The 57671-nt window shown below is 35.5% G+C and carries 54 protein-coding genes, 1 tRNA gene and 3 pseudogenes (3 of these 58 only partly in view); 27 read left to right on the plus strand and 31 right to left on the minus strand.

Annotated features, from left to right (window positions below):
• Window positions 1-3: the final stretch of a glycoside hydrolase family protein gene (locus P256_RS13340; protein ID WP_228130223.1), read on the plus strand. Its footprint begins 444 nt before the window's first position; the window shows 3 of its 447 coding nt (coding positions 445-447); the start codon falls outside the window, past its left edge; the stop codon is at window positions 1-3.
• Window positions 1-386: the 3' portion of a hypothetical protein gene (locus P256_RS01225; protein WP_023271853.1), read on the plus strand. It extends 1 nt beyond the left edge of the window; the window shows 386 of its 387 coding nt (coding positions 2-387); the start codon is cut by the window's left edge — 2 of its three bases fall inside, at window positions 1-2; the stop codon is at window positions 384-386. The genes P256_RS13340 and P256_RS01225 overlap by 4 nt, the downstream gene beginning before the upstream one ends.
• Window positions 387-535: 149 nt before the next feature.
• Here P256_RS01225 and P256_RS01230 read toward each other — a convergent pair whose 3' ends face one another.
• From P256_RS01230 to P256_RS01240, 3 genes are all read right to left on the minus strand, one after another.
• Window positions 536-1306, minus strand: a complete 771-nt coding sequence (locus P256_RS01230; protein ID WP_023271855.1) for a hypothetical protein — start codon at window positions 1304-1306, stop codon at window positions 536-538.
• A 118-nt stretch (window positions 1307-1424) separates the two neighbouring features.
• Window positions 1425-2303 carry a hypothetical protein gene (locus P256_RS01235; RefSeq protein ID WP_023271856.1) on the minus strand — a complete coding sequence of 293 codons (879 nt, stop codon included), beginning with the start codon at window positions 2301-2303 and terminating at the stop codon, window positions 1425-1427.
• Window positions 2293-3528 (minus strand): tyrosine-type recombinase/integrase, encoded by a 1236-nt coding sequence (locus tag P256_RS01240; RefSeq protein ID WP_023271857.1) that lies wholly within the window; start codon window positions 3526-3528, stop codon window positions 2293-2295. Before P256_RS01240 ends, P256_RS01235 begins: the two co-directional genes overlap by 11 nt.
• A 163-nt stretch (window positions 3529-3691) precedes the next feature.
• Between P256_RS01240 and P256_RS01245 the strand changes: the two genes are divergently transcribed.
• Window positions 3692-3768 (plus strand) — tRNA-Ile (locus P256_RS01245).
• Between the two features lie 419 nt (window positions 3769-4187).
• On the opposite strand, the pseudogene P256_RS01250 reads toward P256_RS01245, so the two are convergent.
• The 7 genes and pseudogenes from P256_RS01250 to P256_RS01280 all read right to left on the minus strand — a co-directional run bounded on the left by P256_RS01250 (window position 4188) and on the right by P256_RS01280 (window position 13782).
• Window positions 4188-7058: pseudogene (locus tag P256_RS01250) on the minus strand (type I restriction endonuclease subunit R).
• A gap of 13 nt (window positions 7059-7071) precedes the next feature.
• Window positions 7072-7902, minus strand: coding sequence for an HNH endonuclease (locus tag P256_RS01255; protein WP_023271861.1), 831 nt, complete (start codon window positions 7900-7902; stop codon window positions 7072-7074).
• Window positions 7903-8262: 360 nt separating this feature from the next.
• A pseudogene (locus tag P256_RS01260) lies at window positions 8263-9207 on the minus strand (GIY-YIG nuclease family protein); the annotation flags it as partial.
• Window positions 9208-9217: 10 nt separating this feature from the next.
• Window positions 9218-10405, minus strand: a complete 1188-nt coding sequence (locus P256_RS01265; protein ID WP_023271863.1) for a restriction endonuclease subunit S — start codon at window positions 10403-10405, stop codon at window positions 9218-9220.
• Window positions 10402-11963, minus strand: a pseudogene (locus P256_RS01270) (type I restriction-modification system subunit M). The gene P256_RS01265 and the pseudogene P256_RS01270 overlap by 4 nt, the downstream one beginning before the upstream one ends.
• Window positions 11964-12202: 239 nt before the next feature.
• Complete coding sequence (locus P256_RS01275; RefSeq protein ID WP_023271866.1) at window positions 12203-13192, minus strand: ABC transporter substrate-binding protein; 990 nt, start codon at window positions 13190-13192, stop codon at window positions 12203-12205.
• A 2-nt stretch (window positions 13193-13194) separates the two neighbouring features.
• Window positions 13195-13782 carry an ANTAR domain-containing response regulator gene (locus P256_RS01280; RefSeq protein ID WP_023271867.1) on the minus strand — a complete coding sequence of 196 codons (588 nt, stop codon included), beginning with the start codon at window positions 13780-13782 and terminating at the stop codon, window positions 13195-13197.
• A 312-nt stretch (window positions 13783-14094) separates the two neighbouring features.
• Here P256_RS01280 and P256_RS01285 point away from each other — a divergent pair, with 312 nt between their 5' ends.
• The 14 genes from P256_RS01285 to P256_RS01350 all read left to right on the plus strand — a co-directional run bounded on the left by P256_RS01285 (window position 14095) and on the right by P256_RS01350 (window position 29901).
• A complete protein-coding gene (locus tag P256_RS01285; protein ID WP_040331593.1) occupies window positions 14095-15435 on the plus strand; it encodes an MFS transporter in 1341 nt (446 codons plus the stop codon).
• Between the two features lie 34 nt (window positions 15436-15469).
• Window positions 15470-18010, plus strand: coding sequence for a nitrite reductase large subunit NirB (gene nirB / locus P256_RS01290; protein WP_023271869.1), 2541 nt, complete (start codon window positions 15470-15472; stop codon window positions 18008-18010).
• A 3-nt stretch (window positions 18011-18013) separates the two neighbouring features.
• Window positions 18014-19624 carry a nitrite reductase small subunit NirD gene (nirD, locus tag P256_RS01295; protein WP_023271870.1) on the plus strand — a complete coding sequence of 537 codons (1611 nt, stop codon included), beginning with the start codon at window positions 18014-18016 and terminating at the stop codon, window positions 19622-19624.
• Between the two features lie 30 nt (window positions 19625-19654).
• Entirely contained in the window at window positions 19655-22426 is a 2772-nt protein-coding gene (locus tag P256_RS01300) for a nitrate reductase (protein ID WP_023271871.1), read from the plus strand.
• A complete protein-coding gene (gene mobA / locus P256_RS01305; protein ID WP_023271872.1) occupies window positions 22423-23061 on the plus strand; it encodes a molybdenum cofactor guanylyltransferase in 639 nt (212 codons plus the stop codon). The genes P256_RS01300 and mobA overlap by 4 nt, the downstream gene beginning before the upstream one ends.
• Before the next feature lie 28 nt (window positions 23062-23089).
• Window positions 23090-24103: a GTP 3',8-cyclase MoaA gene (gene moaA, locus P256_RS01310; RefSeq protein ID WP_023271873.1), complete on the plus strand. Its 1014-nt coding sequence runs from the start codon at window positions 23090-23092 to the stop codon at window positions 24101-24103.
• Window position 24104: 1 nt separating this feature from the next.
• On the plus strand, window positions 24105-24356 hold the full coding sequence (locus P256_RS01315) for a MoaD/ThiS family protein (RefSeq protein ID WP_023271874.1): 252 nt from the start codon (window positions 24105-24107) through the stop codon (window positions 24354-24356).
• Window positions 24357-24360: 4 nt separating this feature from the next.
• Window positions 24361-24831 (plus strand): molybdenum cofactor biosynthesis protein MoaE, encoded by a 471-nt coding sequence (locus P256_RS01320; protein ID WP_023271875.1) that lies wholly within the window; start codon window positions 24361-24363, stop codon window positions 24829-24831.
• A 57-nt stretch (window positions 24832-24888) separates the two neighbouring features.
• Window positions 24889-25812: a bifunctional molybdenum cofactor biosynthesis protein MoaC/MoaB gene (gene moaCB / locus P256_RS01325; protein WP_023271876.1), complete on the plus strand. Its 924-nt coding sequence runs from the start codon at window positions 24889-24891 to the stop codon at window positions 25810-25812.
• Window positions 25812-27044 (plus strand): molybdopterin molybdotransferase MoeA, encoded by a 1233-nt coding sequence (locus P256_RS01330; RefSeq protein WP_023271877.1) that lies wholly within the window; start codon window positions 25812-25814, stop codon window positions 27042-27044. Before moaCB ends, P256_RS01330 begins: the two co-directional genes overlap by 1 nt.
• 18 nt (window positions 27045-27062) lie before the next feature.
• A complete protein-coding gene (gene modA, locus P256_RS01335; RefSeq protein ID WP_023271878.1) occupies window positions 27063-27818 on the plus strand; it encodes a molybdate ABC transporter substrate-binding protein in 756 nt (251 codons plus the stop codon).
• A gap of 12 nt (window positions 27819-27830) precedes the next feature.
• Window positions 27831-28514 carry a molybdate ABC transporter permease subunit gene (modB, locus tag P256_RS01340; RefSeq protein WP_023271879.1) on the plus strand — a complete coding sequence of 228 codons (684 nt, stop codon included), beginning with the start codon at window positions 27831-27833 and terminating at the stop codon, window positions 28512-28514.
• A 2-nt stretch (window positions 28515-28516) separates the two neighbouring features.
• The gene (locus P256_RS01345; protein ID WP_023271880.1) at window positions 28517-29155 is read left to right on the plus strand and encodes an ATP-binding cassette domain-containing protein; all 639 of its coding nucleotides are present in this window, start codon (window positions 28517-28519) and stop codon (window positions 29153-29155) included.
• A gap of 434 nt (window positions 29156-29589) precedes the next feature.
• On the plus strand, window positions 29590-29901 hold the full coding sequence (locus tag P256_RS01350) for a hypothetical protein (RefSeq protein WP_023271881.1): 312 nt from the start codon (window positions 29590-29592) through the stop codon (window positions 29899-29901).
• Window positions 29902-29929: 28 nt separating this feature from the next.
• Here P256_RS01350 and P256_RS01355 read toward each other — a convergent pair whose 3' ends face one another.
• On the minus strand, window positions 29930-30790 hold the full coding sequence (locus tag P256_RS01355) for a LysR family transcriptional regulator (RefSeq protein WP_023271882.1): 861 nt from the start codon (window positions 30788-30790) through the stop codon (window positions 29930-29932).
• 104 nt (window positions 30791-30894) lie between these two features.
• On the opposite strand from P256_RS01355, the gene P256_RS01360 reads away from it, so the two are divergent.
• The 4 genes from P256_RS01360 (at window position 30895) to P256_RS01375 (ending at window position 33028) form a co-directional block, all read left to right on the plus strand.
• Entirely contained in the window at window positions 30895-31605 is a 711-nt protein-coding gene (locus tag P256_RS01360; RefSeq protein ID WP_051353538.1) for an AzlC family ABC transporter permease, read from the plus strand.
• A 2-nt stretch (window positions 31606-31607) separates the two neighbouring features.
• Window positions 31608-31919 carry an AzlD family protein gene (locus tag P256_RS01365; RefSeq protein ID WP_023271884.1) on the plus strand — a complete coding sequence of 104 codons (312 nt, stop codon included), beginning with the start codon at window positions 31608-31610 and terminating at the stop codon, window positions 31917-31919.
• A gap of 107 nt (window positions 31920-32026) precedes the next feature.
• Window positions 32027-32314 carry a putative quinol monooxygenase gene (locus tag P256_RS01370; RefSeq protein ID WP_023271885.1) on the plus strand — a complete coding sequence of 96 codons (288 nt, stop codon included), beginning with the start codon at window positions 32027-32029 and terminating at the stop codon, window positions 32312-32314.
• A gap of 15 nt (window positions 32315-32329) precedes the next feature.
• Complete coding sequence (locus P256_RS01375; protein WP_023271886.1) at window positions 32330-33028, plus strand: acetolactate decarboxylase; 699 nt, start codon at window positions 32330-32332, stop codon at window positions 33026-33028.
• Between the two features lie 138 nt (window positions 33029-33166).
• On the opposite strand, the gene P256_RS01380 is transcribed toward P256_RS01375, so the two are convergent.
• The 8 genes from P256_RS01380 to P256_RS01415 form a co-directional block, all read right to left on the minus strand.
• Window positions 33167-33979: an AraC family transcriptional regulator gene (locus P256_RS01380; protein ID WP_023271887.1), complete on the minus strand. Its 813-nt coding sequence runs from the start codon at window positions 33977-33979 to the stop codon at window positions 33167-33169.
• Window positions 33980-33994: 15 nt separating this feature from the next.
• A complete protein-coding gene (locus P256_RS01385; RefSeq protein ID WP_023271888.1) occupies window positions 33995-34300 on the minus strand; it encodes a DUF6506 family protein in 306 nt (101 codons plus the stop codon).
• A gap of 63 nt (window positions 34301-34363) precedes the next feature.
• Window positions 34364-34648, minus strand: coding sequence for a DUF1330 domain-containing protein (locus P256_RS01390; protein ID WP_023271889.1), 285 nt, complete (start codon window positions 34646-34648; stop codon window positions 34364-34366).
• Between the two features lie 153 nt (window positions 34649-34801).
• A complete protein-coding gene (locus P256_RS01395) occupies window positions 34802-35620 on the minus strand; it encodes an ABC transporter permease subunit (RefSeq protein WP_023271890.1) in 819 nt (272 codons plus the stop codon).
• A 30-nt stretch (window positions 35621-35650) separates the two neighbouring features.
• Window positions 35651-36730 (minus strand): extracellular solute-binding protein, encoded by a 1080-nt coding sequence (locus tag P256_RS01400; protein ID WP_023271891.1) that lies wholly within the window; start codon window positions 36728-36730, stop codon window positions 35651-35653.
• Between the two features lie 10 nt (window positions 36731-36740).
• Entirely contained in the window at window positions 36741-37757 is a 1017-nt protein-coding gene (locus P256_RS01405) for an ABC transporter ATP-binding protein (protein WP_023271892.1), read from the minus strand.
• Window positions 37754-38533, minus strand: a complete 780-nt coding sequence (locus P256_RS01410; RefSeq protein ID WP_023271893.1) for an ABC transporter permease — start codon at window positions 38531-38533, stop codon at window positions 37754-37756. Before P256_RS01410 ends, P256_RS01405 begins: the two co-directional genes overlap by 4 nt.
• A gap of 72 nt (window positions 38534-38605) precedes the next feature.
• Entirely contained in the window at window positions 38606-39238 is a 633-nt protein-coding gene (locus P256_RS01415; RefSeq protein WP_023271894.1) for a TIGR00725 family protein, read from the minus strand.
• A gap of 89 nt (window positions 39239-39327) precedes the next feature.
• Here P256_RS01415 and P256_RS01420 point away from each other — a divergent pair, with 89 nt between their 5' ends.
• On the plus strand, window positions 39328-40095 hold the full coding sequence (locus P256_RS01420) for a DeoR/GlpR family DNA-binding transcription regulator (protein WP_023271895.1): 768 nt from the start codon (window positions 39328-39330) through the stop codon (window positions 40093-40095).
• 43 nt (window positions 40096-40138) lie between these two features.
• Here the strand turns inward: P256_RS01420 and P256_RS01425 are convergent, their stop codons facing one another.
• Genes P256_RS01425 through P256_RS01440 form a run of 4 tightly spaced genes read right to left on the minus strand, consistent with a single transcriptional unit; the run spans window position 40139 to window position 43615 of the window.
• Entirely contained in the window at window positions 40139-41113 is a 975-nt protein-coding gene (locus tag P256_RS01425) for a CsgG/HfaB family protein (protein WP_023271896.1), read from the minus strand.
• 59 nt (window positions 41114-41172) lie between these two features.
• Entirely contained in the window at window positions 41173-41772 is a 600-nt protein-coding gene (lpoB, locus tag P256_RS01430) for a penicillin-binding protein activator LpoB (RefSeq protein ID WP_023271897.1), read from the minus strand.
• A 12-nt stretch (window positions 41773-41784) separates the two neighbouring features.
• On the minus strand, window positions 41785-42183 hold the full coding sequence (locus P256_RS01435; protein ID WP_023271898.1) for a DUF1425 domain-containing protein: 399 nt from the start codon (window positions 42181-42183) through the stop codon (window positions 41785-41787).
• A gap of 22 nt (window positions 42184-42205) precedes the next feature.
• Window positions 42206-43615 carry a COG3014 family protein gene (locus tag P256_RS01440; protein WP_023271899.1) on the minus strand — a complete coding sequence of 470 codons (1410 nt, stop codon included), beginning with the start codon at window positions 43613-43615 and terminating at the stop codon, window positions 42206-42208.
• 526 nt (window positions 43616-44141) lie between these two features.
• Between P256_RS01440 and P256_RS01445 the strand changes: the two genes are divergently transcribed.
• The 5 genes from P256_RS01445 to P256_RS01465 all read left to right on the plus strand — a co-directional run bounded on the left by P256_RS01445 (window position 44142) and on the right by P256_RS01465 (window position 50386).
• Window positions 44142-45203, plus strand: a complete 1062-nt coding sequence (locus tag P256_RS01445) for an isopenicillin N synthase family dioxygenase (protein WP_023271900.1) — start codon at window positions 44142-44144, stop codon at window positions 45201-45203.
• On the plus strand, window positions 45190-46050 hold the full coding sequence (locus P256_RS01450; protein WP_040331595.1) for a MetQ/NlpA family ABC transporter substrate-binding protein: 861 nt from the start codon (window positions 45190-45192) through the stop codon (window positions 46048-46050). Before P256_RS01445 ends, P256_RS01450 begins: the two co-directional genes overlap by 14 nt.
• Window positions 46051-46091: 41 nt before the next feature.
• Window positions 46092-46748 carry an NAD(P)H-binding protein gene (locus tag P256_RS01455; RefSeq protein ID WP_023271902.1) on the plus strand — a complete coding sequence of 219 codons (657 nt, stop codon included), beginning with the start codon at window positions 46092-46094 and terminating at the stop codon, window positions 46746-46748.
• A 305-nt stretch (window positions 46749-47053) separates the two neighbouring features.
• Window positions 47054-49141 carry a TonB-dependent receptor gene (locus P256_RS01460; RefSeq protein WP_023271903.1) on the plus strand — a complete coding sequence of 696 codons (2088 nt, stop codon included), beginning with the start codon at window positions 47054-47056 and terminating at the stop codon, window positions 49139-49141.
• Window positions 49142-49345: 204 nt separating this feature from the next.
• Window positions 49346-50386 (plus strand): type II asparaginase, encoded by a 1041-nt coding sequence (locus P256_RS01465; RefSeq protein ID WP_023271904.1) that lies wholly within the window; start codon window positions 49346-49348, stop codon window positions 50384-50386.
• A 50-nt stretch (window positions 50387-50436) separates the two neighbouring features.
• Here the strand turns inward: P256_RS01465 and P256_RS01470 are convergent, their stop codons facing one another.
• The 8 genes from P256_RS01470 to P256_RS01505 form a co-directional block, all read right to left on the minus strand.
• Window positions 50437-51360, minus strand: coding sequence for a CysB family HTH-type transcriptional regulator (locus P256_RS01470; RefSeq protein ID WP_023271905.1), 924 nt, complete (start codon window positions 51358-51360; stop codon window positions 50437-50439).
• Window positions 51361-51382: 22 nt separating this feature from the next.
• Window positions 51383-52444, minus strand: coding sequence for a sulfate/molybdate ABC transporter ATP-binding protein (locus tag P256_RS01475; RefSeq protein WP_023271906.1), 1062 nt, complete (start codon window positions 52442-52444; stop codon window positions 51383-51385).
• A gap of 2 nt (window positions 52445-52446) precedes the next feature.
• Window positions 52447-53322, minus strand: coding sequence for a sulfate ABC transporter permease subunit CysW (gene cysW / locus P256_RS01480; RefSeq protein WP_023271907.1), 876 nt, complete (start codon window positions 53320-53322; stop codon window positions 52447-52449).
• On the minus strand, window positions 53319-54152 hold the full coding sequence (gene cysT, locus P256_RS01485; RefSeq protein WP_023271908.1) for a sulfate ABC transporter permease subunit CysT: 834 nt from the start codon (window positions 54150-54152) through the stop codon (window positions 53319-53321). Before cysT ends, cysW begins: the two co-directional genes overlap by 4 nt.
• 14 nt (window positions 54153-54166) lie before the next feature.
• A complete protein-coding gene (locus tag P256_RS01490) occupies window positions 54167-54799 on the minus strand; it encodes an alpha/beta hydrolase (protein WP_023271909.1) in 633 nt (210 codons plus the stop codon).
• A 27-nt stretch (window positions 54800-54826) separates the two neighbouring features.
• Window positions 54827-55831: a sulfate ABC transporter substrate-binding protein gene (locus P256_RS01495; protein WP_023271910.1), complete on the minus strand. Its 1005-nt coding sequence runs from the start codon at window positions 55829-55831 to the stop codon at window positions 54827-54829.
• Window positions 55832-56019: 188 nt separating this feature from the next.
• Window positions 56020-57000, minus strand: a complete 981-nt coding sequence (locus P256_RS01500) for a bile acid:sodium symporter family protein (protein ID WP_023271911.1) — start codon at window positions 56998-57000, stop codon at window positions 56020-56022.
• Between the two features lie 168 nt (window positions 57001-57168).
• On the minus strand, window positions 57169-57671 hold the 3' portion of the coding sequence (locus P256_RS01505) for a lytic transglycosylase domain-containing protein (protein ID WP_023271912.1). The gene runs 49 nt beyond the window's last position; 503 of the gene's 552 nt are visible here — the last part of the coding sequence; its start codon lies off the right edge, out of view — the gene reads right to left on this strand; the stop codon is at window positions 57169-57171.

Genomic DNA, 57671 nt, shown 5'->3' on the forward strand with positions numbered 1-57671 from the left:
TGACTTATTTATTACTGGCTCTGAAATACTGGCGAGAGTGCTTCATTGCATTACTCGCTTTTTTAATCCTGTGCTTACTTATGATCTTGAGTCACAAAGATGAAGTGATCGAGAAACAGAAGCAAGAGCATATTGCTTATGTACAGGAACAAAAACAGAAATATTTAGAAGCTGCTCAACAACAGCAAATTGAAATGAATAAGGTGAGTGCAGACTATGAAAAACTTAAAGCTGAGCAAGCAACAAAAGTTGAATATGTCACTAGGACAATCAATAAATACATTGATCGCCCTGTCTATCATAATGTGTGCATCGATGACGATGGTCGGGTGCAGCTCAATGATCTCATCAAATCAAGTCAAACCACCAGTACAGATACCAAGTAACTTATTGCAGCCTTGTCCTGATCTTCAAACGTTAGATGAAAATACAGGCCAGGCATGGATTCTTTGGTCGGTGGATACTGTGAAGAAATATAATGAATGTAAATTTAAGCAAAAAGCCATAGTTGATGTACTAGAGCAACCCGTATTAACTACTCAGTATATTCCATAATTTTACTTTGCTCTGACTTTAATATATTTTGAAAACTCTGCTTTATTTCAAAATATATATTATCTAAGTTATTATGTTGATAATATTCAAGTATTTTTTCCTGAAGACCTTCCGAAGAGAGATTAAAATCTATATTGAAGTCTTTATGGTGTAAAAATACAACTCTTATATATTCTTTAATTTTCTGAATAATCTCGTTATTGTCTTCTTCATGAAGATTGAGAATTAACTCAATGTCTGTAGTAAGAGTAGACATATTTTTGTATAGGAGATCTTTCTTTTTAACTAATTGAAGATACTTGTCAGTATCATCAGTATCATCAATAGACTTATAAATGGAAAGTGTTTCTAGTTGAATATCGGAGACAGTAGTTCTTAAGCTTACCATCTCAACGAGTAAATCTCGGATATGAACTTGTAAACTATTTATCCTCTCTTGGCGCAACTTGGAAACAAACTCAGCTTTTTGTCTAGATATTAATCTTTCCTGTTGATCTTGTTGCGCTTTAAATGTGCGCTCTTGCTGATTTTGTTGTTCAATGAAATTTTGGATTTGTTGACTTTCTTGAGCATTAATTAATTCTGATTGTCTGGCATTTTGATATTTATTATTGATTACTAAAGTTGTAATCAGGGTGGTTATTGTTACACCAGATGCAATAATAGGAAGCCAGTCTTTTATGGACCAACCAGTTTCTATATTCTTAGATATATCTAAGGCTGGCGGTAAAAATTGAATAATAAAGTCCACTCATATTCCTTTTATTTGTTTAGTTGATTTTTCACTTTTAAGATTAATTAATTTTAAGAAGCATTACTGCTTTTAATCCAACATATCTGCAATGTCATCGACGTCAGGATTATAGTAACTATTTACTAGAACCTAAAAATTTAATATTTTTTGCTTCTTGAAGCTGAACATTTCTATTCAGATCGGTAATTAGACAAGATCCCTTAAAGCAAATTTCAGTAGAAAATAATACATTGTTTTTTGAGTTTGATAACTCAATACGTGGATAAGTGTTATGAGTATTTTCCTTTTTGCTGTAGTAGCTTAGTACGGAATTTTGAAATTGAGTTTCAGCATTTTGTTTTCCTTTATCAAAGAGGCCTTGGGCAAAACTAAATAATAAAAAGAATCCAAATATTAAAAGAATTAAACTTAAATAATGAGCTAAAAAAACTAAATCAAAGTTTGAACTATTTGGACACTCATTCTTAATTCTTTTTAGTTCTATAGGGGATAACTTAGCATTTTTTAGCCCTAGATATGTTTCTACCTTGAGTCTTCTATTCTCATATAAGAAGCATTTGTAAACTCTGCGTATACAGCGAGGTGTTATATCTTTAAATAATTTTTTAGTTTTAGGTTTGTAAAAAAATTTAACTAGAACGATAAATGGAGATAACAAACAGAAAAGGATAAAAGATATTGGTTTAAATCTAAAGAAAATGATTATAAAATTTAGAAAAACTGCAGCTAATTTGTTGTATACATACTTAAAGCGGTTTTTTAGTGAATGCTGGAAAAAAGAGTATATTACAATAAGACCAATAAAATACATATATTCTTTGAAGCCGTAAGTAATGCCATATAGAATTACGGTAGGTAATGGTATATCGAAAGTATCTATATTGTAATGAAAGTAATTAGCCATACCTGATAGGTAAAAATAACCACACCAATATAAAAATAGTGTAAAAATGGAAGTAAAAAAAGCCCAATTAAATTCTATATTAATCTTCATACTGTCTCTTGCTAAGGATTAATCCTTCAATCTCATTCATAGCTTCACGCAACTTCTTATCACTCACTTGTACATATCCAGCAGTCACATCACGTTCATCTTCTTCACGATGATTGAGTAACTTCTTAATGGTATATTTTCCATAGTCTAAGCTTTCAGCGATAGATCCGAACGTTCTACGCAGATCATGGAAAGTGAACTCAATACCACAAGACTTATTTATTTTTGCACGTACCTTAGAGATATTTGTAATGTGACCAGAGACGGATTTAGCAGAAGGGAACACCCACTTACTATCTACAATATGTCTTTTTCTTTTCCGCATTAACTCCCAAAGAAAATCTCCCATAGGCAAAGTATGTGGATCTCCATTTTTAGGATCAACAGAAGTAATAAAACCATATTTTAAGTCTACATCTGCCCAAGCTATAGACTCACACTCATTTCTACGAAAGCCTGTCAAAATCAATGTAAGTAGAAAGTCTTTATTCGTTTCTAAGACTTGACCACGATCTTTGTATGCTAAAACTGCGTTAACCCAATCAGGTAGCTTATCTTCATTAATGTAAGTTTTACGTCTTTTAATCTTATTCCATGCACGTTTAGCATTTAGAGTATTTACTGGATTGATTAAGGGCAGAATGGGTTCTTCTTTATCATCAAGGTAATGTTCAACAGAAAAGTTATAAATAGCTCTAAAGACGCGCATAGCCATATTAGCCTGAGCCTTAGAGTTTGTAGATAACTCTTGGTGACGTTGTTGAATCATGGTTCTAGTAATAGAGGCAAGCTTTAAATCTTTCCAATCAGCAAGATATTTACTTAAGACTATTTCATAATCAGAAAGCGTGCGATCTTTTAAAGCTCTCTCATTTATATAAGCTTCAAAAGCAATTTGTAGGGTAGGCTGCTGTCTAATTAAATTATCTTGATTTTCTATATCAGCTCTTTGTTGTCTTTTTTGCTCGTTGGGATTAATACCTTTAGACATTTGCACTAAAACTTCTTGTGCAAGTACACGAGCTTGAGCAAGAGTAATTTGGCCATGTATACCCAGAGTAGACCGAGTAGACTTTCCATTTACCTTTTTTTCTACAATATAAGTTTTATAGGATGTATTTACTCGAAGAGCAAAACCGATAAGTTCACTATCTCTATAAATGGCTGGTTCTAATGCGAGACTATCAATAAAAGACTTGGTTAACTTTACTCTTGATGTGCTCATGTTGTAGAATTCCCATGTTTTGCAATATATTACAACATATAGCAATATATTTTATAGTCTACTATGCGTCTACTTGATAAAAAAAGCTTGCAAAGCGTATTAAGTTTGGATAGTATACCTTTCATAGCGAAATCTTGTAAATACAAGTAGTTGAAACGCTTAAGGGCCTATAGCTCAGTTGGTTAGAGCAGCGGACTCATAATCCGTTGGTCCCGTGTTCGAGTCACGGTGGGCCCACCATTTATTAAACCTCGTAACTATTTGAGTTGTGAGGTTTTTTAGTCTCTAAATCTCCAGTTTTTATGCTTTTTTCACGGACCGTAAAGTGGTCCATCTTACAAAAGATCCGTTGGTCTATTCTATGTAAGCAAATCCATCTAATTCTCAGTAGTTTCAAGCTTTCAAAAATCCCCTTGTAATTTCTGCTTTATACAACTTTTAGAGCTCATTTAAATCGTGAAGACTCACAACTAAAAACTCGGATCGACTGTGACGAAGTTGAAATCTTTAGAAAAATGGAAATGTAGGTTTTTTCCCTAGTTTTAGTGGAGAAAATGTCTTTTAAGGTGTAGTTTTACCAAAGAATTGTATTTATGATTGCCCTTGAAAGTGATTCTAACTTTAGACAAGGGCTATGTATTATTGAAATTGCTGTTTGTTTATAATCCTTTGTAAAACTTTTCAATAAACGATTTTGTTTTAATGACTAAATTGGTTAATACAGATAGCCGTTCTTTGAGATTTGGTGATTTAGTTGGTAATTTTAAGATGTCATTGCGTTCAGGCATTCTTTTTGTATACTCGTACTGTTCTAGTACTTTCTCAAACTCATCAGCTTTTAGGTTTTCTTCTTTACAAATGTGTTGATAGGCTTGCTCTTTTTCTATATCCCAGAAAGACTTAAAAGCATCTTCGACCTTTTGCCCTGTAATGAGTTTAGGGATGTTCTGATCGATAAACTTTTTAATCAATTCTTGTTTGTCATGTAGACTCACTTCACCTTCAATGAGGTCATTGACCTGAGCTTGGTATTGCTATCTTTTTTCTACACTCGGATTATCAATTGCAAGTTGTAGTAAGCTGATGATGTATCCCACGTTAATGCGGTCACTGTGTAGTAGTTCCAGTTGAAAATCAACTTCATCTAAAATGGATACTTTTTCTTTACTTGGTGTTTTACGGACTTGATGACACAAATCTTTGTACTTTGATGCAAAATCAGCAAAGCTTTGTTTGTCTAAGGTTGTATTGTCTTGATTGTATTCGACAAAGGTTTCTAATTGAGCATTGGTACGCATGACTTCACGAAAGGCTTTAATAAATTCCAGTTGATCGTCTTCTGTCAGTAAATCATCAACGTCTTGGCAGTTGGGTGTTAGGTCATATAGTTTTTGAACTGAAGTCTCATAGTTTTGCTGAATCTCTGCAAATTCAGGGACTAAAACCACTTGAGGTGTTTCTTTGTTAGAGAAGATTTTAAGGGCTTCGTCTGTGGCTTGTTTTAGGTTTCTGAAACAAATGATATTGCCAAAGGGTTTATTGCTGTTAAACACGCGGTTAGTACGTGAAAAAGCCTGTATGAGTCCATGATGCTTTAAGTTTTTGTCTACGTACAACGTATTAAGCCGTTTTGAGTCAAAGCCTGTGAGGAACATGTTCACTACCAGTAATATGTCAACTTCACAGTTTTTTACACGTTTAGCAATGTCTCTATAGTAATCGTAGAACTGATCACCTGAGTTGTAATTGGTTTTAAACTGTTGGTTATATTGGGCAATGTAATGATCGAGTTTATCTCGTTTAGATGGATTGACTGTACTTGGAATGTCAGTATTTTCTTCATCCAGTAAACCATTTGCATCATCGTTGACTGCTTCGTTGGCTGAGTATGAGAAAATGGTGGCAATGGTAAGTGGTTTAAACAAACGCCCATGTTCAGCATCTTGCTGTTGCTTTTGACTTTGTAAGCGTTCAAAGATGTCGTAGTATTTTATGAGGGTGTCTACTGAACTGACACAGAACATAGCTGTAAATTCACGTTTTTTGGTTTTTGTATCGTGGTTATCCAAAATGTACTGTGCAATTTGTTCTAAGCGTTTTGGGTCTTCCAATAACTCTTGTGTATCTATGCCTTCAACCTGATCTATGGATTGATGTGATGAATGAGTTTTCAAACTGTACTGTCCACGGTAGTCAATTTGAAAGGGGAGTACGTTTTTATCTCGAATGGCATCTACAATGACGTATTGGTGTAATAGTTCATCAAATAGATGACTTGTGGTGAATTTCAATCCTGCTATTGTTTTTGCATTGTCATCTAAAATAGGCGTACCTGTAAAACCAAACATTTGGGCTTTTTGGAAGAAATTTTTAATTTTTAGGTGAGTTTCACCAAATTAGCTACGGTGGCATTCATCAAAAATGAATACGACTTTTTTATCGCGTAGGTGTTCAATATCTTGGCTGTATTTTTCTTTTCCAATGGCATTGTTGAGCTTTTGAATGGTAGTCACAATCAGCTTGTCATGCGGTAGGTTTATTTGTTCGATGAGTTTCTTTGTATTGGTGGTACTGTCTACACTGTCTTTTTTAAACGCATTAAATTCTTTCGCTGTTTGTGTATCTAAGTCATTGCGGTCTACCACAAACAGTACTTTTTCAACATCAGGCATGTTCATAATAATTTGACTGGCTTTAAATGAGGTCAGTGTTTTACCTGATCCTGTCGTATGCCAAATGTAGCCGTTTTTGTTACTGTGTTTTACTTGCTGCGTAATTTGTTGTACAGCATAAACTTGATAAGGGCGTAGTGCCATTAACACTTGGGAATCTTTAAGCAAGACCATGTATTCATTAAGCATCTTTGTTAAAAAGTCAGGTGTTAAGAAACTGCTTGTAAATGCTGAAATGTCATTAATCTGTTTATTCTTGCTGTCTGTCCAAGGAAAGGCAAAGGCATCATTGGTTGTACCATGTGCAAAGTAACGTGTATTTACGCCATTGCTCATAATGAAAAGTTGTACAAAGTTAAATAGCCCATAGCCTGTATGGTACGTTTCTCGTTTGTAACGTTGTATCTGGTTAAAGGCTTCAGCCATTTCAGTACCACGTTTTTTGAGTTCAATTTGAACCAATGGTAAACCATTAATGAGAAGCGTAACATCAAAACGGTAGGTTCGTTTATTGTAATACTTAGGGTCAATGGTCACTTGATTGGTGACTTGAAATCTATTTTTATGGGGCTCTTTAAACAGTAGGTCGATATGGAGACTTGTGCCATCATCTAGTTTAATTGGGAGTTTATTTCTGAGTTTGGTTGCACGCTCGAAAACGTTGCCTTGACTAATTTGGTGAAAGACTTGTTTCCACTCTGTATCAGACAAAGTTGGAATACCATTAGCTCGTTCTAACTGTAGTTTTAGATTGCTCATCAGTTGGGCTTCATTATGAATGCTGACACGTTCGTAATGAAGTTGATTGAGTTGTTCTAATAGTTGATTTTCGAGTTGGTACTCGCTTTGTGTAGTCATGTTTCTCTCTAAATTATTTATTATTTGAAGATTGATAAAGCATTTTAAGCTTTTCAATCGTCATTTGAGTACCATTAATGGTTTTATGAAGCATTGCATGGCAGTTAGGGCAGACAGGAATTAAGTCATGAATTGGATCAACTTCATATTCATCAGATATTTTATGTAAAGGCGTAATATGGTGAACATGTATAAAGCCTTGAGCAAATGCACCATAGGTTTTTGCAAATTCCATCTCACAAATTTGGCAAGATAAACCATAATGTTGAATACACTTAGATCGTGCTTCAGGGTTTCGCTCGTAACGATTAACCTGAACTATCTGTTTTGCACCTTCAGGAAATTTCTTATCATTAAGATTTGCTTCATCAGGATAATCAAAATCAATCATTTCATCATTAAATTGAGATGTAATATAATTTAATAGTACAGAGATTTCATGGTCTTGTGACTTACCTCTGTCTGTTCTTAGACCTTGCAAAGTGTCGCTATTTTTAATGTAATTTTGTTCTATAAGTGACTGACGAGTTAATGTCTTATTATCTACTTTTTTCAATTTTTTGAACACTGAAAAATTGCCACCATACTTTTTAAGCTCTGTAAGATTGTTCCAAAACAAAAGTTGGGCGTTTGGATATCGGTTATTTTGTGTATGTTCAATGACTTTGAATTGATAAACAATCTTTGATATTGGTGCTGTAATATAGACATATACAATATCTCCAACTTGGAAGCCTTTATCTGTATTGGTAACGTCATTTTTCCAATATATTTCAGAGAGTTCATCGTATGCTTTTTCAAGATTGAATGTTTGATAGTTGCAGGTAATTAACCAATTTGCCATTATTTTCTCTATATTTGCAGATTAAAAGTCAGCAAGGTTTTTTACAATGCTTGTAATGTACTCAAGGTCATTATTACTTGTTGCCGTGTAAAAGGGATGTTTTTGTGCTGTATTGTACTCTAAAAGCCCCGATTCATCTTTTAAGATACCTTCTCGTTGTTGAAGGTTAATATGAATTTTTGATGGGAATACATAGATAACAGCTACATTGAAATCATTCTTTTTAAAAGCAATGTATTTCTTTTTAATGACTTTTTCTAAACCAACATCTAAATTTAGAAAAGCATCTTTAAACTGATGGTACAGGTTTTGTATTTGTGAAGTTTTGGTTTCAAGATGAAGAATTTCTTCATACTCTCCATTCACCTGATCTTCGTTCCACTCACCAAAAGTTAAGTCTGTACCGACTTGTTTCCATTCCTTACGCCCATTACTTGCACGCCCAGTGATCACCGCACCTGCTGCTGATGGACTTTTAAACAAATAGTCTTTGGTAAAAGTAAATGTTAATGGGTCGATGGTTCCATTATCTAACAAGTTTGGTCTGAGGTTAACCATGTAACTATGTTCTGGCTGACTCACATCTTGCCTAACTTGTGAGCCTTTGAGTACATAAAATTCACCATCGATGACTTTAGCTTTCGCTTCAATTCCTTTTACACTGAGGTAAAATTCAGCAGGTTGTTCTATTAAGCCTTCCATTGCAGAAGAATACATATTTTCAGATACCTGAGGTGTAGGTGGGATAATAGTTGATGTTTTAAGTTCACTTGGTCGTTTTTGTTCTTTTAAAAACTCATAACCTAAAACAGGCAAAATGACTTGTATTTGCTCTAAAAAATACTCCATATCTGCAATATCTGACTCAGGTAGTCTATTGTAGATGTGTGCTGTACCATTTTTGAGCTGAGATTGACCATTTGAAAGGGCAATGTCTATTAAACGACTTTCTAAGTATTTGATATGGGCTTTAGTAATGTTTTGATCTTTGCCTGTGACCACACACACTTTATTCCAAAAGTCTTTACCACCACTTTCTTCTGTTCGGTTGTGCTGTGCTAAACGCTGAGCAATATTGTCAGACTCACCAATATAGACCAGTGGATAGGTAGAATTACTTTCATCAGAGCCGACTAGAAAGTAAATACCTGTACTTTGCTGACATTCTTCTCGTTGTATCAGATCTTTTAATTTACTGCGTGGCGCAGAAAGAATATGACCTGTCCAATTTATAATTTCTGCGGTAAGAATGCCGTTTGGTGTACCATCGACCAAGAACAGTTTAACGCTTTTACCATGTGCCATTTTCTAAATCCTAGACAAACATTTGTTGTAGCAAGCCTTTTTTCCATTGTTTGGCTTGTTCGAGTTGTTGAGTGGTGAGGTCTATTTTTTGGTCGATGGCTGATAAAAAGTTAGCGATTTTGGTTTGTTCGGGGAGGGTTGGAATCGGAATGTCTATATTTTTTATGATTTGAGCTGATAAGTTACCTTGTCCACCTTGTAAATAAGTTGAAATAATATCATCCTTAGCTGAAATAAAAAAATTATATAAAAAAGTATTATTCTGTTCACTTCTAATACAAAGTACAGCTTGATTTATAGCCCCATGTATTTGACTAATAGCGACTTGACCACTTGTAGCACCATATAAGGCATATAACAAATCACCTTGATTAACCATCTTAGCACTAGAGTTATTTAAACCTTTTTCATTTATAAATTGATTAGTAAAACTTAAAGATATTTCACCTGATTTTATAAATGGAATATCCCCATTGTAATAGTCTTTATTTGAACTAGTAGGTGTTCCACCTGAAAAAGTCATAGCGAATGTACCTAACTTTTTCTCCTCCCACTCCTCAAACTCACTCCCATCATCTGCTTTAAAGCGAATTTGTTGGCTAAAGAGCTTTTGCATCATGCTTTTTTTGTATTGGCTAAGCAGTGCTTGCTTTTGGCTAAGTTGACTAATCTTTTCATCGATTGCGGTGAAGAATGTAGCGATTTTGGTTTGTTCTTTAAGCTTAGGTAAATCAATTTTAAGTTCATTAAAATTTGCCTGTCCCAATGTTTTATTACGACCAGCACCACCTGGAGAAGCTAGCTCTAAATAGTTTTTACCTTTGTCAGTAATGAATAAATATTTCAAAAATAGTACAGAGGATAAATTATTTTTAGGTAAATACATTGGAAAACGATGTGAAGCAACCATTCCTTCTTCTGCTTTTGATGTGACAGCAACGGCTCTTTCCCATGCAAATACAATATTAACAATTAAGGAATTTGGTTCAATCCAAAATACTTTTTTAGTTCCTAATTGATAGCCTTCGATAGGCTCTTTATAAAAAATTCCTTTACCATGTGAGCGAATTCCTATCTGGGTATACAATTCATTTTGAATAACACTAACTGGATTAGATTTTCTTTGTAAAAAGCTATCTAACCTCTTATTATTCCAATCCCCACCAAACTCCTTAAACCTTAACTTAGGCGCACTCATGACTTCACCTCCGCAAAAAGTGAGTCAATGCCTAACTCTGCACAAAATGCGTTAATGGTTTGGTCTGTTTGTTGGCTTTGTTGTTCTAAATCTTGCAGTTGCTTAGCAACCTCAGCTAAATCAATTTCTGCTTCAGCTTCAAAGGTATCTACATAGCGAGGAATGTTTAAATTAAAATCGTTGTCTTGTATATCTTGCAGTGTTACGACTTGTGCAAACTTTTCTACATTCTCACGAGTGTGGTAACACTCAATAATTTTAGCGATGTGTTCAGGGTTTAAGTAGTTTTGTGTTTTTTGCTTTTCAAATTCTTTACTTGCATCAATAAATAAAATCTTATCATCGTTACTACGGTTTTTCTTAAGTACTAAAACACAGGTTGGAATACTTGTACCGTAAAAGATGTTTGAAGGAAGTCCAATCACAGCATCAATCACATTCATTTTTTCAATGAGGTGCTGACGAATCGTACCTTCACTTGAGCCTCGGAACAATACACCATGTGGAAGAACCACTGCCATCGTGCCATCTTCATCAAGTTGATACAGCATGTGCTGTACAAAAGCCATATCTGCTTTGGTTTTTGGGGCAAGTTTACCGTAAGGTGAAAAACGATCATCCTGTAAAAACAAAGGATCGGCTGACCAATGGGCAGAGAAGGGCGGATTTGCGACCACAGCTTCAAACTTTTGGTCAGGGTATTGTCTTGCTTAATATCAAACTTAGAAAAATGCACATCATGAAGAATCATGTTCATACGTGCCAAGTTATATGTTGTACGATTCATCTCTTGACCGTAAATCATATCGACATCTTTCACTTCACGTTTTACACGCAACAGTAAAGAACCTGAACCACATGTTGGATCGTAGACTGAACGCAGTTGTGTTTTACCATGAGTCACAATCTTAGCGAGTAAGGTTGAAACAGCTTGCGGTGTATAAAATTCACCTGCTTTTTTACCTGCACCACTGGCAAACTCGCCAATTAAGTACTCGTAAGCATCACCTAAAACATCAGATTCGGTATTACTTAAATCGAAATCAATTTTATCTAAATGAGAGAGCACTTTAGTGACTAAAGTATTTCGATCTGTCGCATTACTTCCTAGTTTTGTTGAATTGAGATCTAAATCTTCAAACAAATTTGCAAAGTCATTTTCTGAATCTGTCCCTGCGGTACTTTGTTCAATGGCTTTAAATGTATTGGTTAAATCATCAAGAATGAAACCATCTGCCTGACGACCACGCTCAGCAAGCGTATGAAACAGTTGTTTTGGTGCAAGTGCAAACCCAACATCTTCAATGCCATTGTCTTGAATTGCTTCAATAAACTCTAAATGCTCAGCATTACTTTCATCAAGTTGGTAATACGGTTCGTTGATGCCTTCTTCTTGAAGTAAAGCATTGGCAAAGTTAACGGTTTTTTCAGAAAGGTACTTATAAAAAATGAATCCTAAAATGTAGTCTCGAAACTCATCTGCACCCATCGTGCCACGAAGATCATTGGCAATATTCCAAAGATGCTTTTTAAGTTCTTGTAGTTGGGCTTGAGACATGGGTAACGCTTCTCTAATCATTTTAAATTTGGTCTATTGTACAAAAAAAAGAGGGCTTTGTAGCGACTTTGGTATTTAAAACGACAGCTTTTGTCGTCCCCATAAAGAAAGGTGTTTCAAATAGATATTATTTCTATGAAAACAATAGGGTAAATAGAAAATAGAGAGATATTTAATATTCAATAGACCTTAAAGTTATCTATCAAATCAGTGGTCACTCAGTCTGAGAATTATTAAAATTATGAGCGTTCATAAATACACATTTTTGCAAATTTATTAATTTCTTTTTCTTCTAATATAAGGTTATCCCATTTGCACATTTGTTTGATAATCCATTCAAAATCAAATGCTTTAGGCTTAGTGGTGTCTGATAAGTTTTTGATTACTTCAATGAGTTTGTAATAAGATTCAACATGAATACTCTCTGAGCACTCAAATTGAATAATGCCATAATCTTGTAATAGTTCCCATGCTTCAGTAAGTTTTGTCAGAGAATTTAATTCACTTTGTGCTTTTATAATGGCTTGAGTGAGTGCATTTAATGTAGCTGGATTATCTTTAGCCCAAAGGTTTGTAATTGCTAAGACTTTATCTGCAACGTCAGGAATTATTTGCTTACTATCAACTATAACCTGTGAATAACCATGTATTTGTGATTGGGTATTCCAAGGCTCACCTGCACAGAAACCATCAATTTCCCGCTTTTTTAGTGTTTGAATTAAATAGGCAGGTGAGCATGTTGTATATTGTAGTTCTTTAGCGATTTTGGGATCTGCTAAAGATAACCATTCCTTGAGGCAATAATGATGAATTGAATGATTAAAGACATGTGCAAGGTTTAAATGTCCTTTTTCTTTTATTGCTTTTATCGCTTTTTCTGCATTATCTAAAGCGGAGTTAGAAGCGGACAGTTTATATTCAAAACAAAGATTTTGATTTAGACTTAGAAAAGCTCTATTTGTACTCAGTGTTAGAGAGGTTTGTAATGGAATTCCAATTTGGTCTAAACCGATAGCAGCAGCAGGTAACATTGCCGATAAACAATGCGCTGCATCTAATACACCGAATGCTAATCGGTCTCTCAGGCTTGCCCAAGATGTCTCTTTAATCAGAGTAACATCTAAACCTAACTCTTCAAAAAATCCACGATGTTTAGCCCAAAGTATTGCAATACAATCAATTAAAGGGATATAGCCTAACTTAATTGATTGCTTTTCTAGAGATGGCATAATTATTCCTTTGGCTGAAATTGTAGTAATTTTTGAGTGTCAATTAATCTACGGGCCATTTCTCCAATAGTAATCCTTGAACTCATTGCATTATTTCGCAGTAATTGAAAAGATTTTTCTTCTGAAATATTATGAATTTGCATGAGAAATGCTTTAGCTTTTTCAATGTCTTTTCTATCAGCAAGCTTACTCTTCGTATCTTCTAAATCATTAACGAGCTTCTTATATTTTTTATATTGTTCAATCGAAATCTCTAAAATACTTTCTAATTTTTCAGGGTTAATACCATCAACAATATATGCAGTGACCCCTGCATCTATGGCATTTCTGATTACATCTTTATTTGTATTTTTTGTGAATAATACGGTGGGTAGATCAAATTGGCTTACACAATTTTCTATAATATCTCTATGTGGGTTAGCCATGTCGAGCAAAATTACATCGGCATGTAATTCTTCAAGCTTGACAGTACTTAAATGTGTGATGTCTATACATGCGACAACATTTAAACCATGCTCTAATAAAGAGCATTGAATCAAGTTTGCACGGTCAAGATTGTCATCAATTAGGGCAATTTTTAGAGCTGACATAAAGGCAAACTGAAATAAAAATAACTGTCTATTAATAAGCAAGCCTTATACCAATAGATAGTTATTTTTTATAAAATTTTACAATTAAATGTAAAACCAATAAGAACAGTGATATAAAAAATCAAATTTTCACTGAAAAAAGTCACTTTATTTTCTAGTTCTAAAAAAACTGGCATTATTTATGCATTATATACTTTGAGTCAAAGAAGACTCCTAAAATTTATATGACGGTCAATGGCGCCCGTTCTGATACATTTTTTATTACGAAAGTAATAGAAAGTGATGAATACGTTAGCTCAAAAGAGTAATGCCATGTCTATAAATTTGAATGCTAAAAAAGCCAATAAAATCCAGTTATTCAGTTTTAAAACCGCAGCAATGCGAGCCTTTCACATGAGTTGGCTTGCCTTCTTTGTTTGTTTCTTTGCATGGTTTGCCTGTGCACCTTTAATGCCTGTAATCTCGGGTGAGTTCCATTTAACGAAGAATCAAATTGCCAATATTAATATTGCTGCAGTTGCTATTACTATTTTGGTGCGTCTTGTTGTAGGGCCATTGTGTGATAAGTATGGTCCTCGAAAAACATATACAGTATTACTTTTGGTTGGCAGTATTCCTGTATTTGGTGTGGCAGCATCAAATAGTTATGAAACATTTTTATTCTTTAGGTTACTCATTGGTGCAATTGGCGCCAGCTTTGTAATTACCCAATACCATACCAGTATTATGTTTGCTCCAAATATAGTAGGCACAGCAAATGCAGCATCCGCTGGTTGGGGAAATGCAGGGGGGGGAGCAACGCAAGCAATCATGCCATTATTACTGTCTGCTATGGTTATGTTTGGAGTTGAGCAAACTTTCGGCTGGAGATTTGCGCTGATCGTGCCAGGTATCATGATGCTCATTGTAGGCATGATGTATTGGAAATACACTCAAGATTGTCCACAAGGGGATTTTAAAGCACTTAGAAGTGAAGGCATTCATGTAGGGAGTGATAAAAAAGGTGGTATAGCAATATTGTTACATGCTGCAAAAAACTATCGGGTATGGGTTCTTTTCATCTCTTATGCTGCTTGCTTTGGCATTGAAATATTTATTCATAATATCGTAGCTATGTACTACGTTGACCATTTTAATTTTGGATTAAAAGAGGCTGGGTTGACAGCTGGCATATTTGGTTTATTGGCATTATTTGCTCGTGCATTAGGCGGTATTATTTCTGATCGTATTGCTATAAAAAAAGGATTGGATGGCAGAACCAAAATATTATTTTTAATGGTTTTTTTAGAGGGATTATTTTTAGTCGCATTTTCTCAAATGCAGACACCTATGCTTGCTATTTTAGGTATGACAGCTTTTGCATTATTTACACACATGGCATGTGGAGCAACGTATGCTTTGGTTCCATTTATTGATCGCGATGCACTAGGTGGTGTAGCCGGGATTATTGGTGCTGGTGGTAATGTTGGTGCAGTGGCAGCAGGATTTTTACTTAAAGGTGTATTAGATATTCAAACCTGTTTAATGACTTTGGGTGGCTTAGTTATTTTGGCTGCAGTTTGTGTGTTAAGTATACGTTTTTCAGTTGAACACAAAGAAAAAGAACAACGCTTATATGATCAGGCTGTGCTAGATCGAGACGCCGTAGTGTAACACAACACACAACTTACTTCTTAGGAGAACAAAAATGAAAATAGTGATGATTGGTTACGGTATGGTGGGACATAAGTTTATCGAAACACTACTTGAAAAAGCAGATGATAAGCTTGAATTGACGATTATTGCCGAAGAGCCTCATTTAGCTTATGACAGAGTACATCTAAGTGAATATTTTGCAGGTAAATCGCTTAAAGATCTATCTTTAGCCCGAGCTGACTTTGCTGATGCTTATGGAATAGATTTGCAGCTAAAAACGAAAGCAGTTGAAATTGATACATTGAATAAAACGATTACAACCGATGCCGGCGATATCATTCGCTACGATAAATTGGTGCTTGCCACTGGGTCTTACGCCTTTGTACCACCGATTACAGGTCATAATCGAAAAAACTGCTTTGTTTATCGTACTATTGATGATTTAGATGCCATTCGAAAAGCGAGCCATGATGCAAAAATTGGTGTTGTAATTGGTGGTGGATTATTGGGACTTGAAGCTGCAAAGGCTTTAATGGACTTAAAGCTAAAAACGCATGTTGTTGAATTTTCTCCACGTCTAATGGCTGTACAAGTCGATGATTTAGGAGGAAAAATATTACGCTCAAAAATTGAAGATTTAGGTGTTGAAGTACATACCCAAAAATTAACTTCCATTATTGAGGATGGTATTGATTCAACACATACATTGAAGTTTGCAGATGGGTCAGATTTAGAAACAGATATTGTATTATTTTCCGCAGGTATTCGCCCACGTGATGAGTTAGCTCGTCAAAGTGGTTTAGCAATCGGTGAAAGAGGTGGAATAGTCATTAATGACTATTGTCAAACATCTTCTCCTGATATTTATGCTATAGGCGAGTGTGCGCTTTGGAAAAGTAAGATTTATGGTTTAGTTGCACCCGGATATGATATGGCAAGGCTAACAGCCAAGCATATTTTAGATGAGCAAACACAAGGGTTCAGCGGTGCGGATATGAGCACTAAACTCAAACTCATGGGAGTGGATGTTGCATCAATTGGTGATGCACATGCCGTTACACCTCAGAGTTTGAGTTATTTTTATGCAGATGAAGATGCCAAAATATATAAAAAAATTGTGGTAAACCAGAAAAAGAATAAATTACTTGGTGCTGTATTGGTTGGATGTGCTAAAGAATATAACGACTTATTACAAATGATGTTGAATGGCTCTCCCATTCCTGAGCATCCAGAAAGCTTAATCATGCCTGGATATCAAACTTCTGTAAATAAATCAGGTGCAAGTGGAATTGATTTATTGCCAGATACAGCCGTTATTTGCTCATGTAATAATGTTTCTAAAGCAGAGATTTGTACGGCGATTGGAGATGGATCAACCTCTCTTGCTGCACTAAAAAAATGTACGAAAGCAGCAACTGCATGCGGTGGGTGTACTACGCTTGTAACGCAGGTATTGAAATCTGAGTTACAAAGACAAGGTGTAAGTGTAAATAATAATCTTTGTGAGCATTTTGCTTATTCAAGACAAGAGCTATATCACCTTATACGTGTAAATGAGATCCAAACATTTGATGATTTGCTTGCAGCATATGGACACGGTTTAGGTTGTGATATTTGCAAGCCGACAGTGGCTAACATATTGGCATCATGCTGGAATGATTTTGTGCTCAAACCTTCACATGCGGGCTTACAAGACAGTAATGATTATTATCTTGGCAATATTCAAAAAGATGGATCTTATTCTATTGTGCCTCGTATTGCAGGTGGAGAAATTAGCCCAGATGGATTAATTACGATTGGTCAAATTGCTAAAGAATATCAACTTTATACCAAAATCACAGGCGGTCAGCGTATCGATTTATTTGGTGCGCAAGTACATCAGCTACCTGAAATTTGGGAAAAGTTAGTTGATGCAGGATTTGAATCAGGTCATGCATATGGAAAGTCATTACGTACGGTCAAATCTTGTGTAGGTAGCACATGGTGCCGGTATGGAGTAGATGATTCTGTTGCTTTGGCAATTTTTTTAGAGAATAGATATAAAGGTTTACGTTCACCACATAAGCTAAAAATGGCTGTATCAGGTTGTACCCGTGAATGTGCCGAGGCGCAAGGCAAAGATGTAGGCGTGATTGCTACAGAAAAGGGTTGGAACTTATATGTCTGTGGTAATGGAGGGATGAAACCACGCCATGCTGAGTTATTGGCTTCTGATTTAGATACACAAACTTTGGTTCGGTATATCGATCGATTCTTTATGTTTTATATTCAAACCGCAGATCGGTTACAGAGAACCAGTGTATGGCGCGATAATTTAGAGGGTGGCTTAGCCTATTTAAAATCGGTGATTGTAGATGATGGTTTAGGATTGGCAAGTGAACTTGAGCATCGTATGCAACACGTCGTTGGCACATATCAAGATGAATGGCGAACAGCAATAGAAACACCTGAAATCCGCCAACGCTTTAAAACATTTATTAATGCACCTGAGCAAAGTGATCCAAATATTCAATTTACCTCAGTACGCGGACAAATTAGACCTAAAACGCAAATTGAACGTGATGAAAGTCGCATTCTAGTAGTAGAGGCATAAATAATGAATAAACTAAAAATTCAGGAAACTACGGATTGGATTGATGTCTGTGCTTTGGATGAAATTACACCAAATACGGGTGTGGGCATTTTGGTAGATCAACAACAAATTGCTATTTTTCGTGTGGGACATGAGCACAGAGTATATGCACTAAGTAACCAAGATCCTTTTAGTCAATCCTTTGTGATGTCACGCGGAATTATTGGTGATATACAAGGGGAGCGTGTTGTGGCTTCTCCTATCTATAAGCAGCATTTTAGCTTAGTGACAGGGCGTTGTTTAGAAGATGGGCAACATAGCTTGAAGTCATTTGCCACAAAAGTAGAGCATGGTCGCGTGTTTGTGAATCGTGTACCGAAGAAGGCATATCTGACCAACATAAGCTCGGTACAACATAAACTAAAGTTGGTGTTAGTTGGAAATGGCTTGGCAGGTATGCGCTGCCTTGAAGATTTATTAGATATGGCACCAGATCGCTATGATATTACTGTAATTGGTGCAGAACCAAGAGGTAACTATAATCGAATTATGTTATCACCTGTACTTTCAGGCGATAAAACACTCGATGATATTATGCTGCATCAACCCTCATGGTATCGCCAAAATGGTATTTGCTTGATTACGGGAGACCCCGTCGTTCAAGTTGATCGAGTAAGAAAACAGCTACATACCCAAAATGGGGTAGTGGTTGATTATGACCGTATGATTTTGGCAACGGGTTCAACGCCGTTCATTCCGCATATAGAAGGTACTGGTTTAAAAGGAGTTATGAGCTTTCGTGATATTGATGATGTGAATCAAATGTTGCAATACGCTAAAACTTATAAAAATGCAGTTGTGATTGGAGCGGGGCTTTTAGGTTTAGAAGCAGCCTATGGTCTTAAACAACAAGGTATGAATGTTACAGTCGTACATTTAAGTGACCGCATTATGAATCGCCAATTAGATACACGTGCGAGTGCTTTATTACAAAAAAGTATAGAAGCAAAAGGCATTCAAGTCATGACAAATGCTTCTACAGAGTATTTAGAAGGTGAGGATGGACATGTGAAATCAGTACATCTCGCATCTGGTGAAGTTATTTCGGCAGACTTGGTTATTTTCGCAGTGGGTATTAGACCAAATATTCGCTTAGCCAAGCAGGCAGGCTTGCATTGTAATCGAGGAATAATTGTAAATGATACGATGCAAACATTTGATCCGAGTATATATGCTGTAGGTGAGTGTATTGAGCATCGTCAGCAAACATTTGGCTTAGTTGAACCATTGTGGGGGCAAGCATTTATTTGTGCAAATCAATTAGCAGAGCGTGGTGGACTAATCTTTAAAGCCCCAACTGTACCTACTCAACTCAAAGTCAGTGGCTGTGATGTGTTTTCTGCAGGAAATATTGAGCCGCGAGGTGATTTTGAAGATGTTATCTTGAATGATGAAAAGAGAAGTGTCTATAAACGTATCATTATTAAAAATGACAGAGTTATTGGTGCTGTATTGTTTGGAGATACTGAAGATGGTGCATGGTATGCGGAGCTTATAGCAGACCAAACAGTAATTAGACAAATCCGTCATAAGCTACTGTTTGGTCGTGATTTTGCAATGAAACAAGCAAGTTAAAATGACTGTTGATGTGCTGAGGATATAGCTATGACGTCAATTCCAGTGATAAATATACAAAACAACTCAGTGGTGACCACACAGACGACTTGTCCATATTGCGGAGTAGGTTGTGGTGTAACTGCTGAGGTTGAAACGGGTATATCTGGTGTTAAATTGACGGTGAAAGGCGATCAAGACCATCCATCCAACTTTGGTAAATTGTGTATTAAAGGCAGTAATCTAGCCGATACGATTGGTTTAAGTAGCCGATTATTACAGCCTCGAGTTGGACGTCATTTACAGCGAGTTGAAACTTCTTGGCAACATGCTATAGAACAAGTTTCTGAAAAATTTAAGGATTGTATAGAGAAATATGGTGCGGAAAGTATCGCATTTTATGTTTCAGGTCAGTTGCTTACCGAAGACTATTATGTAGTGAATAAGTTTGTAAAAGGCTATTTGGGTACAGCAAATATTGATACTAACTCACGACTGTGTATGTCTTCAGCTGTAGCAGCACATAAACGTAGCTTTGGTGAAGATATTGTGCCTGCGAGTTATATCGATTTTGAATATACTGAAATGGTGATTTTGGTTGGGTCAAATACTGCGTGGTGCCACCCTATTTTGTATCAGCGTATTATGCAGGCGAAGCAGCACCGTGATGTATTTGTAGTCGTAATCGATCCGCGATTTACTGCAACTTGTGAAAGTGCAGATTTACATTTACCCATTTTACCTGGTCAAGATGTTTGTTTGTTTAATGGTTTACTACAATATTTGGTGAAGCATGGTTATCAAGATCACGATTTTGTACAAGCCAATACAGATGATCTAGCAGATGCATTATTTGCAAGTAAAAATGAAGTGAATATTGCTGCTGTTGCAGATAAAACAGGTATTTCACTTGAAAGCCTAACGCAATTCTATGAAAAATTTGCTCAAACTGAAAAAGTAATGACGCTATTTTCTATGGGAGTGAATCAATCTTCACAAGGTGTGAACAAAGCTAACAGTATTATTAATTGCCATTTATTGACAGGTAAACTTGGTAAGTTGGGTGCAGCTCCTTTTTCTATGACGGGTCAACCCAATGCAATGGGTGGGAGAGAGGTTGGAGGGTTAGCGAATATGTTAGCTGCCCATTTAGATCTGGATAACCTGTCACATCAAACATTGGTACAAGAGTTTTGGCAAAGCCCAAATATTGCTCGCCGTGCTGGCTTAAAAGCAGTGGATTTATTTCAAGCGATAGAGCAGGGAAAGATTAAAGCAATTTGGATTATGGCAACGAATCCTGTGGTAAGTTTGCCTGATGCTGGGCAAGTAAAAAGAGCACTTGAAAAATGTGAGTTTGTTGTAGTGTCCGATATTTCCCAAAATACAGATACTACAGTATATGCCGATGTTTTATTGCCTGCGCTGGGGTGGGGTGAAAAAGATGGTACGGTAACTAACTCTGAGCGTAGAATTTCAAGGCAACGTGCATTTTTAGCGGCACCTGACCAAACTAAAGCTGACTGGTGGGCAGTCTGTCAAGTCGCAAAAAATATGGGTTTCACTGGTTTTGATTTTCAAAACAGTTATGAAATATTTTTAGAGCATGCCAAATTAACGGCTTATAAAAATACTCATTTTAAGCAAAGAGAGTACACAGAGTATTTTAGGTATTTAAATTTAGAGGGTTTAACCACATTAACTTTGGCTGATTATAATGCGTTACAACCTATACAATGGCCCGTGATAACGAATATTTCACAGCAAAGTATTCAACAGTTATATGGTACATCACAGAATTTTAGTCATAAAAATGGGCGCGCAAAATTTATAGCCACAGCTGTTATAGATCCTGTTAATCAAGTCAATGAACACTATCCATTAATTTTGAATACTGGTCGTGTCAGAGACCAGTGGCATACCATGACGAGAACAGGGCTATCTGCAAATTTAACCCATCATTTAAGTGAGCCTTACTGTGAGATTCATGCACAAGATGCATTAAAATATGGTGTACGTCATAATGCGCTAGTACAGATAAAGTCTGTATGGGGTCGGTGTGTTTTACGTGTAAAAATCAGTGAAAATATATGCCGTGGTCAGGTTTTTGCACCGATTCACTGGAATGATCAGTTTGCATCAGACGCCCGAATTGGTGAGGTAGTCAATCCTATTGTTGACCAAATTTCTGGAGAACCTGAATTTAAACATACACCTGTTTGCATTCAAAACTTCCAATGTGAATGGTATGGCACGCTGTATGTGAATACCGAATACCAACTAAAAATACATCAATTTATTCAAAGTGTAACATGGTGGGTAAAAATTTCATCTACTCCAGCCCTGCGTTATGAGTTGGCAGATCGAAGACCACTACATCAGGTTGTAAGTCACTTAAAAACCTATTTGGATTTTCAAGATGAATCATTTGAATGGCTAAATTTAGATGATGCTTCTGCTCAAATGAGTCATACCGTCATATTGTATAAGAGCCAATTGGTCGCAACACTTTATATTGCTCCACAAGAACAGCTACCAGACCGTGATTGGCTAAGAGGTTTATTTCAACGTGAGCGATTAGGGGCAATGCATCGAAAGGCTCTTTTAGCAGGCCAACCAATATCGATGACTTCTTCTGAAGGTCCTTTGGTTTGTAGCTGTTTTAAAGTGGGCAAGCAGCGAATTATAGATGCGATTAAGGCTAAAAATATTACACATGAAAAAGAGGTAACAGCTTGTTTGAAAGCGGGAGGTAACTGTGGCTCTTGTTTACCTGAAATTAGAGGCTTAATTAAAACCTGTAAGCAGGAGAGCTTAGCATGACGAAACAATATTCTATTTATCCTCTAACAGAGGTGGTTGTTTTAGCAGGTGGACAAGCTCGCCGTATGTCTGGTGTGAATAAGTTATTACAGACATTTGATGAACAAATTCAATTGGTTAAAATCTATGCGTATTTGTCTCCGTTGACAGTTAAATTTTGGGTAAATAGCGATCGAGATTTGACGGTATATCGACAATTGGTGCCAAACATAAGTTGTTTTAGCGATGAAATTAATGGTTTTTTAGGTCCATTGATGGGTATGAAAACAGCATGGTCATATGCGGAGTCAAATTATATTTTATTTATTCCTTGTGATATTACTTATATTCCGTCTGATGTCTTCATATCGCTACATGAAAGGTTAAAGCAATCTGAGTTTGCTGAAGTGGTATATGTAGAGCTGAATAGCGATCCATTATATCCGTTTTGTTTAATGAAAAGATCAAGTCTAGCTGTCGTCAGTGAGCAGCTTGTATTAGGGGAATATTCACTAAAAGAATGTTTTAAGCGGTTGAATGCAGAAAAAGTAACGTTTCAACATGAGAGAACGATATTCCACAGTATTAACTCAATAGATGAATTACAGCAGTATCGGAAAGTACGTTATTTAAGTGAAGTACTTCATCATATATGAAAAATCTACATAGAGGATGTCATGAATTGTGATACATCTGACGAAAAATACAGCGTTTATAGACCAATATGGTCGCCAAAAACGTAAGTTAAGAATATCGGTAACTGACCGTTGTAACTTTAAATGTAGCTACTGTATGCCTGAACATCCAGAGTGGATAAAAAAGCACAAGCTTCTAAGTTTTGAAGCCTTATATCAGTTTTGTAAATTTATGGTAGAGCATGGCATTGAACAAATTCGTATTACAGGTGGTGAACCTTTAATGCGTCAAGGTGTTGTTCATTTTATTGCTCAATTACAAAACCTAAAGCCATTTGGGTTAAAGCGTATTTCTATGACGACCAATGGTCATTATTTAAGTCAGTATGCTTTGTCTTTAAAGCAAGCAGGTTTAGATGATTTGAATGTCAGTTTAGATAGTTTAGATGAGCAACAGTTTAAACAGCTTACTCAAAAAAGTATTAAACCTGTATTGGCAGGAATTGCCGAAGCACAGCTGGTTGGATTAAAAGTAAAAATTAACTGTGTACTTATAAAGCATTGTAATGAGAATCAAATTTTGCCTTTGGTACATTGGGCAAAGCATCATCATATTGAACTACGATTTATTGAGTTTATGCCATTAGATGGTGATCAAAGATGGTCAACGACACAAGTTGTCACTGAACAAGAAATTTTGAGTGAATTAACAACGGAATTTAAAAAAATTGATATGGTCAATCAGGCTCATGAGCCTGCACGTCGATATATAGTTGATGGCACAGTGATTGGTATTATTTCAACGATTAGTCATTCATTTTGTCATCAATGTGATCGCCTACGTTTAACTGCTCAAGGCGATTTTTATAATTGCTTATTTGCAGAAAAAGGTCTGAATATTAAATCATTACTTGAAAAATTAGATGAACATAATCCTGAGATTTTAGACTTAGAAAAGCAGCTTTATTATGCTATTTGGTTTAAAGAAAAAGGCTTCTCAGAGATCTATAGTAAAAGTAAATCAAATCTTAGAAAAATTAGTATGCATATGCTAGGCGGATAATATGGAAAAAATAACAGTGATAATTGAAAGTTATGGAATGGTTAAAACAGTATTACCATCTACACTCAAGATTCGATGTGCTCAAGGTGAAGATATAAATACTATTTTGGATAAGATTACTGAAGAGTATTCAAATAGTGCACCTTTTTTAGAAAAATGCGCATGTGCGATTGGCGAAGATATTATTTCAAGAGAAACCAAACTTTATAAAGACAGTACTTTGGTCTTTTTATCTCCTGTAGCAGGAGGTTAATATTTTGATATTAAAAGACTTTCAGCGTATATCTGATATAGATCTTGAGCAAAGTGTATTTGATGATATTTCTAACTTCCCTGAATGTGGTGGTATTGGTATTTTTATTGGAACTGTGAGAAACCATCATTTAGGGCGTAGTGTTGATGGATTGGAATATACATCTTATATCCCTCTTGCTGAAAAAATGATTCGGCAAATTGAGATGGAAGTGAGTCAAAAATATGGAGCATCCTATTTACGTGTAATCCATCGAATTGGTCGACTTGATATTGGAGGAAAAGCGATTATTGCTGTGGCATATGCACCACATCGGCGTGAAGCCTTTCAAGCTTGTGAAGAAGCTGTGGAGCGAGTTAAGCATGAAGTTCCAATTTGGAAGGAAGAGTTTTATAGCGATGGCACACATCAATATGTTGAGGGATGTTGTATTCGTAAAGATCAACCTGTACAGCATATACATCAGCATAAATAACTTTCAGCATATATGAAAATTAAAAAGTACGAATAGATTTAAAAAAGGAAGCATGGAATGAAAAATGTTGGCATGAAAGCTGAAAGTTACCGCATAGCAATTGCACATGCAATTTTACATGCTCCGCAGCATTGTATTGAATTATTGCGTATTGGACAGACAGAGAAAGGCGATGCTCTAAAAACTGCACGTATTGCAGGCATATTGGCAGCTAAACGTACCGATGAGCTTATTCCATTATGTCATCCACTGCCTATTTATCAAGCGGATGTTGAGTTTGAACTGTTGGAAAATGCGGTAAAAATTATTGCTCAAGTAGAAACAATTGGCCCAACTGGCGTAGAAATGGAGGCACTCACTGCTGCAAGTTTAGCAGGGCTTACATTATACGACATGCTTAAACCACATTGTAACCCTGAAGATTTAAGTTTAGACCAATGTAAGTTGGCACAGAAAAAAGGTGGTAAATCTCATTATAAGCGTGTTTTAGCAGAGAGTATTACAGCATCTGTAATTGTACTTTCTGATACCGTTGCGATGGGTAAAAAGCCAGATACAGCAGGTAAAAATGTTTTAGATATATTGGCTGAGGCTAACTTTCATCAAGTGATGTATCAAATTATTCCAGATGATCCACAACAGCTATTGGCACTTATCGAACAGCAAAAAAATACTTACCCTTTAATTTTAACGGTAGGAGGCACAGGACTTGGTCCTAAAGACCTAACGGTGGAAACCATTCAGCCATTATTGAAAAGAGAAATACCAGGGCTGATGGAAGCTGCACGTAGCTTTGGTCAGAAAAGAACGCCGTATGCTGCTTTGAGTCGTGGTGTAGCGGGTTATATAGACCAAAGTGTTGTAATTACTTTACCCGGCAGTCGGCAAGGGGCTAAAGAGTCATTACTTGCCATTTTACCTGCGCTAATACATCTTTTTGATGTACAAAAAAATATACCTTATCACGGAGGGTATGAGTAATGACTAGTTGTGGAGCAGAGTCTGGATTACTTGACATGGATCAGGCACTGAAACTATTGGTTGAACAAATAGTAGTATTATCTTCTGAGTCAGTGAATGTTACTCATGGTTTGGGGCGTTATATTGCATCAGAAATTTATGCACCTCATGCTTTACCTTTATTTGATCAGAGTGCTGTAGATGGGTATGCAGTTTATAGTCACAGTAAAATCTTACAAGATCAAACATTTGAGTGTATTGGCGAAGTGAAAGCAGGTGCAGATTGTTCAATGAACCTACAATTTGGACAGGCAATTCGCATTTTTACAGGTGCTAAGATTCCAAAAGGCACGACGACAGTTGTAAGACAGGAATACATTACTAGTTTAAATGACTCAATGATTAGAGTTGAGCAAAACGTTGATTTAAATGTCGATATTAGATATCAGGGAGAGGAAATAAATCAAGGGCAGTTGTTGGCTTCTCAAGGTCAGCATTTAACTGTTGGGGCAGTTGCAGCATTGAGTATGGCAGGTGTGAAAAACATAGAAGTCTATAAAGGACCAAGGATTGCTGTTGTAGTATCTGGTGATGAAATAGCGAGCACATCTACTGATGCTGGATTAGATGAAGGAAAAGTGTTTGATGCAAATACACCTTTGATTATGAGTTGGCTACAGGGAGTTGGACGAGATGCAGATCACTTTTATGTTAAAGATACTATAGAAGATGTTCAAGAATTAATTCACGACTTGAGCCAAACCTATGATGTGATTTTAACAACAGGGGGAGTATCTGTTGGTGATTATGATTTTATTCGTCCCGCGACTTTAAACCTAGGATTCAAGCAAGTTTTTTGGAAAGTAAAACAAAAACCAGGTAAACCCATTTTCTTTGCAAAATTAGATAAAAATGAACAGAACCATTGCTATTTATTAGGATTACCTGGGAATCCTGCTGCAGTTTATGTTGGTATGTTTGTTTATCTTCAAACATTAATTGCAACACTGCAAGGTTGTCAGGAGCCTTTAAAGTGGTATACGGCAGAGCTTGTACAAGATATAAAGCAAGATCTCCGTTCTCGTTTTCTACGAATGAAAGTATCTTCTGAAGGTGCAGTTTTACGAGTTTATGATTTAAAACAACAACAATCACATATGTTGAGTAACCTGATGCAAGCGAATTGCTTGGTATATCTTGAAGCTAATCAAAATTATGTGAGCGGTCAAATAGTAAAAATTTTATTGGTTTAGATATATAGGAACAATGCTATGAAGAAATTAATTTTAAGTGGTATTACATTGACGATGTGTATGGCTGCCCATGCCGATACCGTCAGAATCTATGCAGCTGCAAGTTTAACCAATGCGATCAATGAAATTTCTAGTTTATATGAAAAGAAATACCCTGATACTAAAATTGTAACATCCTATGCTGCTTCATCAACATTAGCAAAACAAGTTGAAGTGGGTGCGCCGAGTGACATCTTTTTCTCAGCAGATCAGGATTGGATGGACTATTTAGTAAAAAAACAGAAAGTGAGTGCGAGTCAGGTAAGAAATCTGTTAGTGAATGAGCTTGTTGTAATTGCACCTCAAGATTCAAAAGTGATTTTTAAGGCTGTTCCTCAGTTTAATTTTGCACAATCGTTCAATGGGCATTTATGTACTGGTCAAATGGAATCTGTACCTGTAGGAAAGTATGCAAAGCAAAGTCTAATTAAACTTCATTGGTTAGGAACATTAAATAATCGTATTGTCGGTACAGATGATGTTCGTTCTGCGCTTGCATTTGTAGAGCGTGGAGAGTGCGATGTGGGGATCGTATATAAAACAGATGCAATGATTAGTAGAAAAGTAAAGATATTAGGAACTTTCCCTGAAAACTCACATGGTCCAATTAGTTATCCTGTTGCTGTGACTAAACAAGGAGAGAGTAATAAAGACGCACAAAAATTAATTCAGTTCATAACAAAAGATCATCAAGCCCGAATAATCTTCGAAAAATATGGCTTTGTATTGAATTAAGTGAGCCTAAACATGTTAAGTCCAGAAGCATGGAGTGCAGTATATCTATCCGCTAAGGTTGCATTTTTTGCTACTTCAATATGTTTACCTTTAGCAATTGCTGTAGCTTGGTCCCTCGCTCGATATGAATTTCGTATGAAGTTCTTTATTGAGGCACTATTACAGCTTCCCATGGTTTTACCACCTGTAGTCTTGGGGTATTTACTCCTCGTTATATTTGGTACTCAAGGTATTATTGGAAAATATCTATATATATTTGGCATACGTTTGGCATTTGACTGGAAAGGCGCAGTTTTGGCCTCGATAATTGTTGCATTTCCACTGATGGTACAACCTATAAGGCTTTCTTTTCAGCATATGAATATACAACTAGAGCACGTTGCATCTAGTTTAGGTGCACCTCCGTTAAGAGTTTTTCTTACGATCAGTTTACCATTGGCATTTCCAGGTATTATGGTTGGCAGTATTTTAGGTTTTAGTCGTAGCCTTGGGGAATTTGGCGCGACCATTACTTTTGTAGGTAATATTCCAGATGAAACGAGAACATTACCTATAGCAATTTATTCCTTACTACAACAACCAGATGGCGAAGTCATGGCAATGCACTTGGTAATACTTTCTTTGGTTTTGGCATTTTCAGCGCTGACTGCAAATTACTTTATTGTACAAAAATATCAAAGAAAACTAGGAGTATGAGTATGTTGAAATGTGATTTTGAATTTAAATATAAACAGTTTAATCTACATGCTAACTTTGAAATGCATGGACAAGTATTAGCGATTGTTGGTGCATCTGGAAGTGGAAAAAGTACGGTATTGAAGAATATTGTGGGTTTACTTACTCCCCAAAATGGTGAAATTTCTTTTAAAGATAAGATATTATTTAATCATCAAGAAGATATAAATATCCCTATGCATAAAAGGTATATGGCTCTTATTTTTCAGAAGCCACTCTTATTTCCACATTTGAATGTATTGCAGAATTTGAAGTATGCAGAAAAACGAGTAAGTGATATTCATGGTAAATTGAGTTTTGCAAATGTTATAGACTTACTTGAGCTACATCCTTTACTTAATCGAAGAATAGATCATCTTTCAGGGGGGGAGGCACAAAGAGTTTCAATAGGTAGAGCTCTATTATCGTCTCCTAACCTGTTATTACTAGATGAACCACTTACAGGCTTAGATACAAGGTTGAAAAAACAAATTTTACCCTTTCTAAGGGATATTAAAAAGCATACAAACTTACCTATGGTTTATGTAACTCATCACTTAGATGAGTTGGATTATTTAGATGCAGAAGTTATAGAAGTAGTAAATGGGCGTGTATATGCTTAGATTTTTAATATTTAAGCTGAATGGAAAAGGAGGTACATTAAATAGATATGCCTAAAAAGATTATATAAAGCGCTTTATTTTCTAGATATTATAAGTTGTGAGAATTCGCTAGAGCTGTTGAATCAATTTTAGCCGTAAAATGAAGAAATGCGTGAAAAATACGAAAAGATTTAGTCTGTATCACCTGAAGATGAAGTATTTTAAAGAAGATTCTATTCGTAGATTTCTTGAATAGAAAAGTAAGATTAAATACCAGCCATCACAAACAAAAAGATATATGATTTTCTTAAATAATATGTCTAATATCAGATCTATAAAGTAATTTATGTGAAATCGCAAAAGTGAATATGGTTAAAATAAGTTTAATTGGCGTGATAATGGTGTCATTAAGTGCATGTTCAAGTCTGCATTTATCAGAAAGGCATGATATAGCTATGGCTAAACAAGAAGAATCCATTCAATCTAGTAATCAAGACAAGAGCTCAGATGAATTGGGGAACTCAAATAAAAAGCAGAGTTTAGAAAGTAAGAGCTTAATCATTTCTTATGATTCTGACAAAAAAGATGAAATATTAAAGTATCTTAAATCGAAAAATATAGAAGTTGTTTATAATTTAAAGAATATGAATATTATTGTAATTACTATTGCTGAAAGTGATGTAAAACAAACTGTAAATAGCTTAGAAAACTTTAAAGGTGTTTTAGATATAAGAGAAGATAGTCATATGAATATTCTAAATAACTGACCTAGAAATACATTTAAATACCTTCCTATTATCGAAGTGTTTTAATGAGTAAATCATGCAAGCGATCTACTGCTTTAGATTGTAAAGAGTTGGGGCTACGATAAACGCTAACTTGCATGGGGTCTAATGGACCAAAACCATGTTCATATCCTAAAATATCTAAACCTTTTGGCACAGAGCATTGCGTTAAAACAGCAATAGCAAGACCACTTTTAACTGCCGCGATTTGTCCTGCTAAGCTAGAGCTATTATAAACGATACGATAAGTTCTACCTTGTAATGCAAGAGAGTGTATTGCATTTTGTCTTGCAAGACTTGTGTTTTCATATACGGCAATGGGTAAAGGATCATTCTTCCAAGCATTGAACTGTTGATCGCCAACCCATACCAGTGGTTCATGAAATAGTAAAGTACCTTGTTTTATATGCGATCGGGAAATTAATGCAAGATCAAGCTCACCTGCTTCTATTTTAGGAATTAATTTTGTAGATTGTTCGCAATATAATTCAATTTCAACACCACTATAATAAGGCGAAAATTTTTTTAATACGGGAGTGAGGTATTTTTCAGCATAATCATCTGGTACACCTAAGCGTATTTTACCTGCTAGATTTTCACCATTAAATGCCTGCTGTGCTTCTGAGTGTATATCTAAAAGTCTGCGAGCATATCCTAAAAGTATTTGTCCCTCAGGCGTCAGTTGAATATGGCGATGTCCTCGAAATAGCAGTTGGCAGTTGAGCGCAGTTTCTAATTTTTTAATTTGCATACTTACCGCTGATTGTGAGCGGTAGAGTCTAGGTGCAGCGTATGATATAGAGCCTGTATCAACAACAGTGATAAAACATTTTAGCCAATCGATTTGTAAATCTTGTAAATTATTTAGCATTTAAAGTATTCGATTTTTAAATAATAGGTTCAAGAATTATTTGTTTTTAATATACATGATTTATATTCATAATACTTTACATATTTTTATATTTTGGTGTGAAAGTGTCTGAAAATCAGCAGAATATTTACCGGTTAAGTGCGAGCGATACTTTATTCGGGTTTAAACAGCTACTTCCAATCTCTATTTTCGTTGCTATTTTTGGTGGTGCATTTGGTTTGGCTGCGAGTCAAACCAATATCGATCATACAGCAACTGTATTAATGAGTGCTTCTGTTTTTGCAGGTGCATCACAATTTGCAACTTTAGAGTTATGGAAGGGAAGTCATATTCCATTTTTTTCTCTTTTTATTACTGTATTTTTTATTAATGCTCGGCATATTCTAATGGGTGCATCATTGTATCCATGGTTAAAGCATTTATCTCCTTTAAAGCGATATGCGATTTTACTCGTTATTTCAGATGCAAATTGGGCATCATCTTTTCAGGCTTTTAATCAGCAGAAACCCGGTATTGGGCTACTTTTCGGTGGTGGTTTAGCACTTTGGGTATTTTGGGTGTTGGGTACAGTATTAGGAATCTATTTTGGTTATATGATTCATAACCCTTATGCGCTCGGTCTAGATATGGTTATGGCCTGTTTTCTGCTCACAATGGTTGTTGGTGGGCAAAAAAATATGAGAGTTTTTACGATTTGGGCAACTGCAGCTATTTCATCTTTATTGGCTTATTTGTATTTACCTAAAAACAGTCATGTTGTGGTTGGTGCATTTGTAGGTGGAATCGTTGGCTTTTTATGGAAGAGTGAAAAATAAAAATGAATATCGAGATTAGTACATTACATCCATTTTTAATTGTTGCAGTTATGGCACTAATTACATTAGTTACTCGTTGGAGTGGTGTGTTCATTATGGGATATATCCCCATTAGTGATGGTATTCAACGCTTTATTACAGCAATGTCTAGTTCAGTATTGGTTGCAATACTAACACCTATTGCTTTTTCAGGTGATGGTGGTGCTAGACTTGCTTTATGTATAACAGCTGTTGTCATGCTAATATTTAAGAAGCCTTTACTTGCAATCTCAATGGGTTTAATTAGTGTGGCATTATATCGACAATATTTCTAATTATAAAAAATAGCTTATATGGAAAGATAGTTCGTATTTTTACAATATTTTATAAATTTAATTATATATTCTAGCTCTATTCTACAAATACGATATAGGAGTAGGGCATGATTAATATTATTGCAACAATAGCATTTGATCAGTCTGAGATACAAAGAGCGCAAGAAAAATTACAACGTATGTTATTGCCTTCAAGAGCTGAAAAGGGAAATATTCAATATCTACTTTATCAGGATCAAACAGAAAAAGGCTGTTTTGTATTTTATGAAATATGGGAAAACCTAAATGCTTTTGAGCAACATAAAGAATCCTCACATTTTTGTCAGCTTATAGAGTACGTCAATGAGCATGCGAAGCATGTCGATATTAAGCAACTGTCTTCGCTAGATGTTTAATAAAAGGAGTATGTGATGAGTAAAATTTATCAATTTTCGACAATAGGTGCACTTATGTCAGGGTATTTTTATCCTGATCAAAATGTAAGCTCAGTATGCTCATGTTCAAGTATAGGTTTAGGATGCTCAGAGCGATTAAATGCTGAGTTGACTATTTTAGATGGCACACCATATACAGCAACTGCTGAACAGCCTATTCAAGTTGGAACGTCTAATTTGCATGTGCCTTTTTATCAAGTTACAGATTTCGATAATTATCAAGAATATACTTTAGCTGAAGCAACCCAAGATACTTTAGATCAAGTAGTAGAAAAGATTATTCCACTTAGAAATAACTTTATTGCTCTAAAAATTAAAGCGCATTTTAATGAGTTGGTTTTACGTCGTCCATATCCATCTGAAAAAATGAGGCAAATAGAAGAAATATCTGATAATCAAGAAGTTGCGAAATATAAAGATATTTCAGGTTATCTTATTGGATTCTGGACGCCTGAAATTTTTGGGCGTATTTCAGTACCAGGTTTTCATGTACATTTTTTGAATGATGACTTGACTATAAGTGGTCATGTATTAAGTTATCATTTTTCTTCAGCAGATTTATACATTGAAGAAAAAAGAACAATAGAAATTATGAATCCAAACACGAATCAATTTAAAGACTTAGATATTGATTTAGAATCTTTAGATGAACTTGTGAGTAAAGTAGAGAAATAATGGTGGAGTTACCTATCTATGTTAGTATTTTCTCTAACATAGGTAGTTATATATAAACAAAATAATATCAAATGTTAAAATGATATAAATATAATATTGGGGGGATTTTGAAAATCTCATATTAATCTACACCTATATTTAATTTTCAGAATTCACTTGGTTAAAAAAATGAGAAATATCTTTATTTTCTATAAAGAACTTCGAGGGAGAAATACCTGTGAAATGTGAAAACTCTTTAATAAAATGTGACTGATCATAATAATATAATAAATGATCTTGCTTATTAGATTTAATACTATTTTTGTTTATAATATATTTCAATGTGTGCTCAAAACGTATTAATCTTTTTGCTTCAACTAAACTTAAACCTGTAACGAATTTTACTGTTTTTTGTAGGTGCCTTTGACTATATCCAATATTGTGTACAATATCTATAATTGAATCATTATTATTATCATAATAGACTTCATTAAGAAATAAACTTGCTAGATCAATTTTATTGTTTGTATGAATATTATGCTTTTGATGTAGGAATTTTTCTATTTCTTTTATTTTGTCTATAAATTGAGGGGTATTTAAAATTCTATCTCTCAAAAAGTAAAATTTTGCTCCCCATATATCTTCTGCACTAATAATTGTTTTGAGTTCACTTTCTAGATAGTCGGAAAAATAATTAATAGCTCCTAATCTAAAGCGTATAGACATGAAGCTAATCGGTTTTTGACAAAAAAAATGAACAGGTGCATTTCTTGGACGAATAAGTGCACTATTTACATAATGCACTTGCTCAGGTTCTGCAGCATCATAGATAGCAACATTTTGGTTGAAGATGAAGAGTTCACATCCTGAACCGGGGGGCAATGCAGGAATAGATGGAGTGTTTATCCAATACCAGTATTTACTAATATGTTTTTTAAGTGATACTGAAGGGTAAAAGAAATATGGTGCCATATCTAATATATTGAATTAAATAGAAAATAATTTATCTCCACTTTGCATATTTAAGCTCGGGTGTAAATCAAACCTTACAACACCTAAAGAAATATGGTTAGGAAGAGAAGCTTGTATTATAGCAACACCTTGATGACCAAAACCTGCACATAGTTCTATGGTTGTGTAACCTTGTTCTATGAGAGATTGTATTTTTGTAATGGCATCATCATAGCTATTTGCACCAACCAATGTGATCTGCATAGTTGCTAATTCAATGCTTTTAAAATTCTGTGATTTAGTAATCTGATCTAAAGTTAAGAATATGAATGCTGCTTTCATTATTTATCCAAAAACATAAATATTATGTAATAAGCAGCAGTAAGTATTGTAAAAATACGAACTTTATAAAGATTCTAAGAGATTAACCATAACTTCTGCTGCATTTTCTCTTACAGTTTTGGCTTGCTGATAATCTTGGGAAAAGTAACATGTTCTAGCAGCATGTAAATTTTCAAATTCAATAATAACATGCTGCTGAAATTGATGTCCTTCTAAAGATTCAGAGGTTCCGCCACAAACTAAAATTTTACCGTGGTATTTATCAACTATTTTGAAAGCAAGATTCATATATTCAGTAAACTTTTCTTTATTTTTAATGTTTACATGTGCAACCCAATATGCAGACATATATCTTATTCCTGATGCTTTAATATAAAAATATTATATCATAGTTGTATTTTTTATTCGGAATGATTGATTTTAATTTACGATATAGGTTATCTGTAAAGTCGATTATGGGCACTTTAATATTTTTATATAAAGTGCCTGAATAAATATAATTTACTTGCTGTATCTATTTTGAATGGTTTCTGCAATAAATGTAAATATAAGACATAATGCTATAAGAATAATAGAAAGCATACCCACAACAGGAAAATCTGTTCCACCATCAGATATTTTACTATAGAGCGTAAGAGGTAATATATTTAGCTGTGTTCCTGAAAGTGCAAGGGCTGTACCATAAGCACCAAGTGCAACTGAGCACATGACACATAATGACGTTACCATTGCTGGTAAAATTTGTGGAAATAAAATAAAACGATAGCTCTGTAGTTTAGATGCCCCAAAACTTTGAGAAACTTTAATCTGTTGCCAGTCAAAGCTTTGAAAGACTGGGAGTAGTATAAAAACTGCTCGTGGAATGAGGTAATAACAATATGCCATACCTAAACCAACGGGCGTAAATATAAGGTTACCAAAGGATGCCTCAGGAATGCCGACTAATCCTAGTGTTTTTGTGATAAATCCTGCGCGACCAAAAGCCAAAATAAAACCATATGCCACAATTAGACCACTAAATACGAGTGGTAGAGAAATCATAATACTTAGAATTTGTCGAACTCGGTCGGTACAGTGACTGAGATAAAAAGCAATAAATAATGAGATAATTAATGAAACAAAAGAAGCTGATATTGATAAAATAAGACTGCCAGAGATGCTACTAAGTAAGTAGCTATCTGAAATCATTCTATTAAATGTTTCGACAGGTGCATGGAGTGGTTCATAAAAAATGAACACCATTGGTAACATAAAGAAAAGTAAATACCCAAGGCATGCAGGTAAAGTTATAAGCCACTTTTTCCATGTTGTTTGTTTCACAATGGTGCTCCTAAAATGATAATGTGATGGTTATTTTGAAAGAACAGCAGAAGCCCAGCGTTTATCTAACTCTGGCTTAATTTCAGCCGCAGCTTTTAAATCCAATGGCTTAATTTGTGGGGCAGCTACAAGCTTATTTTTTACACTTTCAGGTAAAGATGTATTTGTAACAACTGGACGTACAAAACCTTCAGCAAAAAGAGCCTGTCCTTTTGGAGACATAACATAATTTGCCCACAGTTTTGCAGCCTCAGGGTTTGGACCATTTTTCACAAGTGACATTGCGTATGGTGCTGCAAGAGAGACTTCTTTAGGAATAACAACGGCAACATCATCACCCATGCCATCTTTAGTCATTGCTTTAAAGCCATCATTTTCATAACCAATCCAAATAGGAATTTCACCCTTTAAGAACTGTGCATAAGGTGTCGTGCCAACAACACGTAAGACGTTGCCCGATTTTTGTAGTTTTCCAAAATATTCAGCGCCTGGATTAATATTTTTCATATCACCACCTTGACTCATATTTGCAGCAAGAACAACAACTTGTCCTTGACCTGTCGTACGAGGGTCTTGATATACAATACTATTTTTATATTCAGGTTTTTGTAAGTCAGCCCATGATTGAGGAACATGCTTTACTAATTTTTTATTAACTAAAATAGCAACTGTTAGAGAGTGAACAGTAAACCACTGGCCATTTGCATCTTTAAATACTGCTGGAATTTTGTCGAAGTTATTTGGTTTATATGATGTGACCAATCCTTTATTCATGGCATCTATACCAGATGCACCAAAGTAATAAGCTGTATCTGCTTGTGGACGATGCTTTGACTTGTCTAAAGCAACAACTGTTGCAGCTGAACCTAAGTCGTTGTAAACAATGTCTACACCAGGGTAGCGCTGTTTAAAACCATTAAATAAACTATTCCAATTTGCCCAAGTTGGCCCTGTATCGAAAGATACGACAAGACCTTCTTTTTGCGCTTTTTCATATTGCTGTTGCTCGTGAGGGTAGAGCTCACCACCTTCTAGCGGCGCGGCAAAAACACTGACAGAAGACATAAATAGTGCACTGCTAAGCATTACTTTAAGTAATGTAGATTTCATCGTTTTATCCTTAAATAACATGTATAGACTGTGGTGGAACTGCAATATGGTTAATTGTATTGCAAGGGAAAGGTGTATGAAGTTTGATTAAATTTTGACTTACTTCAGCAGTGTATTCTGTAAAATTTCCAAGAAACTGAGAGTGCAATACTTTCGCTACAGAAAGCACATTTGTTTCTTGTGTGTTTGGATTGATTAGAAATTTTTCTGGTCGAATGAGAAGGTCTACATTCTCATTCAGTTTGCGTGTAGTGGGTAAAATTTCTAAGATACCAAGATCTGTTGAAACCGTGGTATTTGAAGTTACAGTACCTTTAATGATATTTGCTTTACCCACAAACTTGGCAACAGCGGTAGAGTTAGGCTGATGATAAATTTCTAAGGGTGAGGCACATTGCTGAATTTGGCCATCTGACATTACAGCGACTTGGTCAGACATGGTCATTGCTTCTTCTTGGTCATGTGTAATCAAGAAAGTGGTGATATTTAACTCTTTCTGAATGCGCTTTATTTCTGTACGCATTTCATCACGTAAAGAGGCATCTAGTGCTGAAAGCGGTTCATCCAGCAATAGCGCTGTAGGTTCAAAAATTAATGCTCGTGCTAAAGCCACACGTTGTCTTTGTCCACCTGAAAGTTGGTGTGGATACTTGTGTGACATTCCTCCTAAGCCGACAAGTTCAATCATAGCCTTAACTTTGGTCGGAATATTTTTAGCTCGGTTAATTTTTAACGGATATGCAATGTTTTGTTCGACGGTATAATGTGGAAAGAGTGCATAATCTTGAAAAACAATCCCTAGCTTTCGATCGGCACAGGATAGATTCTCCTGATTTTTTTGATTAATCCAAATCTCTCCCTGATTTGGATATTCAAAACCTGCAAGTAGTTTTAATAGTGTGGTTTTTCCACAGCCACTTTTTCCTAAAATTGCAACTAGGTCGCCTGTATTTACAGATAAAGAAATATCTTTTACACCGGATTGGCTATTAGGATAGGTAAAAGATACAGAACGAAATTCTATCATGATTCAAAACTCTTACGTTTATTCCAAGGTTGCCAAGCAGAGAGCAAGGACATCGTGATTGCCATGAGTAATAAGATGACAGTCGCAGCACAAGCAAGCCCTGTTGCACCATAAAAGGCTTGTAATAACAACGTTGGGTAAGTTCTATTCATAAATCCGGCAATTAAATTACTCAGCTGAAACTCCCCTAATGAAATTGCAGCAACAGTAACTAACCCTGAAAAAATAGATTTAGATGCTAGTGGTAAAAAGACAGTTCTAAAGCGTGTAAACTCGCTTGCTCCAAAAGATTGGGCAACCTTATTTAAAGAAATAAGAGGCGAGCGAGAGATGTCTGAAGTCACGCTAAAGTAAAAGTAAGGAAAAGTAATAATCCAATGACCAATGATGAGTAGCCATGTAGAACCTAACCAAGGTGTACTTTCCTGACTAAAAAATAAAACAAAGCCAAATGCTAAAATAAGCTCTGGCACAGCAATAGGGAGTAAAGCCAAGAAGCGCGTTACTTTTAAAGCTGATTTATTTTCACTGGTTTGTAACTGGTAAACTAACGGTGTAATAATTAAAAAATTGAGCACACATGCACTTAGACAAACAATGAGACTTGTTGATAGTGCGCGCTTATAAACAACAGAATCCCAAATTTCTAAATACCACTGTGTTGTAAAACCACTTGGTAGAAGTGTATTTGTCCAGTTCTGACCAAATGAGCCTACAAGAAGTAAGGCAATTGGTAGAAATAGATAGATCAAGTAAATGTAGGTTACTTTTTTCATGATCGAAGTTGATTAAATTGATTGATATTGATCATAGTGAGTTTCTATTACAAAAAAATGAAAGTTTTTTGATCACTCTTGTATATTAAGTAAGATTGCTAAAATGTGAGATATAATCTCTGAAATATGGTTAAGAACAATGACACCGTCTACATAAGGTGCAGTATCTGTGACGATAACAGGTTTATCGTAATGTAGTCCGTATGCAATTTCACTGAGGGTACCAAGCCCACCACCAACTGCAATTAAGCTAAATGCTGAAAGTGCAATTAAAGAGTTTCTAGTAGGGCCCATATTTGTAGTAATTATTTGTTTTACATATTTATTTGCATCTTTCCAATGGTCACTAGGAATAAGTCCAATACTTGTGCCATCTTGCATATAAACACCCTTGCATACAGCTTCCATAACACCATTTCGTCCACCACAAATGACAGTTATACCAAGTTGGGCAAGGGATTCCCCAAGCTTTTCTGCAAATTGATATTCATCTGGAGTTGCTTCTTTTGGGCCAATTACACCAATAGGTGGTATTTGGAAAGATGAAGGGTGACTTTTGATCAGATTTAAGATATCTTGATCATTTTGACAACTATTAATCTTTTGAATAAGCGTGTTATCTATTTCTACAACACGTATTTGTGTTGAATGCTGGTTGCGTAATATTTCATGACTCGTTGGGTTTACAGTAAATTTAAAGCACACAGTTATTTCACTCAAATAATTAAGATATAATCATATAGATCTACATTTTTGATCATAAATGATCATTATGACAATTTAAGGAAATTATTGTGTCGAAGCTTAGGCATCAACAGTTGCTCGATTTGGTAAAAAATAATGGTTACACTTCTATTGAAACTTTGGCTGAACAATTGGGGTACTCACAGCCGACCATAAGAAGAGATATAAAAAAGTTATGCGATGATAATTTGCTACAGCGATTTCATGGCGGTGTAAGTTTATTGCATGTTGATGATGTCAGACTTGGTTATAAATTTAAGTCATCACATATGGTTCAAGAAAAAAAGTCTATTGCAGAAGCAATTTTAGAAAAAATTAATCATGTAGAAAGCATTTTTTTAGATACGGGCACGACTTGTGATCAAGTTGCACATTCTCTTGTTCATGCTTCGCCAAAGCAAATACTTACACATAATTTGTCGGCAGCTCTGATTTTAGCAAAACAAGATCAGCATATGGTTGTTGTGATGGGAGGTGTCATCCGAGGTAATGATGGTGCTGTTACAGGTGATGAAACCTATAGACAAATTAAGGCTTATTTTGCAGATGTTGCTTTAATTGCAGCCTCAGGTATAGATGTGACTGGTAGGGTTTTAGACTTTGATATTGAAAAAGTAGAAGTTAAAAAATCTATGATGAAAGCATCAACAACAAAGTTTTTATTATTGAGCTCGGATAAATTTAAAAAAACAGGTGTAAAAATAGTTGCACAAATTGCGGACTTTGATTATTTGGTTACAGATAAGGAACCTAATGCTGAATATATGGATATGCTTAAGAAAAATAATGTTTGTGTCATTATTGCTGCATCTTCTTGACAGTAAAATAAAAAGAGAGCTTTTGCTCTCTTTTTAGTTCAAATTACCATTGAACAGGTTTGTCACTAGAACCAGGAGTCATTGAATAGCCTGGAGAAGTATCTACAGGATTATTCCCAGAAACGGTATCTTTTTTCGCTTTGAGTTTTAAACCAACGAGGATATCTTGATAGACTTCTTGAGCAACCACATCAGCAGTTGTTTTGGTCTCTCCTGAAACGAGATTTTGTCCTGAGAACTGTGAAATTGTTTTATTCAAGTTTCCTGCTGCAACCACTTTACTGGTATTTGCTTCAATAACACGCCATGTTAATCGGACTTGTTGTGCATTTTTATTAAGTCCATACATCTGATGGTTATTTGTTGCTTGACCAAGTTGTGTAATTTTACCAACAACTAAATAATCAACACCAACTTTTTGACCAATACGCGCAAGCTCTTGTGGCGCACCATCCCAATTCAAAAAGCTATTTTCAGATTGCATTTCAGAAATGTACTGACGATCTAATACACTTAATTGACCAGACTGAGTCAGATATGTACCAACAAGGTCTGCAAGCTCGCTGCTAAAATCGCTGTCATAGTCAGCTCCGCTTGTTACACGAAATGGTAAAATAGCGATGCGTCTCATATTTTGATCTTGTACATTAGATTCAAATTTATTGATATAAGAGCGCACACGTGCATGATAGTTGCCTTGAGCACCACTTAAACTCAGTACTTGATAGCGATTTACAGCGCCTGAGCCTGTTGTATCTACACTAAATACAGGAGAAGTTGAGCTTTTGTAGCTCCATTGACTTTGGCTTACAGACATAGAAACAGTCTGTTGATAGTCGATACGAGAAGCAACACTTGTACCATTTACAGATTGAACTGCTGTAAGAAGAGCTTCAGCAATTGCTTGTTGTTGTGTAGGACCTGAACCAGTCGTTTCCTTTGTAACCTCTTTGAGAGATGCGAAAGCAGATGTGGTTAGCCCCAATAAAATACATAAAGTAGATAAAAATTTTTTCATAATTTATAAAGTATAAGAGGTCAAGATGGTCTTAAGAAACCATCTTGAAAATGTAGAAATTACAGACCGAAAGCTGGACGTTTAGATGATTTACGAATTTCTTTTTCGTTTGTCCATTCAACAATACCAGTTTGTAGGTTTTGAAGCTTTAAAGTAAATTTATAGTAAACATCACTTTTTCCACCAGCATTTTTAACAATGCTAGAAAGGTTACCGTTTAGCATATATTCAGCACCAATTTGACCACCTGCACGTACAGATGTTGCTTGGTTTACCATACCACTTTGTTTTTGGTATGCAATTTGTTCAGCCATTGCATTTGCAGCTGTCATATCTACAAAGCGGAATTTACCAGAGTTGATAAGTTTACTTTGAATGGTATCTGTAATCGATTCTGTATCAATATGTTCTTGAGTTTTGTTTTTGATACGGTCAACGAACATAACAGGTCGGCGATTTTGAGTCATTTGTACGATAGGTGGGAAGCTCAACATATCGTCAACCATTTTGTTGGCAATCATTTGTAAATCAGTTGAACCAAAATCTTTGGTAAGTGTTTCAACGGACTGAGCATCGCCATAACTTACATTTCCAGTTGTTGCACAACCGCCTAAAAGCGCTGTTCCAATAACAACTCCAGCAAAAGCTTTTAATTTCATTTTAAATCTCACTTATTTCTTTAAATAAATTACTGTGTCTACAGCTGATGGATTCGGTGCAAGAGATTGAACACTTTTAATCTCACGACCAGTTAAATCGATGGGTTTCCAAATAGAGCCTTCAGGATTAACTTCAATACCTTGAGCATCTACCCAAACAATTTTGTAGAAAAAATGTTTGTCGTTGAATCGTTGGTTTTTAATGGCAATAGCAACCTTTTTAAGGTTTCCAACATCTACAGTATTAATGCGATCTATTCCAATTTCTGTTAATAGCACAGGATTATTGGTTTTTGTTTGAATAGACATCGAACCATTACTTTGAGTTTGAGTAGATAGTGAGTTGGGTGCTGTACATGCGGTTAACCCAAAAATGAATAGGCTAGGAATGAGTACTTTTAGTAGTTTCATAGTTTAATTTGCCATTTAAATATTAAGGTTTTACAAGGTTGCTGCTTGAAATTGAAATTTTATTATTTACATCATAAGCATAGACGAAAATAGGCTGATTCATTCCAGCTTGGACAGTTAGAGGAATGCTTGCAGAACTATTGAAGCGGTCAAGTTGTAAATTATATGTACCCGGGGCTAAGTTTAAACGTGCAACTTGAGTATTACTTGGAAGTGTTGACCAAGAACGCAAGTCTGCATGCTCTGTAGATGCATTGAGTAAATTACCTGCAATTTGTCCTAAAGTACCAAGTTGTTGGCCAAGCTGTTGTTGAGCAATATACTTTGTTGTTGCTCTAGCAACCTGACTTGATACAGTGGATAAGGTGTGCTCTTTGAGTTGCTTAACAGCCAATGCCCCAATGTCACTCATCACATAGCTATTTTGTACTTTGCGATTGTTTAGCAAAATATTAATTGTTTGAGGTGTTTGGTATGTTTTAGGTTCATATGTTGCATATGCAATATTAATTAGACCATTTGGTACTGGGATAGTTAGTTTATGTTCAATTTTTTGTGGAACAAGCCCTTGCTCAATAAAAATAACAACAGGTGTGGTTGCAGATGTCTTTTGTAAATTAAGCTGATCTACACGTTTAATATCTTGAGCAATTTGCTCATCAGGTTGCAGTTCATAAGCTTTTTTATAATCTACAAGTGCATCATTATATTCGCCAAGTGCTTCCCATACATTTGCAGCCATATAAAATGCATAACTGTTTTGATATGTATTTTTAATTTTTCCTGCAATTGTGTCGAGTCCTGAAAGTGCATCATTCAGTTCAGAAGGTGCTTTAGCATCTTCTACTTCATCATCTTCACTTTTTGGACTGTTAGAAGACATTTTTGACTTCAATTTTTCTTCTTTTCGTGCGAGCTCTTTTTCATGATCAAGCTCTATTTCACGCTGTATTTGTTGTGCAATGCGCATTTCAACGCCAGCATTTTCTATATCTTTAAGAAAAATATAATTTTTTGCTTGTGAAATATGGGCAAGAACCTGTTCATAAGGTGGTACAAGATAAGGAACAACAGAATCATTGCTCATCATTGAAAGTGCTTTAAAACCTACGCGAGTGACACTAAATTTCGCCCGATTATTTTGCTTTTCAAGAAGTTCAAAAGCTTTTTTGTATGTATCTAAACTTTCTTGATATTGTTGATTTACTTGGTAAATACGTGCTCTTTCTAAAATATATAAAACAGCATCTTTTCCACTGTCTTTATCTTTTAATTTCTCAGGTAATTGGTTTACATCATTTTCATTTAGAACACTACGAAAACTATTACTATCATCTGTATATGTTTTAAATGTGCTTGCATGTAAATGGTTTGTTACGGAGAGTGTAAGTAAAATACTACTTGTAAATTTAATGTATTTAGAAAAAACCATCTGATTCAACTTGTTATACTTTAGCTGTAGGGTAATTCTAATCGGATAAGATATTTTTTCAAGTGTTAATTTATGTAAATTAATAAAATGGTATATTTAGTCAATTGCATTAAAATTATTTTAGTTAAATTATATTTTTATTTTATTTTAATCAAAATCTAGATCATATTTTTGATAGTATTTTATTTTTGTTTCTTTAATGAAAATATTCTTATTAATACTTTTTAAGCTATTATTTTAATTTTTTTGTGATGTAAGTCTCAATAAAATTAAAGGTGGTAACCTTTTATAAGTTTATTTTTATATTTTTCATTAGTTTAGATGATTACTGTATAGTATTTTTATTTTTTTCATATTTTTATTATATAAATGAATATCTATAAAAGATATGAGTTAATATCTTTTTTGAAAAAGTTAGATTAAATTAAATATATTAAATTTATAAGTAATTTCATTTTTATTATTTTTGAAAAATAAAAACTAATTGTAATCTCATTTATTATATAAATAGATGAGATAAAAAATAATGAATGCAATAGATGAATTTGATGCCAATAGGTTGCCTATCTTGGATATTAGTCAATTCTATGACTTAGAAAAAAGAAAAGATTTTTTAAATAAATTACAGTATTTAGCACGTAATTATGGTTTTTTTTACTTAGTAGGTCATGGATTAAACCTAAGTAGAATAAATGAAATTAAAAAATATACACATCAGTTTTTCAAATTAGATCAAAAAGAAAAAGAAGCAATTTCCATTGAAAACTCACCTCACTTTCGTGGTTATACAAAATTGAATGGTGAAAATACACAAAATATTCCAGATGCAAGAGAGCAAATAGATATTGGACCCGAGCGTCAAGCAATTAGATTTATAAAAGGAGAGCCTATATGGACAAGGTTGCAAGGTCCCAATCAATGGCCTAACCAGTGGCCGGAGTTTAAAGAGGTTATTGAGAGTTGGTTAAAAGATTCTAGAACAATTTCTATTGATCTATTACATGCTTTTATGTCGGCACTTGGTCTAAAAGAGACTATTTTAGATGAGTTTGTTGCTCATAGCCCAAATGAGTCTCTTAAGCTTATCCATTATCCAAAAGTTGATATTCAGAACAGTTCACAAGGTGTTGGAGCGCATAAAGATACAAATCTCCTCACGCTGTTATTACAAGATGAAATTGGTGGTCTTCAGGTGTTTATTCATGATAAGTGGATAGATGTTCCATATATTGAAGGCGCATTTGTTGTAAATGTTGGTGAAACTCTAGAATTGGCAACAAATGGATATTTAGTTGCTAATACACATAGAGTAGTGTCACCAAAATATAAAGATCGCTATTCAATTGCTTATTTTATTTCACCAAATATTTTTGCAGGTGATGTTCCTGTCTTGAATTTACCAGAGCATTTGAAAGCACTTGCGAAAGGACCAACTAGCGATCCTAATAATCCATTACTTCGTAATGTAGCAGAAAATAATATGAAAAGCCGTTTTAGGTCTCATTTGGGAGTGACTAAAAAATTCTATCCTGAAATTTATAATCAATTAAACCCCAAAAAAAATGGTGAATTATATGAAAAACAATAAGTGGATAGTACTAACCATTATTTCATTGCTTTCTGTGGTAAGTTGCTCTAGCTATTTTAAGAAAAATACTACTGTGGTTGATACTGAAGGTCAGGTAATTACTTTGGGGTCTACAGGTTCAGATGCACAAATTTGGAAGTATATTGCTCAATCTGATGAAGCAAAACATCTCGGCTTAAATATCAAAGTGAAAGAAATTAATGATGGTGTTGCTTTGAATAGAGCGACGCTAGATAAGGAAATTGATGTCAATGCATTTCAGTCTTGGGGGTATTTAAAAGCATTTAATCAACTTAATCATAATCAGCTTGCAGCTATTGCAACAACTTATTTGGAGCCAATGGGGTTATATTCGAAAAAATATAATAGTTTAAAAAGTTTACCTGAGAATGCTGTTGTTGCTATTCCCAATGATGCTGCAAATACAGCACGTGCCCTTAGATTACTTGAGCAATCAAAACTAATTAAACTCTCTGATCATTTTAATTCAATTACAGGGAATATTGAGAATATTACAAGCAATCCTAAGCATCTTGTAATTAGACTCGTAGAGGGATCAACAGTTCCACGAGTTTTAGGGGATGTCGATCTTGCAGCTATTGGTAATACTGTAGCTTTGGATAGTGGGCTGAATGTATTGACACAATCTCTAATTCATGAAAATGTAAGTGATAATACAGCACAAAATATCAATGTTTTGGTGGTAAACAGGTCACGTTTAAATGATGAGACATTTAAAAAGTTAGGTGTTTTATATCATCAACCATTTGTAGAACAATATATTCAAAAGAATTTTGCAGGTACAAAGGTAGATGTGAATCAACCTGTGAGTCAGTTACCTGAGTAAATCAAATGTAAAATTATTACTGATATAAGCAAGGAGATAATATGAGCCATGTATTTATTGTGGGTGGATCGGGACAAGTTGCAAAAAAGCTGATAGAGAAGTTAAGCAAGAGCAGTACTCCTGTTACTGCAATGTATAGGAATGAGTCACAAGAAGGTGACTTAGAAGCTTTGGGTGCCATTCCTGTGCATGCTGATATTACGCAAATAACAACAGATGATTTGGCTCAGCTTCTAAAAGATAGTCAGGCAGATACTGTTGTATTTTCTGCGGGTGCTGGCGGTAAGGGAGGACAAGAAGCAACAACACTTGTTGATGGAAAAGGACTAGAATTGGCAGTAAATGCGACTAAAAAATCTGGGATAAAAAAGTTTATTTTAGTTTCAGCTTTTCCTGAAGCAGGTCGTAGCAAAGGACTAGGAGAAAATTTCGAACACTATATTCAAATCAAAAAACAGTCTGAATATTTCCTTATACAATCAGGGTTAGAATGGCTTATTCTAAGACCGGGTACATTACTAAATGATGAGGGAACAGGGCTTGTAAATATTGGTTTAGCATTGCCTTACGGTACTATTACTAGAGATGATGTTGCTACAACGCTTGCTGCGCTTATTCAATCATCTGGCTTAAAATACAAAATACTAGAGTTAACGCAAGGCAATGAAACAATTGAAACAGCTTTAGAAAAAGTATAATAGCTATTTGAAATGCAATAAAAAGCCGATTTGCATTTAAATCGGCTTTTGAGGGATTATGGATCCATATAAATATAATATAAGAAATCTTTAAAAATAATATGAGACCTTGGTTGTATATATTTTACTAATTGTTAATTTTAATTACATGTTTTTCATAGGAAATATTTCTTTGTATAAAGAATAGTAAGTGTAGAAAATACTTATAATTATGCAAATGATAATTATTCTTAATATTATTTTAAGAATCTGTACTTATTGTGTAAAAGTTTTTACTACGAACGTTTATAAGTATTTGTTCTATTATGAAAAAGACCACATTAATTATCTCCATACTATCTTCAATTTCAGTATTAACGCATGCAAATGATGCTGCAGTATTGCCGAGTATTCAGTTAAAATCTGATCAGCAGACATTGAAAGAAAAAATGACAGAAGCATCTACTGCAACAAAAGGAATGATGCAGCTAAAAGATGTACCACAAACAGTGAATGTTATTCCACAAGAAATATTAAAGGAACAAGGTGTAATCTCTATTCAAGGTGCTTTGCAAAATGTTCCTGGGGTTGGCTTTAGTACGGGTGATGGGCAGCGTGATCAAGTTTCTATTCGCGGTTTTAACTCAGTTTATGATAACTATGTAGATGGTTTCCGCGATGATGCGATGTACTATCGTGATTTATCGAATACAGAACGCATTGAAGTTGTAAAAGGCCCTGCATCTGTACTATATGGGCGTGGTTCCGCAGGTGGTCTAATTAACCGCGTAACCAAAAAACCAATGAGCCAACCATTGCATGAAGTTGATTTAATGGGAAGTACACTTGGACAGAGAAGAGCACAGTTCGACTTCAATCAGCCTATTACAGACACTGTAAAAGCGCGTTTAACAGGTGCTGTAGAAAATTCTGGCGGTTATCGTAATCAAGCATTTTTACAACGCCAAGCAGTTGCTCCATCTGTTGAGTGGGATATTTCTGATAAAACAAAACTGTTAGTACAAGCAGACTATTTGCATGATGATCGATTAGCCGATCAGGGTGTGCCAATGGATACTAAAACTAAAAGACCATTGGCATTGAATGATAAAGTCTTTTTAGGTGCAGCAAATGCGAAGCAAGTGGGAGATACAGACAGCGAAGTAAAAAGTGCAACAGCCACGTTAGATCATCAGTTTGATGATAACTGGAAATATCATGGTGTGGTACATGGTTATAAGTATTCTTTAGATCGTCAATTTTCTAATGCGTCATATAGTAATGGTTCGATCTCACTGGTTCAGTCACGTCGTTTTCGTAATGAAAAAGGTGTATCTACTGAGCAAGAGTTCTCAGGGAAGTTTAAGACTGGAGCAATTGAACATAATGCTTTAGTTGGTCTTGAAGTGAGTCATCAAAATAAAGATGATCAAATCTTTGCCTCTCCAGCAGCTTATAATACATCAATTAATAATCTCGTTTTACCAACGTGGGCACCTATTTCAACACAAGTTGCAAAAACAGATAATAGAAATAATAGTACAACAACAGGCGTATATTTACAGGATTTAGTTGGTTTTACATCTCAAGTGAAAATGCTGATTGGTGCACGTTATGATAACTTAGATCAGAAACGTTCAGGTTTAACACTCAAAACTGGCGCAATTAGTACCTATAACCGTACAGATAATAAAGTTTCGCCAAGAGTTGGGTTGGTATATGAGCCTTTAACGAATCTATCGTTATATGCTTCTTATAATCAGTCTTTTCAGCCATTATCTGATGCTTTGACGGTGTATAATAATCTATCTAACTTGAAACCAACGCAGACCAAGAGTTATGAGGTTGGCGCGAAGTGGGATATTACACCAGACTATAATTTAACATTGTCTGCTTTTGATACAACGCAAAATAATATCTTACAGCAAGACCCTGCTGATAAGACGGGTCAAACGGCTGTTGTGGCTGGTGAGCAAGAAACAAAAGGTATTGAAGTTACGACTGTTGGCAATATTACAGACCAATGGTCAGTACTTGCAGGCTATGCATATCTTGATGGGAAAATGACAAAATCTGCTTTATCTACTGTTCCGGTGGGTGCAAGAGCAGCGCTTACGCCAAAAAACTCTGCGAATGTATGGGTGAAATATAAACTGAATGATCATTGGTATGCGGCATTAGGTGGTAAAGCACAAACTTACCAATATGCAGCGCCAGATAATGCACTCAGATTACCTGGTTATGCCATTATGAATGCCGCAGTTGGTTATACAAGTGACCGCTATGATGCGAGCGTAAACTTAAATAATGTATTTGATCGACACTATTATATTTCTGCACACGGGCTATCAAGTACAGGTGCACTCATTGGTGATCCAATCAATGCTCAGTTTACTTTAAGATATCGTTTCTAAGAGGAAAGATATTTAAAAAAGCGACTAGATTGGTTTCTAGTCGCTTTTTTTATTAGAGATATAACCTTATTAGACTTAGGTATAAGATTGATTCCTTTGTATATTCCACTTTAAAACATTAGTATCTGTGAATATGACAAATATATGACGCTGAGTAGATGCGTTATGTATGCAAACTATTTAACCTTGTTTTAAGGATTCAGAATGAAATTGAAAGCTTTCCTTGTTACAGCATTACTTGTTGTGAGTGGTACGACATTTGCAGATAAGCTACCGAATATTGTTATTTTAGCAACAGGTGGAACAATTGCAGGTTCAGCAGCAAGTAATACACAAACAACGGGTTATAAGCCTGGGGCAATTGGTGTTCAGAACTTAATTAATGCAGTACCTGAAGTGAACAAGGTTGCGCATGTAACAGGTGAGCAAGTTGCAAATATTGGTAGTGAAAATATGACAAGTGATGTCATTTTAAAACTATCTAAGCGTGTAAATGAACTGTTGGCACAAAAAGATGTTGATGGTGTGGTGATTACACATGGTACAGATACTTTAGATGAGACGCCGTACTTTTTAAACTTAACAGTAAAAAGTGATAAGCCTGTTGTATTCACGGCTGCTATGCGACCTGCAACGGCAATTAGTGCAGATGGACCGATGAACTTATTAGAAGCAGTTACAGTTGCTTCTGACCAACAGTCTAAAGGTCGAGGCGTTCTTGTTGTATTGAATGATAAAATTGGCGCAGCACGTTTTATGACAAAAACAAATGCCAATTCACTTGATACATTTAAAGCACCCGAAGAGGGTTATTTAGGTACGATTATTGATGGTCATATCGAATATAATAACCGAGTAGAGAAAAAGCATACAACAGAATCTGTATTTGATGTGCGTAAGCTTGATGCTTTGCCACCTGTTGTAATTATTTATGGTTATCAAGATGATCCTGAATATATGTATGATGCTGCGATTGAACATCATGCAAAAGGTATTGTATATGCAGGAACAGGTGCGGGTTCTGTGTCTGTACGTAGTGATGCAGGCATTAAAAAAGCGGAAAAAGCGGGTATTGTCGTTGTTAGATCGTCGCGTACAGGCGGTGGTAGTGTACCTGTAGATAGCGCTCAACCAGGGTTAGTTTCTGGTACATTAAATCCTGCTAAAGCTCGTATATTGTTGATGACAGCACTCACAAAAACCAATGATCCTGTACAGATCCAACAATATTTTAATCAATATTAAAAATATTTTTTTGTAGAAAAAAGCCCAAAATTGATTTGGGCTTTTTTATTTTAATCTTCAGGATAAGCAGCTTTTTTAAGTTCAATAATATTTGCATCAGGTGAGCATAGGGAAATAAACTCGTATCCATAGCCTCGAAGTAGATGACCCTTACGTACAGCAATCCATGTTGTATTGATGTCAAACAATGATGTTTTAACTTGTGAAAGATGTACATCACGTTTGTTATCATAAGCAATGCTATTAATAATACCAATGCCCATACCTAGTTCAACATAGGTTTTAATAACGTCTGTGTCTAAAGCAGACATCACAATATCGGCATCAATACCTGCATCTTTAAATGCCTGATCTATTTTTGATCGACCTGTGAAGCCTTCATGGTAAGTAACGATTGGATATTTGGCTAACTCTTCTAAAGTGACTTTATTCACTTGAGTTAATGGGTGGTCAGGGGGAGTAATTACACTATGTTGCCATGTATAGTATGGAAGACCTGCAAGATTTTCTTCAGCAGTTAAAGATTCTGTTGCAATACCAATATCTGCTTGTCCTTGTAGCAACATTTCTACAATTTCAGCAGGGCTTGCTTGTTGTAAAACGAGATGCACTTTTGGAAATTGTTTTTTAAATAAATTGACAATAGGAGGAAGTACATAACGTGCTTGAGTATGTGTCGTTGCTATTGTAAGTGTCCCTTCATCAATTTTATTAAACTCATCTGCAAGACGTTTAATATTATCTGCATCAATAAGCATGCGTTCAACAACGCCAAGCAGCGCTTGACCAGGTTCAGTGAGTCCTAAAAGTCGTTTGCCTTTACGAATAAATAGTTGTACACCGAGTTCATCCTCTAGGTCTTTAATATGTTTACTTACACCTGATTGTGATGTAAATAACGCTGCAGATGCTTCCGTCAAATTAAAGTTTTGGCGTACGGTTTCTCTAATGATACGTAGTTGTTGGAAGTTCATTGTTTTTTTACTCTCACTAATTTTAAGCAGATGTTTTTGGTTTCTCAAAAATATGCAAATGTTGTGCAGATATCCAAACGGTTTGGTTTGCATTCAATGCTTGATCAGCCGCTTGTTCTGAGGAAACCAATACTTCAATAGGATGACCGTTTCGGTCTTCTAATTCAGCAATAATTTTTCCCGCAACCCAAACATAACGAAGGAAATTTGCCTGTATTGCATTATCTTGTGGTGTAATATGAATGTTAAGTTCATGTGGTCTAGCAAAAGCAATAAGGTGACTTTCCCCTGTATGTGATGGCAATAATAGCTGATCTTCACCAAGAGTGAGTTTGCCATTTTGTTGAATACCTTCAAATTTATTTGCCTGACCTAAAAAATCAAAAACAAATGATGTTTCAGGTTTTTCATAGACGTCACGTGGCGAACCAATTTGTTCAATATTTCCTTTATTCATTACCACAATTTTATCAGCAACTTCAAGCGCTTCCTCTTGGTCATGTGTGACAAAAATAGAAGTAATATGCAATTCATCATGTAAATTGCGCAACCATCTGCGAAGCTCTTTTCTTACCTTTGCATCTAATGCGCCAAAGGGTTCATCTAAAAGTAAGACTCTTGGTTCAACTGCGAGCGCACGTGCAAGCGCAATACGTTGGCGCTGACCACCAGAAAGTTGAGCAGGGTAGCGATTGGCTAGAAAGTCGAGCTGTACTAATTCAAGAAGCTGATGAACACGTTTAGAAATTTCAGCATCTGATGGACGTGTCTCTTTAGGGCGAACTTTTAAGCCGAAAGCGACATTGTCAAAGACGGTCATATGTCTAAACAAAGCATAATGCTGGAATACAAAGCCTACTTGTCTTTCTCTAACGTGGGTTTTGGTTGCATCATGACCCTCTAAAATTACTTGACCTGAGTCTGCTTGTTCTAGTCCTGCAATAATACGAAGTAACGTTGTTTTTCCGCAGCCTGATGGCCCTAGTAGGGCAACAAGTTGACCTTCAGGAAAGTCTAGGCTGATATTGTTTAGAGCATGAAAACTACCAAAGTTTTTCTCAATATTTTTAACTTGAATACTCATTGTCATGCCCCTTCTTGTGTTGATGAGTTCTTTTCTTGACGAATCTCAACCCAGGTTTTAATAATTAACGTTAAAATTGCTAGAAATGCCAATAGAGATGCAACTGCAAAAGCTGCACTATAACTATAGTCGTTATATAAAATTTCTACATGTAGAGGTAGTGTATTGGTTTGCCCACGGATATGTCCTGAAACAACGGAAACAGCACCGAATTCACCCATTGCTCGTGCATTACATAGAATGACGCCGTATAGGAGTCCCCATTTTATATTTGGTAATGTAATTTTCCAAAAGGTTGTCCAACCTGAAGAACCGAGCAATATTGCAGCTTCTTCCTCTTCATTTCCTTGGGCTTGCATTAGTGGAATAAGCTCTCTTGCAACAAAAGGAACAGTAATAAATACTGTCGCTAAAACTATTGCAGGCGTTGCATAAAGCACTTGAATATTATGGTCTTGTAACCATGTGCCTAACCAACCTTGAGTACCAAAAATGAGTACAAGCATAAGACCTGCGATGACAGGAGAGACAGAAAAAGGGGTATCTATAAGCGTTGTAAGGAGTGTTTTTCCTTTGAAGTTAAACTTTGCAACAGCCCAAGCAGCAGCGACACCAAATATTACATTTAAAGGAACAGCAATTGCGGCTGTTAATAAGGTTAGTTTTACAGCAGAGCGAGTATCTGAATCAATAAGTGCTTGAAAGTAGACATTTATACCCTGCTTAAATGCTTCTATAAATACTAAAGCTAAAGGTAAAATAAGAAGCCCTATAAATACGAGCAAGGCAATACTCAATAAAGTAAAGCGTACCCATCTCGGTTCTTTTGTTGCATCTTTGCTTTGTAATTGTTTAGCAAGCGCATGTGGGTGACTCATGATACATTTCTCCCAGTACGTCGTGTTGCCCAAGACTGTAGAAGGTTAATGATAAGCAATAAAGCAAAAGATAGCAGAAGCATAATGACTGCAATGGTCGTTGCGCCTGCGTAGTCGTATTCTTCTAGTCGAGAAATGATCATAAGTGGCGCAATTTCAGTTTTATAAGGTTGGTTTCCTGCAATAAAAATAACAGAACCGTATTCACCGACACCACGGGCAAATGCCAGCCCAAAACCTGTCATTAAAGACGGTAGAATAATTGGAAAAATGACGTGGCGAATTGTTTGCCAACGATTTGCTCCAAGTGCTGAAGCTGCTTCTTCAAGTTCTGTTTCTAAGTCGCTTAGAATAGGTTGAACAGTACGCACAACGAATGGAATGCCAATAAAAATAAGCGCGAGTGTAATACCGACAGATGTGTAAGCGACTTTAATGCCTAAAGGCTCTAAAAATTGACCAACCCAACCTGTAGAGGCATAAAGGGAAGTAAGCGCGATGCCTGCAACGGCTGTTGGTAAAGCAAATGGCAAGTCAATAAGTGCATCTACAATCCGTTTTCCAGGAAAATGATATCTAACAAGACACCAAGCAAGCAGTAAGCCTAAAAAAACATTAATAAATGCAGCAATGAGCGCTGTTGAAAAACTTAACTGTAGTGCTTTGAGTATACGAGTATCTTGTATAATGCCTAAAAAACCATCCCAACCAATACCGATAGATTTTATAAATACGGCTGATAGCGGCAGAAATACAATAATAGATAAATATAAGATGGTATATCCTAAGGATAAACCAAATCCGGGTAGAACTGCTTTGTTATTACGCATGACGTCTTGAACTCTTATAAACCTGATTGCGCTAAAAATTGGCGTTGGGTACTCTTTAATAGAGATGATGTGCGTTCAAACATTCGTTCTTTAGAGTTAAGTAAAAGGTGAGGCATAAGCTCAGGAAAAGCTCCAAAACCAGAGTCAACATTAATATGCCCAACTTGACCTAAATTAATTGTTGGGACGTGCCAAAGTGCTGCAAAATATGTTGCATCGGAATAACTTAGCCAAGGATCATTTTCACTAATAATCATTTTTGTTGGTACAGATAGCTTCAGCTCTTTAAATGCTTCAAAATAGCTATTTTCATTATTTTGACTAAAACCTGTTTCACCAAAACGAATTGGATTTGCAGGTGCAACAAGGATAAGATTTTTTACACGTGAAGCAATTTCTGGATATTTATTGAGTGCAGCAATACTGGTTAAGCAGCCAAAACTATGTGCAATGATTTGCAATGAAGCATTATCATCTAAAGCATGAATGGTTTTTAGCCATTGCTCAACCCATTTATTTAAAATTGGTTGCTGCCAATCTTGCTGTACACGGGAGCAGTTTGTTAAACGATTTTCAAGCCAAGACTGCCAGTGATGTTCATTGCTACCACCAACGCCAGGGACAATGATATTGTGTATTGTAGTCATTTTAACTTGCTCCCGTGCTTTAAATTTTTATTGATTTGCTTTGACAATCTGATCAAAAATTCCATTGTTATCAAAATGAACTTTTTGAACTTTAGACCAACCACCAAATTCTTGATCAATAGTTACAAGTTTAAGAGGTTTAAAGGTTTGGCTATATTTTTTTAGAATTTCTTCATTACGTGGACGATAGTAGTTTGTTGCAATAATGTTCTGTGCAAGTGGAGAATATAAAAAGTTAACATATCCTTGAGCGACGTACTTATTACCATCTTTTTCGACATTCTTGTCTACGACAGCAACTGGTGGCTCTGCAATAATTGAAAGTGATGGAGTAATAATTTCAAATTTATTAGGTTGCTCACGCGCAGCTAAATAAGCCTCATTTTCCCATGCAATAAGTACATCACCAATACCACGTTCTACGAATGTTGTGGTTGCACCGCGTGCACCTGAGTCGAGTACTTTGGTGTTTTTATAAATTTTACGTACAAACTCTTGTGCACTTTGGTCTGTGCCATGTGGCTGATGTTTTGCCCAAGCCCATGCTGCAAGATAGTTCCAACGTGCACCACCAGAGGTTTTTGGGTTTGGTGTAATAATAGCAACATCAGGGCGAATGAGATCATTCCAATCTTTAATGTGTTTTGGATTATCTTTACGGACTAAAAAGACAATTGTGGATGTATATGGTGTTGAATTTTGTGGTAAACGTTGTTGCCAATTGAGAGGCAGTTTTCCTGTTTTTTCTGCAATGGCATCAATGTCGGCAGCAAGTGCCAATGTAACAACATCTGCATTGAGCCCATCAATTACAGCGCGTGCTTGCTTGCCTGAGCCACCATGAGATTGCTTGAAGTTAATGGTTTCGCCTGTTTTTTGTTTCCAATAATCACCATAGGCTTTATTTATGTCTGTATAAAGTTCACGCGTTGGGTCGTAAGAGACATTCAAGAAGTCTTTCGCTGCAAAACTCAATGATGAAAACCCAAGTAGTGTTGCGAAAACCCCAAGTTTAATTTGATTTAATGGCATTTTCTTTTCCTAGATGATATTAGCTACAATTCTGAAAAGAAGAATACCGTTGATACGTAAGCATAAAAAATAATAAAAAATAATTTTGATATGAATAAAATGGATAAAGGGTTTTATATTATTGTTTTATATATATTTTATGATGTTTGAGGTTTTTATATATATTACTCAAACATCATGGTAACTACTTACTGTGAGCCACTTCTTTTTTTTGCAAAGTGATTTGCCAAAATTCCACATGTAATGAGTTGAATTTGATGAAATAACATCAGTGGTAATAAAATAAGACCAAAGGGTTGACCCGCAAATAATATTTTTGCCATAGGTACACCACTAGCAAGCGTTTTCTTTGAGCCACAAAATAAAATGGTAATTTGATCAGCTTCATTAAAACCAAATTTTTTACTGCCAAAACGAATAAGTAACATTGCAATAGCAAGTAAACCTGCACATGTAAGCAATAAATAGATGAGTGTCATGATAGAAACTTGATGCCAAATACCTTCATTGACCGCAGCACTAAATGCAGAGTAAACCACCATTAAAATAGAGCCCTGATCTACCATTTTCACACTAGATTTATATTTCGTTAGGAATGGAACCATTTTATTACGAAGAAGCTGACCAAGAATAAAAGGTACAAATAGTAATAAAATGATATTTAATGCAGAGCCTAAATTAGAGCTATGCTGACCTGTAGCATGTTGGGTGATAAAAATACCAACGAGAAATGGTGTAATGAACATACCTAAGATATTAGAGGCAGAGGCACTACAGAGCGCGGCAGGGACATTTCCTTTTGCAATAGAGGTAAAAGCAATTGATGATTGTACTGTAGAAGGTAATAGGCATAAATATAAAACGCCTAAATAAAGCTGCTGTCCGAGTAATGGTTCAATGATTGGTTTAAGGACAAAGCCAATAATTGGAAATAAAACAAAAGTCGCTGCAAAAATGACAAGGTGTAACCGCCAATGTGTAATGCCTTCGATGACTGCTTCTCGTGAGAGTTTTGCACCATGAAGAAAGAAGAGAAGCGCAATGGCTAAGTCAGTGAGATGACTAAAAATTTGGGCAGCTTGTCCATGAATAGGTAAAAATGTTGCTAGAAGAAGCATACCTACAATCATTAAGCTGAAATTATCAGGTAAAAATTTTGGTCGAGCCATAGTGTGTTTATATTCCTTTATTCAGGTTTAATGCAAGATTTGCCATCAATCATATTCTGATTTTAAAGATGTGTATTAAAAATATATTAATCTCTGTCAGAAATGAGGCATCTTCTTTAGGAGCATCCTTGCTCAATTACAAAAAACATGCCAATTCAAATTTTTATATTAAAGTGCTTTTTTAAGCATTTTCTTATAATGCCTTACAGACCGAGCATATTTTTTTCCTTTGTGGCGTGTCCAAAAGCTCGATTTATAGCCTGCTGGGCCAACATTATAATATGCAGAAGCTTTGAACCAACTTCCTGCCATGTCATGGTAGTTTGATAAAATATAAGCATTGCATTGAATATTGGTATAGTCGTTTGTTAAGTCGCCAGGACAACTTGAAGCCCAATAGCTTGGAATAATTTGAGTTAATCCTACCGCACCACCACCAGATCTTAGACCTGTACGATAGCCTGATTCTTGTTTAATCGTTGCTGCAATAAGTTCAGGTGGAACGTTATATCTATCCGCACTTTGTATAATAACTGGTGATAAGCGATCTGCTGTATATGCAGGAACGTAGTATGCGGTTTGAATAGCTTGAGATAAACGAAAAGAGCGCGTTGCTAGAGAACCGCTATGTGGCCCTAGACTACTGCATCCACTGATAATAATGGTAAAAG

The organism is Acinetobacter nectaris CIP 110549, from assembly GCF_000488215.1.
In the GTDB taxonomy this organism is placed as follows: domain Bacteria; phylum Pseudomonadota; class Gammaproteobacteria; order Pseudomonadales; family Moraxellaceae; genus Acinetobacter; species Acinetobacter nectaris.

Excerpts from the sequence above, each read along its gene's own strand:
- modB (WP_023271879.1), top strand. The coding sequence starts at position 27,831 with ATGTTAAGTCCAGAAGCATGGAGTGCAGTATATCTATCCGCTAAGGTT.
- P256_RS01370 (WP_023271885.1), top strand. The coding sequence starts at position 32,027 with ATGATTAATATTATTGCAACAATAGCATTTGATCAGTCTGAGATACAA.
- P256_RS01240 (WP_023271857.1), bottom strand. The coding sequence starts at position 3,528 with ATGAGCACATCAAGAGTAAAGTTAACCAAGTCTTTTATTGATAGTCTC.
- P256_RS01345 (WP_023271880.1), top strand. The coding sequence starts at position 28,517 with ATGTTGAAATGTGATTTTGAATTTAAATATAAACAGTTTAATCTACAT.
- cysT (WP_023271908.1), bottom strand. The coding sequence starts at position 54,152 with ATGCGTAATAACAAAGCAGTTCTACCCGGATTTGGTTTATCCTTAGGA.
- P256_RS01300 (WP_023271871.1), top strand. The coding sequence starts at position 19,655 with ATGACGTCAATTCCAGTGATAAATATACAAAACAACTCAGTGGTGACC.
- P256_RS01460 (WP_023271903.1), top strand. The coding sequence starts at position 47,054 with ATGAAAAAGACCACATTAATTATCTCCATACTATCTTCAATTTCAGTA.
- P256_RS01355 (WP_023271882.1), bottom strand. The coding sequence starts at position 30,790 with ATGCTAAATAATTTACAAGATTTACAAATCGATTGGCTAAAATGTTTT.
- P256_RS01365 (WP_023271884.1), top strand. The coding sequence starts at position 31,608 with ATGAATATCGAGATTAGTACATTACATCCATTTTTAATTGTTGCAGTT.
- P256_RS01285 (WP_040331593.1), top strand. The coding sequence starts at position 14,095 with ATGTCTATAAATTTGAATGCTAAAAAAGCCAATAAAATCCAGTTATTC.
- P256_RS01265 (WP_023271863.1), bottom strand. The coding sequence starts at position 10,405 with ATGAGTGCGCCTAAGTTAAGGTTTAAGGAGTTTGGTGGGGATTGGAAT.
- lpoB (WP_023271897.1), bottom strand. The coding sequence starts at position 41,772 with ATGAAATTAAAAGCTTTTGCTGGAGTTGTTATTGGAACAGCGCTTTTA.
- P256_RS01450 (WP_040331595.1), top strand. The coding sequence starts at position 45,190 with ATGAAAAACAATAAGTGGATAGTACTAACCATTATTTCATTGCTTTCT.
- P256_RS01315 (WP_023271874.1), top strand. The coding sequence starts at position 24,105 with ATGGAAAAAATAACAGTGATAATTGAAAGTTATGGAATGGTTAAAACA.
- P256_RS01375 (WP_023271886.1), top strand. The coding sequence starts at position 32,330 with ATGAGTAAAATTTATCAATTTTCGACAATAGGTGCACTTATGTCAGGG.
- P256_RS01495 (WP_023271910.1), bottom strand. The coding sequence starts at position 55,831 with ATGCCATTAAATCAAATTAAACTTGGGGTTTTCGCAACACTACTTGGG.
- nirB (WP_023271869.1), top strand. The coding sequence starts at position 15,470 with ATGAAAATAGTGATGATTGGTTACGGTATGGTGGGACATAAGTTTATC.
- cysW (WP_023271907.1), bottom strand. The coding sequence starts at position 53,322 with ATGAGTCACCCACATGCGCTTGCTAAACAATTACAAAGCAAAGATGCA.
- P256_RS01410 (WP_023271893.1), bottom strand. The coding sequence starts at position 38,533 with ATGAAAAAAGTAACCTACATTTACTTGATCTATCTATTTCTACCAATT.
- nirD (WP_023271870.1), top strand. The coding sequence starts at position 18,014 with ATGAATAAACTAAAAATTCAGGAAACTACGGATTGGATTGATGTCTGT.
- P256_RS01280 (WP_023271867.1), bottom strand. The coding sequence starts at position 13,782 with ATGTCAGCTCTAAAAATTGCCCTAATTGATGACAATCTTGACCGTGCA.
- P256_RS01440 (WP_023271899.1), bottom strand. The coding sequence starts at position 43,615 with ATGGTTTTTTCTAAATACATTAAATTTACAAGTAGTATTTTACTTACA.
- P256_RS01380 (WP_023271887.1), bottom strand. The coding sequence starts at position 33,979 with ATGGCACCATATTTCTTTTACCCTTCAGTATCACTTAAAAAACATATT.
- P256_RS01490 (WP_023271909.1), bottom strand. The coding sequence starts at position 54,799 with ATGACTACAATACACAATATCATTGTCCCTGGCGTTGGTGGTAGCAAT.
- P256_RS01350 (WP_023271881.1), top strand. The coding sequence starts at position 29,590 with ATGGCTAAACAAGAAGAATCCATTCAATCTAGTAATCAAGACAAGAGC.
- P256_RS01330 (WP_023271877.1), top strand. The coding sequence starts at position 25,812 with ATGACTAGTTGTGGAGCAGAGTCTGGATTACTTGACATGGATCAGGCA.
- P256_RS01435 (WP_023271898.1), bottom strand. The coding sequence starts at position 42,183 with ATGAAACTACTAAAAGTACTCATTCCTAGCCTATTCATTTTTGGGTTA.
- P256_RS01390 (WP_023271889.1), bottom strand. The coding sequence starts at position 34,648 with ATGTCTGCATATTGGGTTGCACATGTAAACATTAAAAATAAAGAAAAG.
- P256_RS01255 (WP_023271861.1), bottom strand. The coding sequence starts at position 7,902 with ATGGCAAATTGGTTAATTACCTGCAACTATCAAACATTCAATCTTGAA.
- P256_RS01500 (WP_023271911.1), bottom strand. The coding sequence starts at position 57,000 with ATGGCTCGACCAAAATTTTTACCTGATAATTTCAGCTTAATGATTGTA.
- mobA (WP_023271872.1), top strand. The coding sequence starts at position 22,423 with ATGACGAAACAATATTCTATTTATCCTCTAACAGAGGTGGTTGTTTTA.
- P256_RS01455 (WP_023271902.1), top strand. The coding sequence starts at position 46,092 with ATGAGCCATGTATTTATTGTGGGTGGATCGGGACAAGTTGCAAAAAAG.
- P256_RS01385 (WP_023271888.1), bottom strand. The coding sequence starts at position 34,300 with ATGAAAGCAGCATTCATATTCTTAACTTTAGATCAGATTACTAAATCA.
- P256_RS01425 (WP_023271896.1), bottom strand. The coding sequence starts at position 41,113 with ATGAAAAAATTTTTATCTACTTTATGTATTTTATTGGGGCTAACCACA.
- P256_RS01400 (WP_023271891.1), bottom strand. The coding sequence starts at position 36,730 with ATGAAATCTACATTACTTAAAGTAATGCTTAGCAGTGCACTATTTATG.
- P256_RS01465 (WP_023271904.1), top strand. The coding sequence starts at position 49,346 with ATGAAATTGAAAGCTTTCCTTGTTACAGCATTACTTGTTGTGAGTGGT.
- P256_RS01405 (WP_023271892.1), bottom strand. The coding sequence starts at position 37,757 with ATGATAGAATTTCGTTCTGTATCTTTTACCTATCCTAATAGCCAATCC.
- P256_RS01235 (WP_023271856.1), bottom strand. The coding sequence starts at position 2,303 with ATGAAGATTAATATAGAATTTAATTGGGCTTTTTTTACTTCCATTTTT.
- P256_RS01445 (WP_023271900.1), top strand. The coding sequence starts at position 44,142 with ATGAATGCAATAGATGAATTTGATGCCAATAGGTTGCCTATCTTGGAT.
- P256_RS01470 (WP_023271905.1), bottom strand. The coding sequence starts at position 51,360 with ATGAACTTCCAACAACTACGTATCATTAGAGAAACCGTACGCCAAAAC.
- modA (WP_023271878.1), top strand. The coding sequence starts at position 27,063 with ATGAAGAAATTAATTTTAAGTGGTATTACATTGACGATGTGTATGGCT.
- moaCB (WP_023271876.1), top strand. The coding sequence starts at position 24,889 with ATGAAAAATGTTGGCATGAAAGCTGAAAGTTACCGCATAGCAATTGCA.
- P256_RS01275 (WP_023271866.1), bottom strand. The coding sequence starts at position 13,192 with ATGCCATCTCTAGAAAAGCAATCAATTAAGTTAGGCTATATCCCTTTA.
- P256_RS01475 (WP_023271906.1), bottom strand. The coding sequence starts at position 52,444 with ATGAGTATTCAAGTTAAAAATATTGAGAAAAACTTTGGTAGTTTTCAT.